We start from the raw sequence: 57,164 nt of genomic DNA, 5'->3' as shown, positions 1-57,164 counted from the left end.
CGGACTTCTCGACAAGCTCGCGCTCGGGCACGTCCATGCCGATCGCCGCCGCCAGCGCTAGGTTGGCAAACTCATTTTCAGAGACGCCGGGGAACGCCGACGATGGAAATTTGGCGATGTACTGGCCTTGCTCGTCGCCCATAGGCAAGGTCAACCCACCTCCCTTGCCGGTGTTCTTGATCACAGAGAGTTTCATCTGTACGCCCGCGAGCGAGAACCGGGCTTTTGGCCTATCCTTTGAGGCATCCTCGGCAACTGCCGTCGTGCCATCGGTCGGCAAGACACGCACGGCGCCGGGAAGATCCGCACCCAGCGCGGCCAGCAGATCAAAATCGTTTCCTGCGCGCACATTGCCTGCGTGGTGTTTCTCCATCGCTTCGCGCAGTTTGTCTTCTGGAAGAAGGTTGGCGAAGAATGCAGGTAAGGCCCCGGCAAGAGGCTTTGGATCCTTCCGCAATCCTCCTGCCGCCGCGCGGAAAGAAAGGCTGAGGACGGGAAAGCCCCCGGTCGCTCGATAGGCGTCGTCGAAATTGAATGCATTGAAATCGCCTGGCGTCCTGACGATCGTTCCGACCTTCAGATCGTTCAGCAGCACGTCAAGGGAGGGGATGGCCTTGGGTGCTTTAAACATTCGGGGGACGATCATCCTCGTCGGGTTGGGAAACAAAGGCGGGGAGATCGTCGTCATGCGGTCGCAGCAAGGACTTGACGGCAGGAACCATGGACTGTGGGATCAGCATCATCTCCAGGCCTAGGGCGCGGGTGATGTTCATCAGGGTGGTCGCACGTGCCGCGGCTGCGCCCGTTTCGATGTCGCGATATCGGGGACGCGATATGCCGGCCATATCGGCGACCTGCTCCTGCGTCAGCGACGCGGTAAGCCGCGCCTGCTTCAGCAGGTGACCTATTTCAAGCAGGCCCGCATATTCCGATGGCATGGCGATACCTATGGGTTTCATTCAAAGCTAGTTTGATACGCATAAGTATCTTTTGTGCTGTCAATGTCAAGGGGTTGATCTGTTTGTAGATCATTTGTCATATAAATGAACTGTTTGGGGATCATGACCTAAGGTGAGCGCTGATCCCGCATCGCCTCAGGGCCGGTCTCGCCATCGGCGCGCATGGTGAAGATCCGCTCCGGGGTTGCCTTGACCTTGCGACCGAACTTGGTGCCGATGGCCTTGGCCTTGGCAATCCCATCCAACAGCCTCTCCGAGCGAATGGCCGTCTCGAACTCAGCGAACACGGGCCAGCATCTGGAGCATGGCGGGCCTCGGCATTGTGATGATGCCGATCGCCGCTTTTCAGGCAGAAGACAACGACGGCGCGTCGGTTGAGGTGGTTGGCGTCACCTACAGGCAGGACGACAACGAAAACCTGTCGTTCGTCGTGATGGTGGATGTGGGCGATGGCGAGATTATCCCATCACTGCGCGACAGTGTTAAAGCAGCATGAACCTTGCACCCCGATCAACGAGCGTCACCAGCACTACGGAGAGCGCCGAACCATTCCGCGGCAGGCGCGTTTCATGGAAGGAATTCTATTCGCTGCGGCCTAGCTTGCGTTCTGCCAATGATAATGAGCGGAGGGGTACGGCCGGCAGGACCGACTACGTTCGGCCGGCGAAATGACACGTGGGCAACTCGCAACCGCACCTTGGTTTTCCAGATCGGCACCAGATGCCAGTGACACCTACTCAAACTCGAGTAGGGATCCGGTTGTCGTCCTCGCCGATCGAAGTGGACGGCTAGGCCTTCATCGACCGCAGCCAATACAGCGTAACACTCAATCTGCTCGTCGGAAAGCTCGCAGTCTAGGACTTTGTCTCGCACTGCTTGAACTGCCGAAAAGGTAGAAACGATGCGTCCGGCGGCACAAAAGCAGAGATATCCCTCGACAGCGTCAATGACGTCGTCGGGAACAATAAAGTTAAAATGGCGCAAATTAGATGTGGTGGAAGCTACGCGGTTTAGCATTTCGCCTTCAGTAAGCCCCAGCAGACGCTGGCGCCGAAAAAGAAAAATTAGCAAGAACTATTTGGGCGGCGCCGCCTTTTATCCACCGCTTTCTAGGGGATAGGGGGCGTTCCGATATCCGCCATATCGCGCCCATTTCCCCAAAGACATAACATGACCACTTCCCCACACCGTCGCGCTTAGCGACGGCACTGTGCAGGTGTGTCGCCTCGGTTGGGCGGATCTATGGAAACTCCGACCCGACCCACGGCCGGCGAATGACAATCAGATCGGCTCGCCGAACTCCTCTTCGTTACGGGCGGTCGGGGTGCTCTCATAATCGGGCTGCGGTCGTAGGCGCAAATCAACTCGAGCCTGAGCGCGCCCGACTTCTTCACCGAATGTATACGCAACATAGAGTGCGCCGACTTGAATCGTTCGACCAGATTGCGAAGTGTGGACGGAACCGTCTCTTCTGCCAACGCCGGGCCGAGATAGGAACAGACTGGCAAACGGCTCCCAGCCGTGGTCCTTTCAGGCCCGGGAACCTCCGCTTGGGCGAAGAGCTGGATGATCGATCGGCGCGACCGCAGGTCGTGGGAGAACCGGTCGAATGCCACGAATGCGGTGTCTACAAAATATTGCAGCGCGTCACTTCTGACCATGACCGAACCCTTGTTATGAAGAGCGAACGTTGTCGTCCGCCGCCCGGCAATCAGATATCTTTCGCCAAGCGAAGTGCGTCGTAGATCGCAGCGTGGGTGTTGCGAGCTGAAACGGCATCTCCGATGCGGAAGAGCTGGAATAGGCCTTGCGGATTCCGCACCACCGACTGCGCTTGTCCGGCAATGAGCTCATCATGCGAAATCTCGCCGTGATTGGTCGATTTCGGTTTCAGTTCGAAATAGATGTCGTCCAGCGGAAGGGTGCCGTGATTGACGACAACCTGGTCCACGACGCGCTGCTTGGATATACCGCCGTAGTCGCTGCCGACGTTTGCAATGAGCTGGTTGCCATTCTTTTCAACAGACTCGAGTCGATAGGTAACGGTGAAGGTCACATCGAGTTTTTGAAGAGATCTCATGTAGGGCACGAGGTTCATAGCCATGACCTCGGGTGAGAAGGACCGGTCCGGTGTCATGATCTCAACCTTGGCTCCCGCGCCAGCGAGGAATTCCGCGGCCTGGAGTGCCGCGTGGTCACCCGCGTCGTCGAAGATGAGGACATTGCTTCCCGGCTTCACGTCTCCGGAAATGATGTCCCATGACGACACCACGAACTCGTTGCCCTTGGAAAGGACGTCGGTATGCGCCACCCCGCCCGTCGCAACGATGACGACGTCGGGATTTTCCGCCTCGATGGTTTCGGCCTCCGCCCAGCTATTGAACTTGATGGTCACTCCATGCTTTTCGCACTGGGCCATGCGCCAGTCGATGATGCTCATCATCTCCTTGCGGCGCGGGCTCAGCGCTGTCAGGCGGATCTGCCCGCCAGGGTCGCTGGCGGCCTCGAAGACCACGACCTCGTGTCCGCGCTCACCCGCCACGCGGGCGGCCTCGAGGCCAGCCGGACCTGCGCCGACCACGACAATCTTCCTGCGGGTTTCTGCCTTGGGGACGATGTGCGGCATGGTCAGTTCGCGGCCGGTCGCGGCGTTGTGAATGCAGTATGCCGCCCCGCCCTGATAGATACGGTCAAGGCAGTAGTTGGCACCCACGCAGGGCCTGATTTCGTCTTCGCGCTTTTCGATGATCTTCCGCACGATGTGTGGGTCCGTCATGTGGGCACGCGTCATGCCGATCATGTCAACCTTACCCGATGCAATCGCGTGGCGCGCAGTCGCCACATCCGGTATTTTCGCTGCATGGAAGGTTGGGAAGTTGGTCGCGGCACGAATCTCGCCGGCAAAATCAAGATGCGGCGCATTCGCCATTCCCTGAATCGGAATGACATCGGTCAGGCCCGCATCGGTGTCGATGTGGCCGCGGATCACGTTGAGGTAGTCGATAAGTCCGCTTTCCTTGAGGCGCTTGGAGATTTCAATGCCCTCCGACACGCCATTGCCGCCGGAAAGACATTCATCCGCCGTATAGCGCACGCCCAGGATGAAGTCCTCGCCGACCCGGGACCGGATCGCCTTCAAGACATCCATGCAGAAGCGCATGCGGTTATCAAGCGAACCGCCATAAGGGCCATCAAGTTCGTTCGTGAGCGGAGACGCGAACTGGTCGAGCAAGTGGCCGTAAGCCTCGAGCTCGACGCCATCCATCCCGCCCGCCTTCATCCGCTCGGCGGCGTCCGCGAAGTCCTTGATGATGCGCTCGATATCCCAGTCTTCAATTTTCTTGGGAAACGCGCGGTGTGAGGCTTCTCGATGATGGGACGGCGCCACAACCGGAAGCCAATCGCCTTTGTCCCAGCGTGTACGCCGTCCAAGATGGGTTAGCTGGATCATGATGGCGGCACCCTCTTCGTGCACCGCATCGGTCATCTGCCTGATCCACGGCACGATCTCGTCCTTGTAGGCGAGCAGGTTATTGAAGACCGGGGGGCTGTCCTTCGAAACCGCCGCGGACCCGGCTGTCATCGTCATCGCCACACCGCCCTTAGCCCTTTCCACCGTGTAGGCAAGATAGCGCTGCTTCGGCATCCCGTCCTCCGGATAAGCCGGCTCGTGGGACGTCACGATGATGCGATTGCGCAGGGTCAAATGCTTGAGTTTGTACGGCTGCAGAAGGGGATCGTTCGACATCTGGCGGACTCCGGGATGGGACGGTATATGCGAACGCTATTCGAAAATGTACATATATGTCAAGTTTCGAAGCCGAGGCGTCGACTAAATAGACATCGATGTACATTTTTCTGGTTTTCACTTTGACAGTTTGTTAGGTTCGTCGCTCATGGAGCAAATTTCGAACGACAGCGGATGGCGCGGATCACCGGAGGGGTGGCTTGAAGCCGCCTACGACTTGCTTCTGGAATCCGGCGTCGACTCTGTGAGAATTTCGCCATTGGCCAAGAAGTTGGGCTTGTCGCGCACCAGCTTCTATTGGTTCTTCAAGGATAGAGAAGAACTGTTGGCTTCCCTCGTGACCCGCTGGCGGGACAAGAACACTGGCAACCTCGTAAAGCAGGCTGAGGCCTATGCCGAGACGGTCGCCGAAGCGATGCTAAACGTTTTCGACTGCTGGCTCGACAAGTCCTTGTTCGATTCACAGTTCGAGTTCGCAGTCAGAAGCTGGGCGCTTCAATCTCCTGACATTCTGGCAGAGGTGCATAAAGCCGACCAGGCGCGTCTCGATGCAATGAGCCAAATGTTCGTCCGCTTCGGTTACGAGGAAAGCTCAGCCGATGTTCGAGCGCGCACAATCTACCTTGTGCAGATTGGCTACATCTCAATGCAGACCAAGGAAGATCTCGCGAACCGCATGAACCGCATTCCCGGGTACGTAGAGATCTTTACAGGTGAGGCCCCGCAGAAGCGCGAGCTAGACCGGTTCTTCGCCAGACATGGCTATTCGGGGGGGTGAGGCAGGTTTGACAATGGGCGAACCCTTGAGCATCGGAATAATCGGCGGAGGTGGCTGGCTTGGACGCGCCTTCGCCGAGGCCATCATCGATGCGCAAATAGTGTCCCCCGAGCAACTCACTCTCTCTCATAGAAGCGGGCAACCCGGCTTTCAGCCAAGCGCAACATGGACCAGGGACAATCAGGAGCTGGCGGATCGATCTGATGTCATCATCGTATCGGTCCGCCCCCAGGATTGGCCTGCTATCGAGATTTCTGCGTATGGCAAGCTCGTCATGTCGGTCATGGCCGGAATCCCTCTCGACCAATTGGCTAAACGTCTCAAGACCGATCGTGTCGTCCGCACGCTTCCGAATGCAGCGGCAGAGGTGCGGTATTCCTATAGTCCTTGGATAGGCTCCCAGGAGGTCACCGCGGATGACCGCAATGTCGTTCGCCGTATTCTGGAGGCCTGTGGTGCTGCCGATGAGGTCAAAAGCGAAGCAGATATCGACTATATGACGGGCCTTACAGGCTCCGGCCCAGCCTTTCCGGCGCTTTTGGCGGCAGCGATGATCGACGATGCGGTCAGCCGAGGAATGAACCCAGATATTGCCCGGCGGGGCGTCAGCGCGGTGCTGATTGGAACCGGCAAACTCCTCGCGGCTCGCGCAGAAAACCCCAAAGATATCGTCCAGACTTTCGTCAACTACCGCGGCACTACCGCGGCAGCGATCGAGGCCATGCGCGCAGCCGGATTTGAAGCAGCCGTGCGAGGCGGCCTTGCTGCAGCGCTTCAGAAATCTGTGGCTATGGGACAAGCCACCTGACAGCCGCACGAGCCGTGCCTCCCTCCGACCGCTGGTGAGATACTATGTCAAAACTCTTTCCGCATCTCTTCTCGCCGGTAAAGCTGGGCAGCCGCACGCTGCGAAACCGGATCGTGTTCGGGGCTCATACGGCCAACATGGCCGAAAATGGCGTGCCGACCGAACGACACGTTGCCTACTATGCTGAACGAGCTATCGGCGGGGCCGGCATGATTGTTGTCGAGCCCATGCCCGTCCATCAGGCCGCCGTACTGACACGCGGCAATTTTCGACCTGGCGATGATAGCGTCATTCCTCATTTCCAGCAGGTCACGCGCGCGATCAAGGACCACGGGGCGATCGCCATCCAGCAGCTCTATCATGTCGGTGCGCATGGCGATTCGGACAACTCGTTTCATGCACATTGGTCGCCCTCGGGCCTTCCAAGCTACCATGACAGCGACGGTTCCCACGCTATGTCCGAGGATGAGATTTGGGAGACCATCGACGGCTTTGTCCAGGCCGCGCGCCGCTGCCGGGAGGCCGGCTTCGATGGCGTCGAAGTCTGGGCCTCCTATCTTGGACTGGTCGATCAGTTCTGGACACCCTGGACAAACCAACGCCAGGACCAGTGGGGAGGCTCGCTCGAAAACCGCACGCGGATCTCCCGCGAGATCCTGACCCGCATCCGCGAAACTTGCGGCCGAGATTTTATCGTTGGGCTCTCGGTCAGCGATGAGCCAGACTACACTGTCGCGCTCAGTCGCCAGGAGCTGGCGGAGATCGTTCGGCTGCATGATAAGCAGGAGCTGATCGACTACGTGACCTGCGGAACCGGCAGCTACCTCGATTTCTACAAGATAATGCCGACCTTTCTCTACCCGGAGAAGCTTGGCGCCGATCTTGCGGCGACCCTCAAGGGCGTGGTCAAGACGGCCCTCGTGGTGGCCGAGAGCCATATCAGGACGCCTGAAAACGCCGAAACCGTGCTCGGCGAGAAAGCTGCCGATCTGGTTTCGATCGTCCGAGGCCAGATCGCCGACCCGCATCTGTCACGCAAGGCTGCGGCAGACCGGCCAGAGGACGTGCGGGGATGCATATCCTGCAACCAAATGTGCTGGGGCCGTCGTTCGCGCGACTACTGGATCAGCTGCCTTATCAATCCCTCTGCAGGGCGCGAGTTTGAATGGGGCGGTGACCGGTTCACCTCCGCTGTTATCAAGAAACGGGTACTTGTCGTCGGCGGCGGCCCCGCCGGCCTCGAAGCGGCTCGGGTTGCCGCCGAGCGGGGTCACGACGTCGTGCTGGCCGAAGCTTCCAGCAGATTGGGCGGGAACTTTCTGCTTGCCGGACTGCAACCGCGCCGCGGCCAAATCCTCGACCTCCTTGGGTGGTATGAGCGCCAGCTCAGCAAACTGAATGTCGACGTGCGACTGAACACCTATGTCGAGGCGTCGGAAATCCCCTCATTCCAGGCTGATGCCGTCATCCTGGCCACGGGATCAGTGTCTCCTGAAACCGGCTTTCAGAAGGCGCTGCCGGCAATGCCGAGCCTGCCCGGCATCGAAAGAGGCAACGTCTTCTCGATCGAATCCGTCATGGCTCGCGTTGCGCGACCAGGCAAGCGCGTGCTTTTGCTGGACGAGGGAGGCGGTTGGCGCGGTGGCGGTACAGCCTGGAAACTTGCCGAGGATGGTCATCAGGTGACCATTCTCACGCCCGATCCGCTGATCGGCAAGGAACTGCAGCGCACGGCTGCCGATTTCCCGCTGCGGCGGACATTGCGCCAGCTCGGCGTCACTTGGTTGGTGGATGTCAGCGTGCTGGAATGGCACGGGGATGGCGCGACCATCGTTGACCACAACACCAGTGAAGAGAGCTTTGTGCCCGGCGATTGCCTTGTTCTCGCAACCACCAATGTGGCGGCGAATTGGCTGGCGAAAGAGTTGGAAAATACGTCCCAGCCTTTCGTGGAGGTCGGCGACGCCGTCGCCCCGCGCCAGGCGCCCTACGCCTTCCACGAAGGACGGAAAATTGCCTTGGGGCTATGAAGCGCGCACGTTGTGCTTGCGCTTCATGTAATCCTTGGCGGTCTCGACGGCGACCGCCGCGTCGCGGCAGTAGGCATCGGCGCCGACGGCCTTGCCGAATTCCTCGTTCAGCGGGGCGCCACCGACCAGCACGACATAGTCGTCGCGGATGCCCTTTTCCTTCATCGTGTCGATGACGACCTTCATGTAGGGCATGGTCGTGGTCAGCAGTGCCGACATGCCGATGATGTCTGGCTGATGCTTCTCGATCGCATCGAGATATTTCTCGACCGCATTGTTGATGCCGAGGTCGATGACGTCGAAGCCGGCGCCCTCCATCATCATGCCGACGAGGTTCTTGCCAATGTCGTGGATGTCGCCCTTGACGGTGCCGATCACCATCTTGCCCTGCTTCGGCGCACCAGTGGCGGCGAGCAGCGGACGCAGGATGAACATGCCGGCCTTCATGGCATTGGCCGACAGCAGCACTTCGGGAACGAACAGGATGCCGTCGCGAAAATCCTCGCCGACAATGCGCATGCCTTCGACCAGCGCCTCGGTGAGCACCTTGTAGGGCGCCCAGCCGCGCTCGAGCAGGATGTTGGTGCCTTCCTCAATCTCTTCCTTCAGCCCGTCATAGAGATCGTCGTGCATCTGCTGCACCAACTCGTCGTCGGAAAGTTCGGAAAGGATGATCTCGTCGTCGGACATTTTGCCTACGCCAATTGCTTGTCAGTGATTTACGGGCTGCCGGCACCTTTGTCATAGGTGCCGGCAGCATTTGCTTGCAAGTCGCGGGAGTTAAATCAGGCGTCCAGCCAGACGTTCTGGAAGTCCATTTCGTAGGTCTGGTGCATTCCGTAGTTCTTCACCTTCTTGCTCATGTGGCAGTAGAGCTTCTGCCAGAACGGCTGGATGATGACGCCGGAATCCTGCAAGATCTGCTCGACGTCCTTCATCACTTCCTTGCGCTTGGCAGGATCGGCCAGCGAGAGCGCCTGCTTGAGCTTGGCGTCGAAATCCGGGTTGGCGTAGGCCGTTTCGTTCCAGGCTTCGCCGGTGCGATAGCCGAGTGCCAGCACCTGGACGCCCAGCGGCCGCATGTACCAGATGGTCATCGAGTACGGATATTTCGTCCAGTCATTCCAGAAGGTCGAGCCCGGCAGCACCGTACGCTTGACCTTGATGCCGGCATCGCGCAATTGGCCGGCGATCGCATCGCCGGTGTTCTTCTGCCATTCGTCCTCGACGGTGATCAGTTCGTGCTCGAAGTCGGCCTGCCCCGCATCCGCCATCAGCTTCTTGGCGGCGGCGGCATCGCGTGTCTTCTTGGGCAGCGGATAGTATTCGGGATGGATCGGGGCGACGTGGTGGTTCTCGCCGACCGTGCCGAGCCCGGCGTAGCCGAGCTGCATGACGGCATTGTTGTCGACGGCCATCTGCAGCGCATTGCGCACCCGCTGGTCGTCATAGGGCTTGTGGGTGATGTTGGTGCGGGCAACGAGCGTGGTCGCTGTCGCGACCTCGGACTTTACCAGATCCATCTTGTCGAGGGCGTCGATGAAGTCGGCCGGCGTTTCGAAATCGAGGTCGATCTCGCCGGACTCGAAGGCATTTAGCGTGGCGTTGAAGTCGGTGCCGTAGTCGATGAACTCGACCCCGTCGAGCGGCGTTTCGCCACCCCACCACTTGCTGTTCTCGCGACGCTTGACGACCGCCTTCGTACCCACCGCATAAGACACCAGTTCGAAAGGTCCGGTGCCGATTGGCTTCTTGATCGGGTCGGCGCCATCCTTGTCGAAGTCGCGATGCACGACCAGCGCCGGATAGTCGGTGAAGCCCGGTATGATCGCGATGTCGGGTTCGGTCAGCTTCAGCTTGACCGTGAGGTCATCGACCTTGGTGATGGCGCCATCCTTGGCCTTGCCGGTCTTTGTGTCGATCAGCGCGCCGACGCGTGCCGCCATGGAATTGCCGGACGCACCCTTCTCGCACCAGCGGTTCAGATTGGCGACCACGTCATCGGCGTTGAAGGCATCGCCATTGTTCCAGGTGACGCCTTTGCGCAGATGCAGTGTGTATTCGGTGGCGTCGTCATTGACGTCCCAGCTTTCGAGCAGGACCGGCTCGAAGGTGAACTCGTGCGTGTAGCGGACGAGCGGCTCCAGCCAGCTGCGGGTGACGTTTGCCATCTCGGTCCAGTCATAGGTGCGCGGATCCTTCTGCGCCTTGACTGACATCGCGACACGCAGCGTTCCGCCCTTTTTCGGTTCATCAGCCAGGGCTTTGGTCGGCTCGGCAAGGCCGATCATGCTGTAGGCGAAAGCCGTCGACGCGCCGAAGGCGCTGGCCAGCGCCAGGAATTCGCGCCGGTCCATATGGCCTGCACGCGTCTCTTTCGCCATTGCCTCGATAGCGCCCGGGACGCGGTCGCCATTGCTTCTGAAGAGTGTCATTTTTTCCTCCCTTTTGTTCCCGTTACGTCTTTAACTGACGCTGTCCGGCAGCCGCTCCTCGCGCCGCGCGATGAAATCCGTCAGGCCGTCGGCGATGCCCTCGTCAAGCTTCGGTTCCTCATAGTCGGCGAGCATGTTGCGCGCCTTCTCGCGACCGCGCGTGTCGTGGTCCTTCGCCCCTTCAGCCTTCCATTGTTCGTACGAATTGAAGTCCATGATGCTGGGTATGAAGAAGGCCGACTCGAAATGTTCGAGCGTGTGTTTGGTGCCGAGGAAATGGCCCTGCGGGCCCACCTCGCGGACTGCCGCCATCGCCTCCTTGAAATCGTCGAACGGAAGCCCGCCGGCGTATTTGTACCAGCCGACAAGCTGTTCGCAGTCGGTCGCGAATTTTGAATAGCCGCAGCTCAGACCGGCCTCGAGCCATCCGGCGGAATGCCAGATGTAGTTGGCGCCGGAGAGGATGGCGGCATGCATCAGCATGTTCGCCTCGTAGCCCGCCTGGGCGTCGTTCAGCTTCGAGCCGACATGGAAGCCTGAGGTGCGCCACGGCAGTTTGTATTTCCTGGCCAGCGCACCCATCAGATACATCATCTGCGCGGCCTCCGGCGTGCCGCCCATGGGGGCGCCGGTCTTCATGTCGACGGTGACCATGAACTGGCCGTAGATCTGCGGCGACCCTGGTCGCAACAGCTGGGTGAAGGCGACACCCGCCAGCGCTTCCGCGTTGACTTGCGCGACCGCCCCCACGGCGGAGGCCGAGGTCGAGGCGCCGCACAGCGCGAAGGGCGCCAGGATCACCGGCTGGTTGCTCCGCGCATAGACCTTCATCGCGTCCAGCATGGTGGCGTCCCAGACCAGCGGCGAATTGCAGTTGGTAATCGACACCAGCACCGGATTGTCGCGGACGAAATCCTCGCCGAACACGATGCCCGCCATCGCCATCGTGTCTTCAGCGCGTTCCTTCGACGTAACGATGCCCATGAAAGGCTTGTCGGAATGCTTCAGCGCCGAATGGATGATGTGGAGGTGACGCTTCGGCACCGCAATTTCCATCGGCTCGCAGATGACCGAGCTCGACGAGTGCAGTGCCGGCGCCATGTAGGCGAGCTTGTGGAAATTGTTGAGGTCGGCGAGCGAGCCGTAACGCCTGTTGTTGTCGAGGTCGCGCACGTAGGGCGCGCCGTACATCGGCACGAAGATGGAGTTGTTGCCGCCTACCCGCACCGTACGCTGCGGATTCCTCGCATTGAGCGTAAACTCTGACGGGACTTTCGATACCAGTTCCATCAGCAGCGCACGGTCGATACGGACGCGCGTCTCGGAAACATCGGCTCCGGCGGCCTTCCACAGGGCAATCGCCTCGTCGTCGCGGAATTCGCAACCAACCTCTTCGAGGATCGAGAGCGACTCCTGATGGATCAACTCCACCGCCTCATCCGGGACCATTTCATACACAGGGATCTTGCGGACCAGGGTCGGAAAAGAGGCCATGGGAATTCCGCGCAGCGTCTTGCGCCCCACGCGGCCACCCGCTCGACGGTTGGCAGGTTCGGTTATTTCAGCGGCCGGTGCGTTCATGGAAACTCCATCCTCCCAGATTCAGTTATCTTAGCGAGACGAAATTCGGCTGTGACGCTGGAAAATTCTAATCAATGCGATAAGCTCTGATTATGGGTAGCTTGCGACATCTCTTGCCCTCCGCGAATGGGCTAATCGCTTTTGAGGCAGCTGGCCGTCTGCTCAATTTCACAGCAGCCGGCAAGGAACTTGGCATGTCCCAGGCAGCGGTTTCACTCTCGATCATACGCCTCGAGGAGCAGTTCGGTACGAAGCTTTTTGTCCGCCGGCATCGAAAAGTCGAACTCACCGAACCGGGGGCCCGCTTCTTTGCCGACGTGACACTTGGGCTTTCTCATATTCAGAAGTCTGCGGAACGCCTCAAGGCATCTGCCGGTGGCAACCACGTCACGCTGTCGGCATCGACCGCGTTCGCTACGTTATGGATCGTTCCTAGACTGCAGCGTTTTCGGGAAGAGTTGCCGGGAATAGAGTTGCGCATCCAAACCAGCGATCGCGATCTCGATCTTGCCGCTGAAGGCATACCCCTCGGCATCAGGGGCGGTGACGCTGATGACATGCCGGATTACGGGCTGCTACCGATGGCGCCAGAGGAAATATATCCTCTGTGCAGCCCCTTGTATCTCGATCGCCACGGAACGCCGCAAACGATCGAGGACTTATGCAAGCATCGACTGATCCACCTGGATGAGCCGCATCGGCCGGCGGTAACTTGGCCAGACTGGCTGGCCGCGGCCGGGGTTGACGGCGCCCTCGCCCCCCAGGGCCTTCGCATCAACGACTATGTCTCGGTGATTCAGTCGGTCCTGGAAGGTCAGGGCATTGCCCTCGGCTGGGCACATCTAACCGACCGACTGGTAAGCAATGGGAGCCTGGTTCGGGTAACCAACCATGTTCATCGTACCGGAAAATCATTCAACGTCGCCTGGTCCAAGTCTCAGGAAGTTACCGGGCATGTGGCAGTTGTCAGAGATTGGCTAGCGAAGCAGAGTTCGTTTTAAGTCGCCCCGAAGTTATGCAAAATCGAGTGCTAGTGGTGCGCTGCTGCATCTGACGATTTCGCCGGTGAATTCGTTCGCGGTGGTCTTCTTGAAGGTGCCGATGGTAGCCATTGTAAGTCTCCGTTTTCTGTTCCCGAGCCCGCACCATGCGGCCTCGATAGCGATCGGTTGGCCGGAGGCGACCGACGACGCATCGCTTGCGACCAAAGCAAAGCGGAGGACGGCGCAGGAACGACTTTCTTGTCTCGCGAAGAATCGCGGCGCCCGGGGTCCCCATTCGGCTTGCCGCACGGGGTGGGGGCCGGCAGGGAAGTCGAGACGCGCCGTTGCGGCCTAGGCGGTCGAGGCTTCAGTCGTCCTTCGCCCAGATCATATCAGCCCATTGAAGAGGCCGTTTGGAGCGCTCTTGGGACGGATTGGCAACGGAGACGTTGCGGCCAAACTCGCCGCCAGCAGATCGCTACGAGTCCGCAACATTCGGCCCTACTTCATTCACTACCGGGCTGAAGAAGTGCTGTCCTGCACGATCACCACGGCGTCGGGCAAGCCGCAATGTATCGACGCTCGCATTTGGGAGAACACCAAGCGCGTCGTCGGCTTTGCGGAGGTCACGGTCAAGCGGGTTCGCCATTGGCGTTCCGACGGATGGGATTTGTGGGAACTGGCGACCGACGACAAGGGCAATGAAGGCAAGTGGGGCATCATCCAATCCGGCCCGAACACTCTCGGCGAAGTCTCGATCGTCCATCTACTTCACTGGCCGCCGCACCACGAAGACCGGGTTCGCGGTCAAGCCGCCCTTCCTCGATCTCGCATGGAAGAACGTCGAGCATTGGCAGTCGGGTTCTGATCAGCGCAACATTCTGAAATATGCCCGCTTCCCGATGCTGGCAGGCTCCGGCGTGAAGATGCCGGCGAAGAAACCTGGCCGGGATCAAGAGCCGATCGCCACACTCGGCCCCAACTCGCTGCTGATCACGGAAGACCAAGGCAAGTGGTATTTCGTCGAGGCGGAGGGCAAGGCGATCGAGGCCGGTCAGAAAGACCTGTCGGCTTGTGGCCGAAATGGACGAACTGTCGATGAAGCCGCATCAAAAGGGTTCCGGCGTCATCACGGCGACCTCTGTCAAGGCCGGGGAGAACCGCGAGAACTTGGCGATCAAGAACATGGCGCTCAACCTGAAGGATGCGCTGGAGAGGGCTTTCGTGTTCGCGGAGCGCTATCGCGGTGCGGCCGACACGTTTCGGGCGCCCTCGGTCAATGTCGCGACGGAGTATGACCACGAGACGGGCAAAGACAGCCAGTCGGTCGACAGCCTCTTGAAGGTCCGCGTCGCTGGCGAGATCACGCGCGAAACGTTCTGGAGCGAATTGCAGCGCCGTGGCGAGCTTTCGTCTTCGTTCGATGCCGTTAAGGAAGCCGATGCGCTCGCGTCTGAAGCAACCGGGATGGGCGCAGGGGAAGACGCCACGGACAACGTCGACCCGAACGCCATCGAAGACTACGTCGATGACCCTTCAGCGGCCGTGGCATAGGAGGCACATCATGCAGCTAAAGCCTTGGTCGCTCCGTGGATTGATCGGCTCTTGTGGGCGGCCGGCGGCTTCGTCGTCGGCGTCGCCTTCACCCCCTTTGTCGCTTGGAAGGTGTTCCTATGAACGGCCGCAGCACCTTCCACGCCTACCGCGCAACCGCAGCAAATCGGGCCTTGTCAGTACCGGCAAACCCGAACGCGTTCCAGCACCCGGTGGTGATGGTGCCAGTGCCTCACCCACTTCACGTGACAGCGGTTATAGTGACGATGCCGGTAATAGTAGCGATGCGGGTAGCGCGCCACGTAGCCGGGATAATAATCGCGATAGTAGCGGGGGCCGTAATAGCGGCCGCCATAGTCGTAAAACGGCCGCCGCCGTAGAAGGGGCCACCACCGAACGGGCCGAGGCCGCCGAACGGACCAAAAAAGCCGATGCCAGGACCGAAGAATTGTGCATCCGCAGGCACGACCGTGGCAGCGGCGGAGGCGATGGCAATCACCGAAGCAAGTAACAGTTTTCTCATAGCAACCTCCCAGAAGGCCGATCACCCGATAAACGCCAGCAGGAACCGTATGTTCCCGATCGCTAATATTCTCGCGCGCCGTCTGCAAGCAACCTTCGCGCCAGGACCTTCGCCGAGGCGGAGGCTGTCAAGCTGATCGTCATCACGCCGGCTCCGGACGGCATCACCGGCTAGTCGCGGTACTGCAACGGCTTGTGGTCGGGTTCGGCGTGGTGAAGCACTTCGCCTAACTCCCCCATGTCGATCTCTTGGCCACATATGGGGCAAATCACGAAATGCTCCGCTTCAGGCTTGTAAGGCGCGTCATGGTCGGTCCCTTTGTGGCAGACCGCGATGTTCCTTGCTGGCGGCCGGTCACGAAGAACCTTCGTCAATTCGGCGCGGGCTAGATCGACCTTAGACTTCCGTCGAGCGTCGTTCATCCACTGCAACGTCGGTCGGGGCATTTTTGTCGCCGGCCTGACCATTTTCCCAACGCCGGGAAAATGATCCCAAACCAAGGACCATCGCTATGTCTGCCCTCCCTCTGTCGGCGAAAGCCGTCTGGAGGCCACTTCGTGCGACCGAAATCAGGATCATCGACAACTGGCCCGATGTCCTGAAGCGGGCTTGGTCGGTTCGCATGCTTGCGATTGCCGGCATTCTCTCCGGCGCTGAAGCGGTCTTGCCGCTCTACAGCGATCGGTTCCCGCCAAACGTCTTCGCCTCCCTTCTCTTCGTCACGATCGGCGCGGCGCTCATCGCCCCTTTGTGGCGCAACAACCAAAGGATCAAACCAATGAAAAGTCGTTATCTCCAGACCGGCGCAGCGGGACTTGCTTTGCTGGCCGCCGCCACCGCTTACACCGGGTCGTGGGAGGGGACGAAGTATGTCCCTTACTACGATGTCGGCCATGTCCTTACCGTGTGTCGCGGCCACACCGGGATCACGAATATCGTTTCCCGGTAAGCGCTAGACGTCGGCCGAATGCGACGCCATCACGGCGAAGGATATCGTCAACCATGAGAAGCGCCTGGTGGCGTGCGCTCCACGAATGCGCCAACAGTGATCAGAAGCGGGTCCAGATCCAGCGGGACGCGACCGCCGGCCAGTCTTCTTCCGCATTCCTGACTACGAGGGTCAGAAGCGGGAGCGCAACCGCGACCTGGAAGCCAACATCATTCGAAAAAACGGCGCGGTCCGTGACGGCGCCCTGAATTGACGGGTTCAACGCTTCCCTACCAGCCTTGTCGAGTATACCAGTCGTCGATGTCGCGGCGTACGCGATCCTTCTCAATGCCATAGCGCTCCTGGATTTTGCCTTCGAGCTGATCGCGCTTACCGGCGATGCGGTCGAGATCATCATCAGTGAGTTTGCCTCACTGTTCCTTGACCTTACCTTGTTCCTTGACCTTACCTTTGACCTGCTTCCAATTTCCTTCGACGCGGTTCCAATCCATGGTGGCGACCTCGTTGGAAAAACGGTCGTATGGCCGTGAGGTTCCGCTACAATACCGCAGAAGCGACAACCGCGACTGGAAGCCGATGTTCGATACGGCTTGACCAAACATTAGCAACCTCTAACTATTTGTGATTGCGGCAAGCGATGCTCACCCCATCACTGCCGAAGATCGGGATTTCACTGGCCCGATCGGCCCGCGCCTCCCGCAAGTGGCGCGGGCTCAATTGCACAAGAGATGCAAAGACCGACCATGGCTTTGGATGGCCAAAGAAATTGGCGACAAGGTGCGGATCGAGACGATCGACGGTTTGTCCAATTCGTACCGTCTAATATTTCAGGAAACTCGGTCGGCTTTTTTACGTTTATGGATCGCCAGCATTTCATAGTCCCCCTCGCTGGTATCTAAGAGGCCCGTCACCTCTCCCCGAGGTGGCGGGCTTTTGCGCCTGTTGGAACGGTTTGTTGGGTCGGCTCGCCGCCAGCGGCGGGCCGGAGGGCTGGTTCAGTCGTAGACCTTGACAATCTTGCGAGTGCCAGGATCGACAAGAACCGTCCGATTGTCGATCACGACATAGCGGTATTTAACGTTCGGAACTTCGTGAAGCTCGACGGTGTCTGGCAGCGATGAGCCGATATTGAGTTCCACGCCGGGAACCTTCACCGATGCCAAAGGCTGCTTCTTCACATACTCGTGGATGACCGTGTCCTGCTCAGGCGTAATGACCACGTCCTCGGCTGCGGCCGCGCCGATACCTGCGAGGAGCAGAAACGCCGCAACGGCGCCGGTAAGGTGCATTCTCATGTTTTCCTCCTATGAGATCGACGCAGAACTCCGCGCCAGCCAACAACTGGCCGGTGGCATCGTCGATAAAGACGAGCAGGGCGCATTTGGGACCGCGACTCTCAAACCACCAGTGATGCGATCCGTCGATTTGCACCAGCTCGCCGAGGCAGTCACGCCGGCCTCGTGGCTGGTGAAGCTGGCGTTTGCGCTCACGCCGTGATGTCCATATGCCGGCTTCTGTCATCCAGTGGCGCAGCGTCTCTTTGCTGACCCCGACCTGATGGCGTTGGAGCAACTTCTCGGCAGCCAGTGTCGGTCCGAAGTCGATATAGTGCTCGCGCACCAGGTCGAGCGCCGCATTGCGAAAGTCCTCGCTGTGACGGCGGTTGCTTGGTCGACCGCGCTTCCTCGAAGCAAGGCCAGCAGCGCCATCGCGATCATAGGCTTGCAACAGCCGGTGAACCTGTACGCGGCTCAATCGCAACAGTTGGGCCGCCTGGACAACGCTAAGCCGACGCTCCCGGATCTTCTGAATAGCTTCAAGGCGATGAAGTTCGTTCTGCGACAAGGTGACGAGACAAGGCATGACGGTCTCCAAGGAGCCCGGTCCGTCGCCTGGCTGAGGCCGCAAGGCTTCCTTTCTAGCTTCGAGTTGGCCAGAGCATGAGCTGTGAAAGTCGGGGACTGTCGCATCTCTAAATTGCTCAAGTGTCGCATCTCTATATAGCTGCTGCAACAGAAAGTCGCATACCCATATCTTATGTAACTTACAATCTTACTACATGAAAACTTAGACGACGGACCACTTCACAAGTTATGGAAAGCCGATAAAGGCAGCAGCGTGAGACAACTGGCGCCGCTCGTCAGAGTGCCAGTATTCCCTGGTCCTGAGCCGATAACGAGCCTCACTGTCCCTGTCGCGTCAAACCGCCCTGTTTTGCGTGGGCGCACGGCCGCCGCCATCGGCGACGAGCACAGCACCGGTGACGAAGGAAGCGGCATCGGAAGCCAGGAACAGGCAGCAGTTGGCGATCTCGGCCGGCTCGGCGACACGCCTAAGCGCGATGCGGCCGGTGAGCGCGGTGAACTCCTCGTCGGGCGTCGAGCCGTTGGCCGCTGCCGCCACTTCCATTTCGTAGACGCTCATCGGCGTGCGCACCCAGCCAGGCGCCACCGCGTTGGCGCGGATGCCGTCGGGGCCATGCGCATAGGCGAGCGAGCGGGTGTAGGAGACGAGTGCTGCCTTGCTGGCCGAATAGGCGGCATTCTGGCCGCCGGCATTGAAGGCGCCGACGGAAGCGATGTTGACGATCGCGCCGCCGCGCTTTTCATGAGCGGCAGTGCGGCGCGGCAGACCATCATGGCGCCCGTCACATTGACCGCAAAGCTGCGCGCCCAGGTTTCGTCGCTCAGGCTCTCCGGTTCGTCGAGGATCATCAATCCGGCGGCGTTGACGACGATATCGAGACACCCGCCGCAGGCGTCGATGGCACGTGCGACATCGTCTGCGCTGGTAAATCGCCGTGCGCGGCGACATTGCCGCTCGCCCATTTTCGCTCCAGCATGCCCGGCAGATAGGCGCTCGACAGGCGCACGCCGCTCATCACGTTGACGTCGAACAGACGGTCCCAGCCCGCATGATCGCCCGGCTGGAAGCTAGCCTCGGCGCGCTTTCTGTTGCGCACGACACGTACCATCACGTTAACCGAGGAAGGCGAGGTCTATACATGCCGCGCTGAGAATCTTGCAGGGTCTGAACGACGCCGATCAGGAAGGGTCTGCGGTTCGCGATCGCAACTTGACTCATTATTTGAACGCGTTTAATAAACGCGTTATCGGAGGGTCAACATGCCTCGACTGCCCATGACGGAAACAGAATTGTCGAATACGCGCGCTGCTATTCTCACGCAGGCGGCGAAGATCGTTGGACACTCTGGTCTGGCAGGGTTGTCGATGCGGCGATTGGCAGCGACCCTGAAATTGACGCCAGGAGCCATCTATCGCTATTTTCCAAGCAAGCAGGATCTTCTCTGGGCCTTCTGGCAAGATGCCCTTGCAGACCTTAGATCTTCGTTCGAGGAAATCGACTCTTCCACGGATGACCCACTGCTTGCCATCGGAACCATGCTCAGGGCCTACGCGGATTTCGGCCTGGCCGATCGCGACAGATTCCGGCTGCTGTTTCTGGAGAATGATCAAGGCCTTACCAATGTGCTTGAGCACGACGAAGCGGCACTCGCGCCCTATGCGAACCTGCGCAGGCGGGTCGCACAAGCAATATCAACGAAAATGATGGTCGAGCGCGATGTCGAGCGCACCACGCAGATGCTCTGGGCCTGTGTCCACGGCGCCGTAACCCTGACTGCTACCATCAATGAAATCGATTTCGGTGACGTCGACCAATTGATCGACGCGACGATCGACACGGTCATGCGTGGCCTCGCGGCCTAGGAGATAACAGAAATGCGGAAAATTATGCTGGGGGTCGTCCTCTTGGCGGCCATGCTTTCAGCGTGCTCGGAAGAACCGACCGCAACCGCGGAAGTGCGACCAATTCGATCGGTAGTGGCTGAGGCGAAGGAACTGGGGGAGACGGTCGTGCAGACCGGCGAAGTCCGGCCACGTCTTGAGACGGTCATGAGTTTCAGAATGAATGGCCAGTTGACCTATCGCGCCGAAACCGGTTCGACCGTGCGGGCGGGCGACATTGTGGCGGCAGTCGACAAGACGCCGGCCAACAACAATCTTGTGACTGCGACAGCGGAGGAAGCTTCGTCAAAATCAGCGCTCGCCCTTGCAGAAATGACTGCCGAGCGCAGTCAGGATCTCTTTGCCAAGAACGTGGCCTCCAAGGCGCAGATGCAGGAAACGCAGGCCAACTTCGAAGCCGCACGGGCCCGACTTGAGGTCGCGGCCGCAACGCTCGCCAGTGCCAAAGAAGCACTGTCCTACACGGAGTTGAAGGCTCAGCGTGACGGCATCATCTCCTCCGTTGCAGCCAATGAGGGCCAAGTCGTCGGCGCCGGCCAGGTGGTTGTGACGCTCATATCCAAAGAGGATCGCGACGCCGTCTTCGATATTCCCGAACGCTTGCTTGCGCTAAAGTCCAGCGACCCTGTGGTAGACGTCAGCCTGATTTCCAACCCTGACATAGTCGCCCGAGGTCGAGTGCGCGAAATCACGCCGGCTGCAGATGCAAGTACGCGAACTTTCCGGGTAAAAGTCGCGCTGGAGGCTGCGAGCAGTGAGATGCCGCTTGGCTCCGCTGTTCTTGGCAAGATCGTTCTGTCGCCTAAGAAACTGTTCCAACTGCCGGCATCGGCCTTGACCAATGATGGTGGCGCCAGCGCCGTCTTCGTCTATGATCGGGCAACGGGCAAGTTGCAATACCGAAAGGTGCATTTGGAGCGCTTCGACGACAAGGATCTACTGATCTCCACAGGGCTCGTCGATGGCGATATCGTGGCTACGGCCGGTGTCAGCAAACTGCGCGACGGCGAAGTCGTCAAGCTTGAAGGCGGGTCGGGCCAATGACCGGTGCGAAAGACGCGCTGACCCACGGCTTCAACCTGTCCGCCTGGACGCTCAAGCATCAGTCGCTGGTTGTATTCTTGATGCTTGCCACCGTCATCGGCGGCATCTGGAGCTATCAGCGGCTCTCCCGCAACGAGGACCCGCCCTTCACGATCAAGACCATGGTCGTTTCGGCAATGTGGCCTGGGGCGAGCACCACAGACACCGTAAATCTTCTGACAGACCCACTGGAGAAGAAACTGTCGGAGACGCCGCATATCGATTTTACCCAAAGTTACTCGCGGGCGGGCCAGTCCGTGATTTTCGTCAATCTTCGTGATGACACGCCGCCCGCCAAGGTCGACGAAATCTGGTATACCGTCCGCAAGAAAATCTCCGACACGGCGCCGACTTTGCCCGCGGGCGTGCAAGGGCCTTTCTTCGACGATGAGTTCGGCGACACCTTCGGCAGCATCTACGCCTTCACGGCAGAAGGTTTTTCGCAGCGCGAGCTTCGCGACCGGGTGGATGCAATCCGCGCTCAGGTCCTATCCGTGCTCAATATCGGCAAGGTAAACGTCCTGGGCGTTCAGGAAGAACAGATCGTCATCGAATTTTCGTCCAGCAAGCTGGCTGCATTGGGCATCGATCCGTCCGCGGCTATCGAAGCCATCCGTGCACAGAATGCGGTTGCGCCAACGGGAGTCGTGCGAACTGCCGGCGAAAAGATTTCCATGCGCGTCAGTGGTGCTTTCATGTCGGAAAAGAACCTCCACGACCTGACATTTAGAGCGGATGGCCGCTTCATCAGGCTCGAGGATGTTGCAAGCATTTCTCGCGAACTTGTCGATCCTCCCGCGCCGACCGTGCGGGTCAACGGCGAACCAGTCATGGCACTGGCGATTTCCATGTCCGAGGGCGGCAATCTTCTCACATTCGGAAAGGCCCTGAAGGGCAAGATGACATCGATCGCCAGCGAATTGCCGCACGGGATTGAGATGACGCAGGTGGCCGATCAATCCAGCGTGGTCAAGGATGCAGTGGGCGGCTTCGTCAAAGTCTTGCTGGAGGCGATCTTGATCGTGCTGGCGGTTTCCTTTGTTTCGCTCGGCACGAGGGCGGGCTTGGTCATCACCGCGTCCATTCCTCTTGTGCTGGCGATGACTTTCGTTGGAATGGATCTTGCCGGGATTGGCCTGCAGCGCATTTCGCTTGGCGCTCTTATCATTGCGCTGGGCCTTCTTGTTGACGATGCGATGATCACTGTCGAGACGATGGTATCGTGTTTGGAAAACGGCAAAGAAAAATCAGTAGCGGCAAGTCATGCCTATGAAACAACGGCTTTCCCCATGCTCACTGGAACGCTGGTGATGATCGCCGGCTTCATTCCTGTCGGTTTCGCGGCCTCAAGCGCGGGTGAGTATACTTTCTCGCTGTTCATGGTGGTCTTGATAGCACTTACTTCATCGTGGATTGTGGCGGTGTTCTTTTCACCCATCATTGGGACATGGATCCTGCCCAGAAGCATGCCGACTGGACACCACGAAAGCGGGTTCGTGATGTCGGCGTTCCGCAAACTTCTGAGCTGGTCGCTATCGCATCGATGGCTGACCTTGATACTCGCGGTGAGCGCCTTGTCCCTGTCGATAGTAGGCGCGACCCGTCTAGAACAGCAGTTTTTTCCTGCGTCCGATCGCCCCGAACTGCTTGTAAGCCTGACATTACCGCAAAACGCCTCGCGCGAAGCGACGGACAGGCGCGTGCGGCAGTTGGAGGTACTTCTCAAAAGCGATCAGGATGTTGATCATTTCACAACCTATGTCGGCTCCGGATCGGTTCGCTTCTATCTCCCAATGGACCTGCTGCTCGAAAACGACAATGTGTCCGAAACGGTGGTTGTCGCCAAAAGTGTCGAGCAACGCGACGCAGTCCGGACGCGCCTCGAAGCGGCGCTGGGCAGGGACTTCTCGGATGTGATCACCAGGGTTTCGCCGCTCGAACTCGGACCGCCGGTCGGCTGGCCACTGAAGTTCAGGGTTACCGGGCCCGACTACGAGAAAGTTCGGGAGCTTGCCTTGAAGGTTGCCAGCCTTGTCGGAGACGATCCGCAGAGCCGAGATGTCAACCTCACGGCCGGTGAGCCTCAGCGCAGCGTGACAGTCGTCGTCAATCAGATCGAGGCGCAGGCTCTCGGTATGAGTTCGGAGTCTGTTGCGAGCGAGATAGCCTCGGTCTTTTCGGGGACTACCGTGACGGCGGTTCGCGACAAGAACAGGCTTGTTGACGTTGTCGTCAAGGGCATCCAGGCGGACCGGACATCGGTCGCAACGATTGGCAACCTCCAACTGCGAACCGGTGATGGAAAGTCAGTTCCGCTGCGCCAGGTTGCAACCGTCGCGTATGGCATGGAGGACCCGATCGTATGGCGCCGGCAAGGCGAGCCGATGGTTGTCGTTCAGGCGGATGTCGCCAAGGGCGTCCAGGCAGCGACTGTGGCGAGGGAAGTCGACGCAAATCTGCAAACGCTTCGGTCTGACCTGCCGCCCGGCTATTCGATTGTGGCTGGCGGCATTACCGAGGAGGCGGAGAAGGGGAACTCATCCGTCTTCGCTGTCGTACCGATCATGCTGCTCGTGATTGTGGCGCTGCTGATGGTTCAGCTCCAGAGCTTCTCACGCATGGCCGTTGCAATGCTGATGGCTCCCTTCGGGCTCATTGGTGTCGTAGCCGCAATGCTGCCTACGAACACCCCGATGGGGTTCGTGGCGCAGCTCGGCGTCATAGCGTTGTCAGGCATGATTATTCGCAACGCGGTAATCCTCATCCAGGAAGTGGATCAGAACGTCGCGCTCGGCCAATCGCCCGACCAAGCCATTGTAGCCGCGGCCCTACACCGCGCTCGTCCCATCGTACTGACCGCATGCGCCGCGATTCTGGGCATGATCCCGATCGCCACCGAGATCTTCTGGGGGCCGATGGCTTACGCAATCATCGGGGGGCTTGCAGGTGCCACCGTTCTGACGCTGACGCTGTTGCCCTGCATGATGCTTTGGCTGCTCACGATCGAAAGTCGCGGCGCGCGTGATCTTCCTGCAGAAGTGACGGCAGGAGAGACAGCTCTGAACGGTGTGTAGCCAGAGCCTGCCAGCCGCACTTGGTTGGCCGCTGTCTTACATGGTCTCGTGGCAAGGGATAAGATAGGCTTGGACTGTCGGTCTTTTGACCATCGTCAGCAAATGTTTACATTGGCACGGTTTCACAAATAGAGGGGTCATCGTTCATCCGCTTGCGAAATGAAATGCCAGTAGAACGCCTACTGGAAACTCCGACATACCGTCGATATTCGATTTGATCGGGCTTATGGCAACAGCCGAGGCTTGGCGCCCTTGCGCGGAAGGAAAGTCGGCCCCCACGTAGGCCGCAATTGCCGCAGGGTCAGCAAGGCCGCTGGTTTCGAGCACGATCTGTTCGGCCGACGGCGAGAGCCCATCCTTGTTCATTACAGATTCCGCTCAGCACGGCCAAAAGCGCATCCTTGTTCCGACAGTCTGTTTCTAAGCCGCTTAGGCAATTGCCCGCGATGGCTTTTCCCAATCCAGCATAATATGCCAATTCGAAGCCCCCTTTTCGGCAGAGCATGCCATCTGAGTGCATGGATTCTACGGCGATTGGTTGTTGATTCAGCGCAAGATGCCAGCGTTCGAACTGTATACGAGCCCAGATGGGCGCCTCAGCGCCTGAAAGGGTAGACAAGCGCTTCGCCTGAACTCAGCTTGAAATAAATGCACTTTTATAGCGCCGTGCCGCACTTCACGATTGGAAGGCAGTCAATTGCGAGCATCCCGAGCAATGCGTCTCGTTATGCAGTGAAGGTCAGCGCGTCCACTTAATGCCAGCTTATCCCATCGACACCAAGGACTTACGCCATGAAACTGACAGACTTCAAAGCCCTGACCTTTGACTGCTATGGTACGCTGATCGATTGGGAATCAGGCATGTTCGAGGGCCTCAAGCCCTTGACCCGCCGCCTCCCAAAAGCGCTATCGCGAAACCAAGTGCTCGAGGCACATGCCCGTCACGAATCGTCCCAGCAATTGCAGACGCCGGCCAAGAACTACCGCGATCTTCTGCCAATCGTCTACAGACGTTTGGCCGAAGAATGGGGCATTTCGGTTTCATGGGCTGAATGCGTAGCATACAGCAAGTCGGTGAAGAATTGGCCGGCGTTCACCGACTCCGCGGGCGCCCTGCAATATCTCAAGCGTCACTACAAACTGGTCATTCTGTCGAATGTCGACAACGAGAGTTTTGCCGCGAGCAACGAAAAGCTCGAGGTCGAGTTCGACGCGATCTACACCGCGGAAGATGCCGGCTCCTACAAACCTTCAGATCGCAACTTCGAATACATGATCAAGAAGCTGGAGACGCTGGGCATTCAGAAGGACGAGATCCTACACACTGCTGAAAGCATGTTCCACGACCACGGGCCGGCGAATCGTCACGGCCTCGCCTCTTGCTGGATCTATCGTCGCTACAATCAGGAAGGCTTCGGCGCTACCATGCATCCGGGCAACATGCCGAAATACGAGTTCCGGTTCGATAGCATGGCTGATCTCGCCAAGGCTCATCAGGAAGCTCTCCGGGGCTGATTCTATAAGGTTGCGCGAGAATGGCTGGATTACCAAAACTAGACCGGATCGATATCAATATTCTCGCGCAGCTGCAGCAAAACGGGCGGCTTTCGAACGTCGATTTGGCTGAATTGGTGGGATTGTCACCAAGCCCCTGCCTGGCACGAGTGAGGCGCCTGGAAGAAGCTGGCTATATTGTAAGCTACAACGCCCGGCTCCATCTGTCCAAACTTGTCGATCATCTTACAGTATTCACCGAGGTGACGTTGAACGACCACAGGCGGGAGGATTTCATCAAATTTGAGGCCGATATTCGTAGATACGAAACGCTCCAGGAGTGCCATCTGGTTAGCGGTGGCTATGACTATCTACTGAAATTCGTCAGCAAGAACGTTTCCAGTTATCAGGAACTTATGGAATCGATTCTCGATCGGAACATCGGCGTTGAAAAATACTTCAGCTATATCGTTATCAAAACCATTTTCGACCGCGGAACCGTTCCGTTGAAGTCACTGATCAACGAGAGTTGATCACATAAGCTATTCTCTTGGGATTGAGACGTTCACGCGGCAACACCGCGGCAAGGGACGGACCGGGATAACCTTAAGCGGCCCGCCTCGGCCAAGCCAATCGGGTCGTCCAGCACGATGTGCGTCCCTGCTGCCGGATACGGCACAAAACTTGGTTCCCGATGCCAGAACCGCAGCGACAATTCGCAGGGGCATTGCCACCATGATGGATAACCAATCATGAGGTGACGAAATGCTGTCAAACAGCCTGATAGAAGATGATCGTGCTCATCTCATCCATCCTGTCACCTCCCTTCGCGCGCACGAACAGCGCGGCGTCATCATGTTGCAATCAGCCAAAGGCTGCTTCATCACCGATGCATACGGCCAGACGTTGCTTGACGGGTTTGCCAGCCTTTGGTGCGTAAACGCGGGTTATGGACAAGAGAGCATCGTCGAGGTCGCGATGGAGCAGATGCGGCGGCTGCCCTACGCAACCGGCTATTTCCATTTTGGCAGCGAGCCTGCAATCCGGCTTGCCACGAAGCTGGCCGAAGTTACGCCTGGCGACCTGAACCACGTCTTCTTTACGCTCGGCGGTTCGGACGCCGTCGACACCGTCGTGCGAATGGTGCGCTACTACAACAATGTGCGCGGACTTAAGCGCAAGAAGCACTTCATCAGCCTCGAGCGAGGCTATCACGGCTCCAGTTCGAACGGCGCGGGCCTCACGGCGCTTCCGATCTTCCACGACAAGTTCGATCTGCCACGCTCCTGGCAGCATTACATCCCCTCGCCTTACCCCTATCGCAACGTCGTGGGAGAGGATCCCGCGACCATCACCGCAGCATCGGTGCAGGCCCTGAAGGATAAGGTTCGGGAGATCGGCCAAGAGAACGCGGCCGCGTTTATATGTGAGCCGGTCCAGGGTTCCGGGAGCGTAATCGTGCCGCCGACAGGCTATCTAACGGCCATGCAGGCAGCTTGCCGCGAGCTCGGAATTCTCTTCGTCATTGATGAAGTCATTACCGGTTTCGGCCGCACGGGGCCGATGTTCGCGTGCGAGCATGAAGGTATTGAACCGGATTTCATGACCGTCGCGAAGGGGCTTACCTCCGGCTATGTGCCCATGGGCGCCGCAATCGTTTCCGACCGCATCTATGAGGTCATCGCCAACGGAACGGCCGACGGGTCGGCGTTCGGCCACGGTCTGACCTATTCCGGGCATCCGGTAAGCGCTGCAGTCGGGCTTGAGGTCATGCGGCTCTATCAGGAAGGCGGCCTCCTGGAGAACGGCAGGCGGGTTGGCGACTATTTTGGACGGAGATTGAGGGAGTTTCGTGATCACCCGCTGGTCGGCGATGTACGCTCTGTCGGCCTGCTGGGCGCCATTGAACTCGTTGCCGACAAGGAAACGAAACGCAAGCCCTCGAGAGACGCGCGAATCGGTCCACGCCTGTTCGACGCCGGCTACAAGAATGGTCTGATCTTCCGCGCTTTTGGCGATGACACGATCGGTTTCGCTCCTCCCCTTTGTATCACCGAAAGTGAAGTGGACCTGCTGATCGAGCGGCTCGACAAGACACTCGACTTGGCCCTGGACTTCAAGGACGTATGAGCAGTCCAACTCAAAGATTTAGTCACAACCTTGTCTGGTTGGATGCCAATTCCAATGAATGACCCCACTATGGACCACATCGAAGAGGTGCTTGCCCATCTGCCGCAGGAGATCGTCACGCGCGATCAGGATATCATATCCGCCTACACGACCGACTTTCGCCGGCACTATGTCGGCCGCACGACCGCGGTTTTGAGGCCGCGAAATACGGAGCAGGTGCAGCACATCGTCCGCGCTTGCGCCGAACGCCGTGTCCCGCTCGTCCCGCAGGGCGGTAATACCAGCTATTGCACCGCGGCCACGCCGAGCGACAAGGGCGACGAACTTGTCGTCAGCCTCGAAAGAATGAACACCGTGCGGGACCTCGATCCGGCGAATCTGTCGGTTTCGGCAGATGCCGGCATCATCCTCAGCGACCTTCAACAGGTCGCAGCCGATGCCGACCTGTTGCTGCCGCTGGCGCTCGGCTCGCAGCAGTCATGTCGCATTGGCGGCAATCTTTCGACCAACGCGGGCGGAATCTCCGTCTTGCGGTACGGGATGGCCCGCGATCTCGTCCTCGGTCTCGAAGTCGTGCTTCCCGACGGTAGCCTCTATAGCGAACTCAACCCTTTACGGAAGAACAACTCCGGCTATGACGTCAAGCAGTTGTTCATAGGCGCCGAGGGCACCCTGGGCATCATCACTGCCGTATCACTGAAGCTCGCGCGAAAACCGCGACAAACGGTGACGGCGTTTCTTGCCATTGACGACGTCGAGAGCCTGGCAAAAATCCTCGCTGCAGCGCAGGTTCGAACCGGCGAGCAAATCACGTCATTTGAGTACATATCTGACTCTTCGTTGCAGCTGCTTCTGGACGCAAAGGCAGACCTTCGTAGTCCCTTGCAGGGGAAGAGCCGGCATTACGTTCTGCTAGAAGCAGCGACGGCCTCGCCTGTGCTCAACCTTGAAGAGACCGTCACCGGACTGCTCGGCGAACTTTTCGAACATGGCCTGATCACGGACGGGACCATGGCCTCGAGCGGCCAGCAGCGGGCGGAGTTCTGGCATCTCCGCGAAAGCATACCGGAGGCGGAGGTTCACCACGGCGGTTCCGTCAAACATGACGTAGCTGTGCGCACGTCGCGGCTGGCGGCCTTCATCGAAGCGGCATCACGACTAGTCGAACAGAATGCTGAAGGCGCCGTTGCTTCAGTCTATGGCCACGTTGGTGACGGGAATGTCCACTTTAACTTGGTCCCCCCCGCTCTATCCGACAAGGGTGAGTTCAAGAGTCGGCTTGCACGGGAAATCTCTCCGCTGATCTATCAACTCGCAGCCGAAATGGAGGGCACGTTTAGCGCCGAGTACGGTATAGGTCGCGTGAAGATGGATTTGTTGGAGCGATATGGTGCGCCAGGCAAACTGCGCGTCATGAGGTATATAAAGACCGCCTTGGATCCGTACGGCATCATGAACCCCGGCAAGGTTATGGCAAACCTTTAAGTGAACGACATTCATGTTGTCTGAGTGAGTGTTTGGCCGCGAAGCCGCAGCTTTGGGTTGCCTAACGGAGCTGGTGGATAGATTCCGCCAGGCAAGCCGGAAACCGACAAAACGCCGTTGCGGCCCCATTTGCTTAATTTCCGGCGCAGAAACCGGGCTCTGCCAGCAAAACTGGTGAAGCTCGGCCCCAAGAAAACCGAACTACCGGAGCGGGCGGTCCAAGCAGCCCCTTTCTTAGACCCTGCACTGACTAAGAATCGTTTCAATATTGCCATTAACAGCCGGCACATTTGCAACGATCGACCTGCCTGAACGGCAGGTGCCGCCGTGGTGCTGGACCACATCGGTCAAACATGCCGCTCCTGCAGCCCTAGCGTTACGACGGCTCAATCAAGCGCAGATCTGCGGGCGAGCCAACAGCGACGGATCAACAGCAACCAGACGGGAAGAGCCCAAGGATGTCGGAGCCGGAGCGACCTGGGAAGAGATGCGGTCTTGCAGGTGATTTTGTAGAATTCATCGACATTCAAAAGACCTACGACGGTGAGACGCTCGTCGTCAAAAACCTCAACCTGTCGATAGGCCACGGCGAGTTCCTGACACTGCTGGGGCCATCGGGTTCTGGCAAGACGACGTCCCTCATGATGCTCGCCGGCTTCGAAGTGCCAACGCAAGGGCGCATCGAGCTTGACGGACGTCGCATCAACGACCTAGCTCCGCACAAGCGCGATATTGGCATGGTTTTCCAAAACTATGCGCTCTTCCCGCATATGACGGTTGAGGAGAACCTCGCATTTCCGCTCCAGGTGCGTCGGATGCCAAGGGCCGATATTGACAAGAAGCTCGAGCGCGCACTCGAAATGGTGCAACTCACCCAGATGCGCAGACGCCGGCCATCCCAGCTTTCCGGTGGGCAGCAGCAGCGGGTCGCCCTGGCTCGCGCACTCGTATTCGATCCGAAACTGGTCCTGATGGACGAACCGCTCGGTGCGCTTGACAAACAATTGCGAGAGCACATGCAGATCGAGATCAAGCACATCCACGAGCAACTTGGCGTCACAGTTGTCTACGTCACACACGATCAGTCCGAAGCTCTCACAATGTCGGATCGGGTGGCTGTGTTCAACGACGGTGTCGTCCAGCAACTGGCGCCTCCGGCCGATCTCTATGAAAGACCTGAGAACGCGTTCGTCGCTCAGTTCGTCGGCGAAAACAACAAACTGACCGGAGTCGTTTCGTCACTGAATGCGAAGGAGTGCGTTGTCAATGTCAAGGGACACGGCGACGTTCGCGCACTGCCGATCAGAGCCCACGCGCCCGGAAACAAAACGACGCTGTCGCTTCGACCCGAGCGGGTGCGCATCAATCCGACCGCTGGAGCATGTGCCAACCTGTTCGACGCCCGCGTCGAAGAGCTGATCTACTTGGGTGATCACACCCGCGCTCGGGTCTCGGTCCTTGGCTCCAACGATTTCATCATCAAACTGCCCAATGCCGAAGGCGTGCCAGACCTGACACCCGGATCACGCATCCAGGTCGGCTGGAAACCCGAGGACTGCCGGGCTCTCGACTGTAGCTGACGGCGTCAAAAGGCAACGCCGGCCGCAAGCGTGATCGAGAGGTGGCCACAACGACCGTCGTCACGGCGGAAGAACGCCCGGCAAGAGGCGATGCAGCCGGTTGGTCCGGCCAATTCAACGGGAACCAGAGTGAATTAAAGGGGAATCAAATGAAAAGTGAAATCTCTATCAATCTGATCGCTTCAGCCGTGGCGGCATGCGTACTCGGCTGCCAATCTGCAAAGGCCGCGGAACCTCTGACGATCGTCTCGTGGGGCGGGGCTTATTCGGAGAGCCAACGGAAAGCCTATTATGAGCCCTACACCAAGCAAGCGGGAGTCAAGATCACCGAAGAGGAATACGATGCCGAACTTGGCAAGCTGAAGGCCATGAAGGAGGCTGGGAACGTCACATGGGACGTAATTGACGTCGATTCATCGCATGCGCTCTCTGGCTGTGACGAAGGCCTGTTCGAAAAGCTCGACTATTCGAAGATCGCTGACACGTCGAAATTCTTGCCAGGTACGGCGTTGGATTGCGCCGTTGGCACGATCGCGTATTCGACGATTTTCGCGTTCAACGCCGATGTCTACAAGGACAATCAGCCGTCTTCCCTGGCGGACCTGTTCGACACGAAGAAATATCCTGGCAAGCGGGCACTGCTGAAGAAGCCCTTCGGTAACTTGGAATGGGCACTGCTGGCAGACGGCGTTCCGGCCGGCGACGTCTACAAGGTCTTGGCCACACCCGAAGGCGTCGATCGCGCCTTCAAGAAGTTGGACACCATCAAAAGCGATGTCGTTTGGTGGGAGGCGGGCGCGCAGCCACCCGAATTGCTAGCCAATGGCCAGGTTGTCATGACGAGCGCCTTCAATGGCCGCATCGGCAATGCCATAAAGGAGGGTAAGAACTTCAAGATCGTCTGGGATCGGCAGGAGTTCGACTGGGATTACTGGGCAATCCCCGCTGGCAGCAAACATGTTGAGGGCGCTTACGACTTCATCAAGTTCGCCAGCGATCCAAAGAACATGTCACAGCAGTCGAAGTACATCGCCTACGCGCCTACACGTGTCGAGGCCATTGCCATGGTCGATCCCAAGGTTGCGCCGACCTTGCCGACCTATCCGGAGAATATGAAGACGGCAGTCACGACGGACGTTCAGTTTTGGGCCGACAACAATGAGGATCTGACCAAGCGCTTCAACGCCTGGCTGGCACAATAAAGCGATGCCGCGCCGCGCCGGACAGGGCACTGTCCGGCGCCTCATTGTGTTCAAACAAGGCGATCCCGACGAATGTCCCTGGCAGAGACTGCGCTGATACAAACCTTCAATGGTGTTGCGCTTAAGACCAAGCTGGCGCGCGCCGAGCGGAAGCAGAAGCTAATGGCTGTGGGGCTGGTGCTTCCACTCTTCCTGTTCATCGTCATAACCTTCCTGTCCCCGCTGCTGGTCATGACCTTCAAGAGTGTCGAAAACGAAGAGACGTTCGGTCGCCTGGATCGAACGCGCGAAGCGCTTGCGACGTGGAGCGGTCAGGACCTGCCTGACGAGGCCGGCTTCGCCGCTTTGGCCGCCGACCTGAGGATCGCCGGGGAACAGCGGCTCGCCGGCGAAATAGCCAAGCGTATCAATTATGAATTCGCGGGAGCCCAGTCGAAGTTCAAAACAATTACGCGCAAAGTTGCGGCAATGAAGACGGGACCTTATCGGGAAGCCTTCCTGTCCACGGATACAGCCTGGGGCGATCCCAAGCTATGGCGCATCATCAAAGGCGCCTCCGGCAGATATACTCCATACTATTGGCTGTCCGCAGTCGATCTTCGCCAAGGCGCCAACGGTGTCGAGCGGGTGCCTGCAAATCAGGCTGTGTTCCTCGACGTCTACGGCCGCACCTTTTGGATTGCCGGTCTGGTGACCAGCCTTACCCTGGCGCTCGGCTTTCCGGTCGCCTACCTGCTGGCGACGCAGCCGGCGAGCCGCTCCAATGTGCTGATGATCTTCGTTATGCTGCCATTTTGGACGTCGCTTCTGGTGCGCACCACCGCTTGGTTCGTGCTGCTCAGGAACGAAGGGCCGCTGAACGATCTCGCCCAGTTGTTGATCGGCAGCCGGTTCGACATGATATTCACGCGCTTTGCCACCATTCTCGCCATGACGCACATCCAGCTGCCTTTTACGCTGCTGCCGATCTATAGCGTGATGAAGACAATCCCACCAAGCCATGTACGGGCGGCCCGCTCGCTCGGCGCGGGGCCATTTCTGGCCTTCTGGCGTGTGTATTTCCCGCAGACCGTGCCCGGCATTGCGGCTGGCTCCCTACTGACTTTCATCCTATGCCTGGGCTACTACATCACGCCGGCACTCGTCGGCGGACCGCGCGACCAGATGGTCAGCAACTACGTGTCCTACTATATGAATAACATCATCAATTTCGGGCAGGCGTCCGCCTTGGGCGCGACGCTTCTTATCGCCACGTTGGTGCTCTACTGGGCCTATAACCACCTGGTCGGCATCGACAAGATGAAGCTGGGATGATCGCGATGGCCCCTCTTCCGCTGCTCGGACTGCCACCTTACGCCTCGACACTGGAGCGCGCTTGGCGACTTTTCTTCTTCGCCTTTTGCGGTCTGGTTCTGCTTTTCCTGATCTCGCCGATCCTCATCGTACTGCCCATCAGTTTCAACGCTACACCGTTCTTGTCCTTCCCGAAGGGCGATTGGTCGTTGCGATGGTATGAAGATTTCTTTTTCAGCGATCGCTGGACGACGGCCGTCAAGAATAGCGTCATCATCGCGTTCTTCAGCACCATTCTTTCGACTTCGCTTGGAACATTGGCTGCATTGGGATTGTCCCGCCCCAATTTTCCGGCGCGGGCTGCGGTCATGGCGGTGTTGATCTCGCCGATGATCGTCCCCGTGGTCATCACGGCCGCAGCGCTCTTCTTCTTCTATGCCAATCCGCTAATGGTCACGTCGCAGCCCATCATCATCCTGAACAACACCTATACCGGCGTCATTCTGGCCCACACGCTTCTTGCGACCCCCTTCGTCGTGATCACCGTCACGGCGACCCTGACTGGTTTCGATCAGTCGCTGATCCGAGCCGGCGCGAGCCTCGGTGGATCGCCTGCCCTGGTCTTCCGCAGGGTGATGTTGCCGCTCATCGCGCCTGGCGTCATTTCCGGCGCCCTCTTCGCCTTCGTCACCTCTTGGGACGAAGTAATTTGTGTCCTCTTTATCGGCAGTTCGGACCAGCGCACACTGCCTCGCCAGATGTTCAGCGGAATTCGTGAAATGATCAGCCCCACCATCACTGCGGCAGCCACCGTGCTGATCGCTCTGGCAATTGTCATGCTGGTGACGGTAGAACTGTTGCGCCGCCGTACAGAGCGGCTGAGGGGCATCACGACGTAGGATTCGAATTCAGGCGACCATCGGTATTTTGAGTAGTCGTCCTCGAATCTCCGCTTCGATGGCAGGATCCGGCGCCGCAGGTGGTTCACAGGCGATCGACGTCTGTAGATACGTCTCGGCGATTGCCGCCGCGTCGCGGCGGAACTTGGCGACCGACACACAGCGCCCCTGTTCCAGCCAACCCGCGCTATGCAGAATGAAGTCCGCTCCGGAGACCACCGATGCCGCCAGGACGCGTGCGCCCTCGCTTCCGGCCTGCGCATCGTCCACCTTCGCAGATGTGACCGCCCCATCACCGCGCGAGGGGATCCCAAGTCGTCGGGCGAGGTCGGATGAATAAAGTTGTACCAGCTGTGAGGCGGGATCTCCGAAATTCGGCTGCATGCTTCTCATATCGAACGGCCAGGCGAGAATTCCCATGACGACGGGGGCGCCCGGCCGCCAAAGCTGCGTCAGCGCCAATCCCGGAAGCACCTCGGCGTAACCCTGAACAAGCGATCCGGCAATCGTTGTGGGGCTCGTCGCTCCCATCATCATGTAGGAGGAGATCATCGCAGCCTCGCCGGCCCGGGCGATGATACGGAGGCATTTCAAAGGATTTTCCCAGTAGGTCAGCGGTGGGGTGCAGTTAACCAGATGAAGCAGATTGCAGGCGCCTGTTTGCGGCGGCCGCTGGAACGACGCCGCCGCCAGATCGATATACTCCAACGCAATCTCAGGGGATGCGATACTGCCCATGAATGGTTTGTCAGAGCATGTCAGGTGCGCGAGCAGCATTTCGAGGGGACGGGAAACCTCTGGCACATCATCCATGACGCAGACCATGTGCCCCGTGTTGGTGAGCCCGGGGGTTTCATGGGCAATCGCAAGAAGCTGACGATAGATGTCTCTCGAACCTTTGACCCGTTGCCCACTCTCCAAAAGAACATCCGGTGCGCCGTAAATTGGGGCGAAGCCCGTACATGCCGGGCCCCCTATGATCGTATCGCGATCGGGATTCCGGGCCCTCAGCCGAAAACTGGACGGCGCGCTTCTACGAATAATCTGGCGAAGTGCGGATCCGTCGAAACGTACAATTTCGCCATCAACCACACCACCCGCTCGTCTCAATTGCTCGATGGTTTCAGGATCGTTTTGGAACCGAATTCCGACTTCCTCGAGAATCTGGTCTGCCGCCTTTTCAATCGCATCAAAGGCCGCCGCATCTGTTGCCGGCAAAAAGCGTCCCGCCAGATACTCCGACAGCTCGCGTTGTTGGTAGCCAGAACGACTTTTCATGCCCGAATCCCAAGATATGCCTTCGCGCCAAACCATGAGCAGACTTTGCGCAAGCAGGATGACCCATTTTGAGGAGCCTTGGACTTGGCGCGCCGAGCAGGCTGGGCGGTCCGGTCAACCTTCAGGCATCATCAGCAGCCAATCGCCATCGTCTGGCTTCTCCTACCAGCCGAAACGATCCTGCTCACAGATCAGTCCGTGCGACGAGGCAAATTGGTAATTGGACAACTGCTCGCGGGGCGGAAACTCGATCGCGACAAAGACCGCATTCCATATGAAAGCCTAAGCTGAGTACCATCCCTTGACGGACCGGTTCCGATTTGCAGCCGAGCTATGTTCGATAAGTGCTTACGCAGTCCCAATCAGCGTCAAAGCGCCTTTTGCAACTCCGGCAAGATGACGAAGAGATCGCCGACGAGGCCGTAGTCGGCTACCTGGAAGATCGGGGCCTCCTCGTCCTTGTTGATGGCGACGATGACCTTCGAATCCTTCATGCCGGCGAGGTGCTGGATGGCGCCGGAGATGCCTACCGCGATGTAGAGATCGGGGGCGACGACCTTGCCGGTCTGGCCGACCTGCCAGTCGTTCGGCGCATAGCCGGCGTCGACGGCGGCGCGGGAAGCGCCGACGGCGGCACCGAGCTTGTCGGCGACCGGCAGGATGACTTCCTGGAACTTCTCTGCCGAGCCGAGAGCGCGACCACCAGAGATGATGATCTTGGCCGAGGTCAGTTCCGGACGGTCGGTCTCCGAAAGCTTGTTTTCGACGAAGGAGGACAGGTCGGGATTGGTCGCCGCCTTGACGGTCTCGACCGCCGCCGAGCCGCCTTCGGGGGCAGCCTGGAAGGAGGCGGTGCGGACAGTGATCACCTTCTTGGCGTCGCTCGACTGCACCGTCTGGATGGCGTTGCCGGCATAGATCGGCCGCTTGAAGGTGTCGGGCGATACCACTTCGATGATTTCGGAGACCTGCGCGACGTCGAGCAAGGCAGCCACGCGCGGCGCGACATTCTTGCCCGACGAGGTCGCCGGCGCGATGATGGTGTCGTAGGCGCCTGCCAGCGACACGACGAGTGCCGTCGTCGGTTCGGCGAGACGCTCGGCGAGTTCGTCGGCTTCCGCGAGCAGCACCTTGGTGACGCCCTTCAGCTTGGCGGCAGCATCGGCTGCGCCCTTGGCGCTCTTGCCGGCCACCAGCACATGCACGTCCGAACCGATCTGCAGGGCCGCCGACAGCGCCTTGGCGGTCTGGTCGGAAAGGGTGGCGTTGTCGTGTTCGGCGATGAGGAGAATAGCCATTGATGATATTCCTGACTTTCGTTTCGCGGCTCCCTGAAATCCGGTCAGGCCGAGTCGAAAACGGTTGGTTTCGAGAACCGGAGCGGAGCGTACTTCAGTACGTGAGCACCGGAAGCGGAGAAACCGGCCGTTTGCAGGCCGGCCTCATCGGATTTCCTAGAGCACGCCGGCTTCGTTCTTCAGCTTGTCGACCAGTTCGGCGACGCTCTTGACCTTGACGCCCGCCTTGCGGCCACCTGGCTCCTCGGTCTTGATGACCTTGAGGCGCGGCTTGACGTCAGCGCCGTAGTCGGCGGGCGATTTCTCGTCGAGCTGCTTCTTCTTGGCCTTCATGATGTTGGGCAGCGAGGCATAGCGCGGCTGGTTGAGGCGAAGGTCGGCGGTCACGATCGCCGGCATCTTCAGTTCCACGGTCTGCAGGCCGCCATCGACTTCGCGCGTCACCTTGGCCGTGTCGCCGTGGAGCACGACCTTGGAAGCGAAGGTGCCCTGCGCCCAGCCCAGAAGCGCCGCCAGCATCTGGCCGGTCTGGTTGGAATCGTCGTCGATCGCCTGCTTGCCGAGGATGACGAGGCCGGGCTGCTCTGCCTCGACCACGCCCTTGAGCACCGTGGCGACGCCGAGCGGCTCGGTCTGCTCGTCGGTCTTGACCAGGATGGCGCGGTCGGCGCCCATGGCGAGCGCGGTACGCAAGGTTTCCTGTGCCTGCTGCGGGCCGATCGACACGACGATGATCTCTTCGGCCTTGCCGGCTTCCTTCAGCCGGATCGCCTCTTCGACCGCGATCTCGTCGAACGGGTTCATCGCCATCTTGACGTTGGCGAGTTCCACCGCCGAGCCGTCAGCCTTCACGCGAACCTTGACGTTCGCATCCACCACCCGCTTCACGGGCACAAGGATCTTCATTTGCCTATACCTCGAGTTTAGGTGGTTCGTCGGCCGGAGCCAGTCCGATTGGTCTAAAGCCTTTCATAAGCCTTGACCGTTCGGAGCCACAGCTGTTCGTAAGCTGCATCTGTCATGTAGGCCGCATGAGCGGTTAATGTGACATTGTTCAGTGAAACGTAAGGACTGCCCGCGGGAAGCGGTTCTTCCGGAAACACATCCAGTGCTGCGTGCCCAGTTTGCCCTTCGGCCAACATCTGCAACAGCGCCGCTTCCTCGATCAGACCGGCGCGCGCCGCATTGACGAGAATAAAGCCCCTCTTTGGAAGGAGCAGTCGACGAGCGTTCAGAATTTCAGCCGTTTCCGGGTTGAGGGACAGATGCAAGGAAACGACGCTTGCATTGTCTAATGCTTCATCGAGATCCGCAACAAAGCCTGGGTGATCACGGGCAGTTCGGTTCCAGGCTGCCACCTCCATACCAATTCCGCTCGCAAGGTCCGCCATGCAGGCTCCGATCCCACCTAGGCCGAGCACTGCAATCTTCTGTCCCATCAACTGCAATCCGCCCACCGGCGACCAGACCCCGGAGCGTATCGTTCGGTCCATCTCGGCTATTTTACGCGCTGCTGAGAACATCAGACCGAATGCGTGCTCGGCAACTGATCGATCTCCGTATCCAGGGGTGGTGTAAACCTGCACACCGCGTTTTGCTGCGTCATCCAGATCGACGTATGTTCCTGCTCCCGTCCCCATAAAAATGATCGCTTGTATTGAGGGACAAGCATCGAGAACAGCTGGTGGAACAACCGTGTGCTCGACGAGGAGCACTTCGGCCTGCGCGCACATTGCCACGAGGTCTGCTTGCGTGGGGTTCCCTTCGTTGATCGTGATCGCACCGGGCACCGGCAACTTGCGGTCCTTTATGACGCGGGCCAATTCTTCAGTACAATCGACAAATATCGCGCCCATGCGACATCTCCCTGAGGTGGCGTTCAGCCACCTCCCAGCCGAGATCCGGCCTAATCTAGAGCTTGTCTCCGGCCTCGGCCGCAGTTCGGATCAGATGAAAGCACTATGCGGCGGCAGACACCTTGTCGGCATTCAACGCGTCGGCGAGGATGGCAACAGCCTCGTCGAGCTCTCCATCGGAGAGGGTGACGGGGGCCAGGAAGCGAACGATGTTGCGATTAACCCCACACTTGATCACAAGCAGACCCCGCTCGCGAGCACGCTCCATGACCTGTTGCGCACGATCTGCATCGGGCCTCTTGGTCACGCTGTCCGACACGAACTCGATTGCGCGCATAAACCCGACGCCACGCACGACGCCAATGTCGGCGTGCTCTGCCTTGAGCGCATCAAGTGCGGCCGACAATTTCGTGCCCAAAGTTGCGGCGCGCTCGATAAGTCCGTCTTCTTCGAAGGCGTCGAGAACCGCCAGTGCTGCAGCGCATGCGATTGCATTGCCACCATATGTGCCACCGAGTCCACCGGGAGCGGGTGCATCCATGATCTCGGCCTTGCCGACGACGCCCGAGATCGGAAAGCCACCGGCCAGGCTCTTCGCGACCGTGACCAGGTCAGGCTGAATCTCCGCGTGCTCAAAGCCAAAGAGCTTCCCGGTGCGACCGAACCCGGTTTGAATTTCGTCGGCGATGAGGACGATGCCGTGGCGCTGGGTTATCTCTCTGAGAGCACGCAGGAACTCTGGTGGAGCCTGGAGGAAGCCGCCGTCGCCCTGCACGGGTTCAATGATGATGGCGGCGACGCGATCGGGCGCGACCTCAGTGGCGAACACTTCCTCGAGCGAGGCAATAGCGCCTTCTGTCGTAATGCCGCGATAGCTATCAGGATAGGCCGAATGGAAGACCTCGCCAGCAAAGGGGCCGAAATTCTGCTTGTACGGCTGAGCGAAGCCGGTGAGCGTTACTCCAAGCAGCGTGCGCCCATGGAAGCCGCCGCGAAAGGAAATCACGCCTGGGCGGTTAGTGTAGGCGCGCGCAATTTTTATGGCGTTTTCCACGGCTTCTGCGCCGGTCGTGAGGAATACGCTTTTGTATGCTGCACCCTTTCCGATCAGCTTGTTGAGTCGCTCCGCCAGAACGATGTAAGGCTCATACGCTGCCACCTGGAAGGCTGTGTGAGTGACGCGCTTGAGTTGCTCCTGGACCGCCGCAACGACCCGGGGATGGTTATGGCCAACGTTGAGGACGCCAATGCCTCCAACAAAGTCGAGATAGCGGCGACCGGCGGTGTCCCAGATGTGAGCACCTTCCGCGCGATCTACGATGATGGGGTGTGCCGTCAGCAGGCCCCTGGGGATATTGTTCGCGCGGGCCGTCAGAAGTTCATCTTGGCTGCGCTGGTTCGAAGACATGGGTTTTCCTTCCATCATGGAGTGATTGTGTCGGGACAAGGCGTCGGAAACCCCGGCCGGGTCAGATCCTCTGGCGGATCAGCCGAATGCTTCGAACGTCCCGACCACTGGCTTGTCCCCACTCGCGTCGAGGACGCACGCGCGGCCTGGAGACACATTTTCTGTCGTAATGCCCAATGCTGCGATGTCAGGTGGAATTTCGGCATTCAGCGCAAAGCTGGCCGCCAGCCGCGCCGCTGCCGCTCCGCCCATCACGCCATTACCGCCCTGCCCCGCCAGCCAGATGAAGCTAGGCTCTTCGGCGTCGCGTCCGATAACCGGCTCATGGTCGGGAGCGAATGTCCGCAGCCCGCCCCATTTGTGCTTTACGGTGCGAACCTCCATCGTCGTATAGGTATGGATCCGATCGATAGCGATCGCCACTTCCAGTTCATCTGCTTGCGCATCGCAGGGTTCGGACATCGCCATATCGACTGGCGACACCATGATCCGGCCGGCTTCCGGCTTGAAATAGAACGTCTCGGCGACATCGAAAGTCATCGGCCAACTCTGTATGGAACTGCCCGAGGGAGGGTCGAACACGACCGCGGTCCTGCGGAACGGAACGACATTTCGATAGGGCAGCCCCGCAAGCGACGCGATCTCCTGGACCCACCCTCCAGCAGCATTGATGACAACAGGCGCTTCAAATGACCCGCTTGGTGTGGATATCCTCCAAACGTTGCCCGAACGCTCCAAGGCTTCGACCTTGCCGTTTGTGACCACCCGTCCGCCTCGCGCTCGAAGCATTTTCAGATAGCCGGTCAGGAGGGCGTTTGTGTCGATGTCCATACAGTCCGGCTCATAAAGCGCAGAGACAAATTCGCTTGTCCTAATGACGGGGCAGAACCGCAAAGCTTCTTCCGAAGAGGTCCGCTCGATTGATGCGCCTCTGCTCAGCAGCTCCTCCGCCTGCGCGGCGAGCTGCGCTTGCTCGCCATCGCGGGCGAGGAAGAGGGCCCCGCGGGGTGTGACGAGCGGGACGTCCGTAAAACCGTCCGGGGGCGTCTCGAGAAAAGCTCGGGATGCGGTGACAAGCCGGCTCCAAAGGGCCGGGCCATAGTTTTCCGACATCACGGCCGCAGATCGGCCGGTGGAATGATACCCCGGCGACGACTCCATTTCGAGAACGATGACTTTGCCTTGCAAGCTCAGCTCGTAGGCGACTGAAGCGCCAGCGATGCCAGCACCAACGACAATGAAGTCTGCTGTTTCTACACTCATCTTTGTTCCTCAAGCCGTTGTTTTGCGTTCCGCGACAGACTTTAGAATACCGCTTCGCCAACCTGGATGTTGTGCGTGGGAGTCAGCACCTTGACTTCGCCAGCGGTATCGCGAGCTCCAAGAATTAGAATTTCGGAATTAAATCCGGCGATGTTGCGCGGGGGCATGTTAACCACGCAAGCGACCAACTGACCGATCAGGTCATCCGCTTTATAGCTGGTGATCTGAGCACTTGACCACTTGCGACCAAACGGCCCGAAGTCGACCTCCACCTTATAAGCCGGATGTCGCGCACGCTCGAACGGCAACACTGCCAGAACGCGCCCGATGCGTATTTCAACTTTTGCAAAATCGTCATAGACGATCTGAGCCTTTTCCATGTCTCACCTCTTTGGTCACTGTGAGCTTCCGGCGCAGCGAAGTTGGATGGATCATTGGGGCAATTGTGGGCGTTGCTGTCGATGTTGGATGTCGCTTCAGCAGATTGTGCCGCAGCAGATAGCGAATGGTCGGGCAGACCTTGAAGTGCGCTCCAACGCATTGCGGCCTGCATCATTTGGCGTTTTCACGGTCTGGCCGGCCCAGCGGTGTCTCAGGCGCAGCTCGATCTGAAGTTCGAGACCGTTGACCCCCGCAGCAAAGTCTTCAACCCAACGGGTTGCTACGCGTCAGAGGCTATCTAATTCTTGCTGGTTTCAGACCAGGTCGTGCGGGCCACTCGCAGAAAGTTCCCCCCCATGATGCCTTCGATGTCGTGCTGCACATAACCTCGCGCTCGCAATGCAGCTGCGATCTCCGGCAATTGTTCGGGTGTTACGATCTCGCCCGTCGCAAGACGGTACTCATAAGCCGGTGGCCACCAATCATGGGGGTCGAGTCCTGTTGGAAGATCGCTGTGCTGTTGATTGAAAACATAGTCGAGCCCCAGGCCGACGTGCCGCGATCCGACGAGCTGTGACACGTAGTCAATGTGCCTGACGACGTTCGCCGTGGAGGTGCCCCCTACGCCCAGGAATTCGCTGATGCCGCAGATCCCGATGACGCCATCGGTTGCAGCGCAGGCACGGATTTGCTCGTCGTCGATGTTGCGCGGGTGGTCCTGCAGGGCTCGGGCATTCGAGTGGGAGAACACGACCGGCTTGGTCGACAACTCAGCGATGTCGAGGCTGGTGCGTTTGCTGGAATGGGAGCAGTCCATCATCATCCCGACGGCATTGATCTCGCGTACAACTGCACGGCCGAGCGCGGTGAGACCGCTACCGCTGCCGTGACAGCCACCAGCGATCGAGTTGTCGCGGTTGTAGGCGAGATGTATCTGCCGCACACCCAGATCGCAGAAGAGCCGAACCATGGCCAAGTCGTCCTGCAACATTGCTGAACCCTCCAGATCAAAGGCGATGGAAAGCCTCCCCGTCGTCTTGGCGAGCAGTACGTCGTCTATATTCTCGGCGAGTATGAAGCCTTCACTATGGCGGGTGATCCAGGCACGGAAGCCGGCGATCACCCGCACGACCTGGGCCAGTGGGGTAAAGTCCATACCGACATTGATCGAGACGAAGTTGGCGCCAGCCTTCCGGTGACGTTCGAGATGGGCAAGGTCCTGATCAGGCAGCAGCGGCACACAACAATGTGCGTCCCAGACCAATGGCACCGATCCATGTTCCGCGCCGAGTTTCAGGGTCATGAGGATCTCCATCTATTGTCAGGGCCGGAAATAGCGTCGGCGCGGGTCCGGTCGTCGATGAACGGGAGGCCAAGAGAAGGATCCGGCGTCAGCACGGCGCTCAGGAGCAGCTTGGTATAGGCGTGCTGCGGCCGCTGCATGATGTCAGGGGCGGAGCCATGTTCGATGATGCGACCCATGCACATCACGCCGATCCGGCTCGCCATATGCTCGACCACCGCAAGATTATGCGAGATCAGCACGTAGGTCAGGCCGAATTCCACCCGCAGATCGTCGAGAAGATTGAGAATCTGGGCCTGGACAGACACGTCGAGCGCGGAGGTCGGCTCGTCGCACACGACGATCTCCGGGCGCATGATCAAGGCTCGCCCAATCGCTACGCGTTGGCGCTGTCCGCCGGACAGTTCGCCCGGCAAGCTGTCGAGGACGCGCTTGGGAAGTCCGACCAGATCGAGCATTTCAACCGCTCGGCGGTTCTGTTCGCGTGGCGAGCCAAGCCGATGGACGCGCAGCGGCAATGTCAGGATCGAGCCGATCGACTTGCGCGGATTTAGAGAACCATTGGGATCTTGGAAGATGATCTGAATCTTGCGCGCCCGCTCAAGGCGTGACAGCGCGGCCACGTCGGTGCCGCTTACCAGGATTTCGCCGCTACTGACCTGCTCAAGCCCAACCATCAAGCGTGCAAGCGTGGATTTCCCACAACCGGATTCACCGATGAGCCCGAAGACGCTACCTCGCTCGACGTTGAAGCTGACACCGTCCACTGCCGAGAACAGCTCTCTTTTTCCAAGGAGGCCTAGGTGTGAGGAATAGCTCTTTCGGACGCCGCGCAGAGCAAGAGCAGGCTCGAACACCATCAGACTACCCCCGCAGCAGCCCTAGACACTGCCTGTTCAGGGACCAGAGTGCAGCGACAAGTGTGGCCGACTCCAGCCGTGCGCATGGTGATCGGTTGCTGCCGGCAGACGGCGGAAGCAAACGCGCACCGGTTTGCGAAGCCGCAGCCTCTCAAGTCGCGGGTAAAGGTTGGCACGGTACCCGGGATCGTTCCGAGGCGCCCGGGTCTGCCTGGCTGCGGCAAGCAGGATAGCAGGCCCTGCGTATAAGGATGCGTTGGGTTTGCGAACAAAGACCGCGCTGAGGCGCTCTCGACGATCTCGCCGCCATACATGACCATGACGCGATCGGCGAGGCGCGCGACGACACCGAGATCGTGGGTAATGAAGATCAACGCCATGCCGAGCTCTCGCTGCAATCTCCGGAAAAGGCCAAGCACCTGGGCTTGGATTGTGACGTCGAGCGCTGTCGTTGGTTCATCGGCGATGATCAGGTCCGGTTCGCACATCAGCGCCATCGCGATCATGGCGCGCTGGCGCATGCCGCCGGAGAGCTGATGGGGGTACTGCGCGAGACGGTAGCTCGCTTCGCCTATACCGACCATTTCGAGCAGTTCCTCCGCCCTTCGACGACCCTGCGGATGGTTTCCCCGCCTATGCCGCAGAAACACCTCCGTGAGTTGCTCACCGATGGTCAGGAGGGGATTGAGGGAGGTCGTCGGCTCCTGAAAGATCATCGCCATCCGATTGCCACGCAGATCTGCCATCCGCCGCTCGGATAAGCGCGTTATGTCCACGCCGCAGAACCGGATGGCTTGAGCGCGACGGCAGGCCGCTTTCGGGAGCAAGCCCATCAGGGCGAGCGATGTCAGCGACTTCCCGCAGCCGGATTCGCCGACTATGCCGAGAACCTCACCGCGCTCCACCTGGAAGCTTATGCCCCGCACTGGATTGAGGCTACCGGTCGCGAGTGCAATCTCAACCTCAAGACCTTCGACTTCCAGGACCGCGCTCATCGGCCATTCCCTCGCCCCAGAAGATCGCGCAGGCTGTCACCGAAAACATTGATCGCCAAAACGAGGATGAGCAGCGCAAGGCCTGGGATATAGAGCAGCCAGGCATCGAAGAACATGTATTGCCTGGCCTGCGCCAGCATCAGCCCCCAAGACGCCGTAGGCTCCTGGACACCGAAGCCCAAAAACGACAGGGCGGATTCCAAGAGAATCGCATAGGCCATCTCGATCGTGGCGATGACGATCAGCGCGTCGAGAATGTTAGGCAATATCTCGGTAGCAAGGATGCGTGCTCCCGACGCCCCGATAGCGCGCGCCGCCTGCACGTAGTCAAGACCGACACTTTGCTGTGTTGCGCTGCGGGCCACGATAACGAAGCGGTCCCACTGGAACAGCCCCAGGATAAGGATTGTCACCAGCAAAGATGCGCCGAACACGACCACGACCGCCATGGCCACGAGAAAGACAGGCAGTGCCAGCCGCGTGTTGATCACGAACATGAGAATTTGATCGATACGGCCGCCGTAGAAGCCAGCGATCATGCCGAGCGTCGTGCCAAGGATGCCCGACAAAAGCATTACACAAACCCCGATAATCAACGCCACGCGTGTGCCGTAGATGAGCCGGGAGAGATAGTCGCGTCCGAATGCATCGGTACCCAGGAGATGGACAGGATCATGCCGCGCATAGCCGATGGGTTGAAGCAGACGGCGAGAAATGTCCTGTACATAGGGATCATGCGGTGCAAGCAAAGGTGCAAACAGCGCGATCGCCGCGAATGCGAGCAGGATTGCACCACTCGTCAGGGCGCCCGGACTGCGGACCAGACGGTGCATGAGACTGACGTGCCCACCAATCGCCAAAGGTCTGTCGAGCACGTTGATATGCTCACTCATCGCGCCAGCCTCATGCGTGGGTCGAGTGCCGCGCTCAGGAGATCGCCGGCAAGCGTAAGAAACACATAGAATGCCGCGACCACGAGCGTGATTGCCTGCAGCACTGGCAGGTCGGAGCGGATCGTGGCGTCGTAGCCCAGCCACCCGATACCCTGCAGTGCGAAGATCTGTTCGACAACGATCGAGCCGCCGAGCAAGGCTCCGAATTGCACGCTAGAGATTGCGACGATCGACACGACAACGTTACGCAGAGCATGGCGAAACAGGATGCGGCCGGTGAGTAGACCCTTGGCTCTGGCGGTCCGGACATAGTCCGACCGCAAGGCGTCAATCATGCCAGAACGCGTAAGGCGCATTAGTGCGGGCGTTGCGAAATAGCCCAGCGCAAGAGTGGGCATGACGAAATGCGCCCACGAACCGTTCCCCGATATTGGAAGCCAGCGCAGAGTGAGGCCGAAGAAGACGATCATAATCAGCGCGAACCAGAATGTTGGCATGGCTTGGCCGACGACTGCAATGCTCATCGCGAGGCGGTCGATGAGTGAACCGGGCCTAAGGGCAGCCAAGATGCCGAGCGGCACGCCGAGCGCGAGGGCAAAGACCAGCGCACTCACGCCGAGCGTCAGGGTGACCGGAAGTCGCGTGGCGAGCATGGTCGAGACAGGTTGGCGATAGTGGTAGGACTTTCCAAAATCGCCGGTCGCTGCCTTACCGAGCCAGTCCAGGTACTGAACGACCACCGGCCGATCAAAGCCATAGAAGTTGCGGATTTGCGAGATGTCTTCGCCCGATGCCTCCCTTCCGGCAACCGCAACGGCCGGATCGCCGGCCAGATAAGCCAGCGAGAAGGTGAACATGGAAACCACCAGGAGGGTGAGGACTGCTGAAACAAGGCGCTTGAGGGTGAACGTCAGCATCGGCACACCTCACTCAGCGCCAGACGGCGCGCGCGACGCGCAGGAAGTTTTCTCCCAGAATACCCCTGATGGCGCTTTCCGGATAGCCTTTGGCCAGCAACAGATCTGTAAGCTCGGGAAGCTGCTCCGGCTGAAAGAAGGCTGTCATCTTGTCGTACTTGCCGCGCGGCGGGGATTTCACCGAGGCCATGTAGGCCTGCTCGGCCTCAACGTCGTAAACATAATCGAGTCCGAGCCCGACGTGGTCGGGTCCGATCAGTTCAACATAGTAGTCGATCTGCCGCGCGAGCATTTCGGTCGTGGCGATATTATCGCCCATGAAGATGCCGACGCCCACCACCCCGACCAGGCCGCCAGTCGAAGCGCAGGCGCTCGCCTGGTCGTCCCGGATGTTTCGATCGTGTTCCCAAAGGGTTTTGGGATTTGAATGGGAGAAGATAACGGGAGCATTCGTCACCTCCATTGCTTCCATGGAGGTCCTGTAGCCGGTGTGGCTGCAGTCCACGATCATGCCGACGCGATTCATCTCCGCGATGAGATTGACGCCGAATTCGCTCAGGCCCGCGTCGGTGCGTTCGTGGCAACCGTCGCCAACAAGGTTCCTCCTGTTGTAGGTGAGCAGCATCTGACGAACGCCGAGATCGTATAGCAGGCTTACCCTGTCGAGATTGCCCGCGAGCGCGTTGGTGCCCTGCAGGTTGAAGGAGACTGCAAGCTGGCCTCCGTTCTTCGCCGCCAGGATATCCTCGACCGTCTCCACGATCCTATAGTCTTGCGTTTTCTCGCGAAAAATGCGCCGCTCCCTTGCGAGCAGATCCAAGATGTCAAGCAGGCTCTCGGCATCGGAAGCAACCGTTAGCGAAACGAAGTTGACGCCGCTCTTCGCCATGCGCGGCAATGTGCGGTTGCGCAGGTCCGCACGACCTATTTGAACCCACGGCACGGTCAAATCACAGACCAGCGCACTATGATGAAGGTTCGGCGCTTTTTGCGGTTGGGGACCGGGGTTCATTTCGCTAGATCCGCTTTTGACGTGCATGAATGGCGGATCCTTGCATCAGCGATCCGCCGGCGGCCTCATGGCGCGCATCTACGATGGCAGTGGCTATTTCCAGCCGTATTCGTAGAAACGTGGAATCTCATCCGGATAGGGCCTGAAATCGAGGTCGGAGTTCCAGGTATAGCTGCGAATCCCGCTAAACATCGGCACCCAATAGGCCTGCGAAGTGATCCGGGCGATTGCCTTGCTGTAGTGTTCCTTGCGTACGCCCGGATCCGTGCTTGTGTCGGCAAGTTTCAGCGCATCAATCACCTGCTGATCATGTGCAAAGTCATCGTCACCACCGTTAAAGAACACGCTGGTACTCGCCGATGCGTCCGCGAGCGAATAGGAACCCCAGTTGGTAAGGAAGAGAGGCGTCTTGTTGGCGACCTGGGCGTCGCGATAAGCCTCCCAGGGCAGCCGGTTCAAGGTGGTCTTGATGCCCACCGCCGCCAGATAGCCCATGACCGCTTCAGCCTCGTAGGCCGGCGCCTCGGCATAGATAGGAAGCTCAAGGCCATCCTTGAAACCCGCCTCGGCGAGGAGTGCCTTGGCCTTTTTCGGGTCATAGGGGTATTTCACCGCTGCGGCTTGGTCGCAGCCGAACTGGAGTGGGTGGCACGGCGTGTCGATGACGCGTGCAGCACCTGCCATAAGATTTTCTACGATGGCCTTGCGATCGATCGCGTAGTTCAGCGCCTGGCGAACCCGGATGTCTTGGATCGCTGGTGTCTTTGTCCGCCCCATCGCATCGAGACCCATATAGAAGACCCGGTATGTCTCGGCGTTAGCCGCGGCCACGCCCGGCGCGTCCTTGAGCTGTTTGACCAGATCAGGCGTCATATCCGCGCTCACGTCGGCACCGCCGGACATGATCTCGGCAACTTGCGTCTGCGCGTCGGGTATCTCACGGACGATCACATTCTTGATCTTCGCAGCTCCTTTAGGACTGCCCCAGGTATAGTCGTCGTTGCGGATTAGCACGTACTCGTTGCCGGGCTTCATCTCCACGACCTTTAACGGGCCGGTGCCGATAGGTTTGTTCGACATCCCGGCCGACCCGACGGACTTGTAATATTCATTCGGATAAATTGGCATCGGTCCCGCCAAGAACTCGATGGCCTGGGGAAACGGTCCCTTGGTATGAATGCGCACCTTGTATTGATCGACCTTTTCGACCTTGTCGATCCAACTCACGATGCGCTTGAATTTTACACCATCGTCATGCGCGACGGTATTGTACGTGTAGACGACGTCATCGGCACCGAAAGGCTCGCCGTTGTGGAATTTGACCCCCTGCCGAAGCGTGAACTCCAGCGTTGTATCGTCGATCCACTTCCAGGCCGTTGCCAGATTGGGTTTGTAGTCTCCGGTCAGAGGATCCCTGTCGATAAGGGTGTCGAAGACCATCTTGTCGAACCAGATGCCAGTCCGTGTGGCGCCATAATAGTTGTCGGCGTTGACCATCACACCATCAACGCCCCAGACGATGCGTAGCGTGTCGTCTGCTTTGTTGGCCAGAGCCAGATCAGTTCCGAGCAGTGCGAAAACACCGCAGAGGCTGACGGAAATCGCATTTTTGAGCATCGTCGTTCCCCTTGTCACATGACCGCCTCGTTGCGTGCGGTGCAAAAATCTAGCGCGCCGTTTCATAAAACGCTAATATCAATACATGGCCCAATTGATGCCCAAATAGTCACAAATGCCAATCGAGCTACGCCATCTGCGCGCGTTCCATGCTGTGGCAACGGAGCTGAATTTTCGCCGCGCCTCGGAACGACTCAACATTGCCCAGCCAGCCTTGAGCCGGACCATCAAGGATCTCGAACACATGTTGTCCGTGACGTTGCTACAGCGCACCACCCGCGTTGTGGGGCTGACGGAGGCAGGCAGTTGGTTTCAAAGGGAAACGAGGGGTCTTTTGGATCAGGTGGATCAGGCAATCCACCGTGCGAGACGCGTGCAGATGGGCGTCGCGGGGGCGCTACGCATCGGCTTTAACGATCCGGCGATCAACGGCCTTTTGCCGGAGATCATTCGTGTATTTCGTGCCGCCGCACCAGAGATAGATGTCATTCTCGTGGACGAGTCGACGCCAACAATGATCGACCTCATTCTCGATCGCGAACTCGACATCGCGTTCCACCATGGACCTTATAGTCATCCCCAGCTTGACCGGATCATCATTCGCAACGAACGGTTGATAGCCGTCCTCCCCGTCTCGCATCCATTGGTCGCGAAAGAGACAATTTCCATAACTGATTTGTCAAAGGAACCGTTTGTTCTCGGTCGACTGCAGACATGGCGAGTTTTCCACCGCGTCGTCAGGGACTTCTGCCTTCGCCACGGGTTTGATTTTCTTCTTGGGCAACAAGCCGAACACAGCGATGGCATTATGGCCTTGGTGGCTGCAAACATCGGCATCACGCTGCATTATGACGCAGAATGGATACATAGTCGGCCCGGTATTGTCGTACGAAGGTTAAAAGAGCCTGCGCCGCGGATAGTAACACAGGCGAGTTGGCGGCGAGATCGCGGGGGCCCAGCGATGGAACAATTCCTGAGCGCGACGGCAGCAGTGGTGAAGGAGAAAGGGTTGACCTTTGATCCTCCCGCCGGAAAGTAGACGCTCCAAAAACCCTGGAAAGTGACTTCGCGAATCTCGACGTCTCGCGACGGCATTAGCACCTTGTGATCTGAGCACTCGACCGCTTCCCGCCCGCGAGGGCCGAAATCGACTCCAGCTTTGTAGGTCGCTCTGCACGCGCTCAAACGAGCGTACCGCCAGGACGCGACCGTGCGGATGCCGACTTTCGCTGAATCGTCGTGAAAGCCGTCCGAGCGTTTTGGAGGGGCGATCATTCTTTGCCTCATTTTTTGCGCTTCTGGAGCGGCAATATCGGGTAGATCGCGGTGGCGAATTGAGCATTGCTATCGACGCGGGATATCTCTTCAGCAGATTGTGCCGCGATACATGGCGGATGATGCGGCAAACCTTGGAGAACGCCGTGACAATCGCCCAGCAACTGAAAGATCCCTCGCTTTTTACCGAGCTTTGCTACATCGATGGAAATTGGGTGGGAGCGAACAGTGCCGTCACCACTCCGGTGGATAACCCGGCCTCAGGTGAGATTATCGGCAGTGTTCCGAGATGTGGGACTGAGGAAACACAAGACGCTATAGCGGCCGCGGACCTGGCTTTCAAATCGTGGCGTCGGAAGACCGCAGGCGAACGCGCGGCGCTGTTGGAGCGGTGGTTCGATCTCATTATTGAAAACAGTGATGATCTCGCGCGGATCATGACTTTGGAACAGGGAAAACCACTCGCGGAAGCGCGCGGCGAGATTGTCTACGGTGCCTCATTCGTGAAATGGTTCGCCGAAGAGGCCCGACGCGTATACGGCGAGACGATCCCGGCAGCGTCAGCTGACGGCCGCATCATCGTGCAGAAACATCCCATAGGGGTTGTCGCTGCAATCACGCCGTGGAACTTTCCGAATGCGATGATCACTCGCAAGGCGGCTCCAGCTCTGGCAGCCGGTTGCACCATTGTGATCAAGCCAGCAGAACTCACGCCCTTTTCTGCCTTGGCTCTCGGTATCCTTGCCGAAAGGGCGCGGGCATACCCAATGGCGTTATCAACATCGTGACCGGCCAGGCCGCCGAAATAGGCCGGGCATTAACAAGCAGCCCCGTTGTAAGAAAGCTGACCTTCACCGGATCGACCCGCGTGGGCAAGATTTTGATGGAGCAATGCGCAGCGACGGTGAAGCGGGTCGGGCTCGAACTGGGTGGCAATGCGCCTTTCTTGGTATTTGACGATGCCGACCTCGACGCGGCGGTCGCCGGCGTGATGGGAAGCAAATTCCGCAACGGTGGTCAAACTTGCGTGTGCGCAAACCGCATCCTTGTTCAGGATGGCGTCTATGACGCATTCGCCGAGCGGCTGACCGCGGCAACCTCGAAGCTCATAGTCGGTGACGGCCTTCTGGAGGGCACCGCGATTGGTCCTATGATCAATCAGGCGGCGATAACCAAGATCCAGGAACATGTCGATGATGCCACGTCCAAAGGTGCAGCCGTAGTCGTCGGCGGCAAGCTGCGATCAGGTCTATTTTATGAGCCGACGGTTTTGCGGGATGCCACGGTTGAGATGAAGATCGCGAAGGAGGAGACGTTCGGCCCGGTGGCCCCGCTGTTCAGGTTCTCGACCGAAGAGCAAGCCATTGAAATGTCGAACGACACTCCGTTTGGTCTAGCATCCTATCTCTATACACGAGACATCTCACGCGCTTTCCGCGTGGCCGAAGCTCTTGAGTTCGGGATGGTCGGAATCAACGCAGGATCCGTATCGACCACAGCTGCGCCCTTCGGCGGCATCAAAGAATCCGGCCTTGGCCGCGAGGGATCGCATCACGGGCTGGAGGAGTTCCTGGAACTGAAGACGCTCCACCTTGGTGGGATCTAAGTGGTAAATGGAACAGCGCATCTCACCGCCTGAAAATGAGAACACACCAAAGCTTTCGCCCAGGCGCCAACGCATCGCGGCTCTGCTTTACGTGCTTTTTTGCATATTCGGCATCGCGGTAGTCGTTTGGTTCAAGGTATAGTTTTGCCGCGACCGAAACCAGCCTGTCCGGCAGACATCTGCCTGTCATTCGTTGCCCACGGCGGATCAAGTCTCAAGGCGCCGGCGGATCGCCGTTCCCGGTCCGAAACGGCCAGTGTTCGAGGAATGAGTTGCGATGCGCAAGCCCAGCACGAATTACATCAATATTGACGGGTATTCGTTGGAGGGAAAAATCGCAACACCTGCTTTCGAGTTGGAGGTGACAGGAGAAGCTACGCGCGCAACCGCCCATTCGAATCCAGATACCTTTCTCCTTTTCAGCAACACTCCCCGTGGCTTCCGTCTGAAGGTAGGCGCATTGTGGAAGCGTCGCAGTCGAGGCGGTGGAATAGCGTACTACTTGATCCTGCATCTTGGGTCCGGGCGCTGGTCCGCATATCTTACGCGATGGCATGGGAAGGGCGACAACACGCTCTGGTCTGTCGTTCCCTTCGATAGTGTAGTGAGAATGCAGCACATCGGTTCTGAGGCGCAATGGCCCGAAGAGTGCTGAATACCCCCTAAAGCGTCCAATCAGCGAAACTCGGCCAAGCCGCCATCGAGCCTTGCAAGAGGACGTCATGCTTCGGAACGCTTTCTATTCGGCGCGCACGATCGGGGCAATCTCCAGCTGATCTGCCACGGCCTGCCAGCGATCGGCGAAATAGCCATAAGCGGTCTTGATCTGCACACCGACGGGAAGCTCCGGGCATTCATTCTCGCCGTTGCTGCCCCAATTGACCCACCCGGACTGCCGTCGCTGGACGATCTGGAAGGCCCCGGACGGCTCCGATGTCCACCAGATCATGGCGCGACCCGTCGCCTCGTCAAATTCCACGGTCTTGTCGGCTGGACCAGGAAATATCGTTTCGTGCTCGACCGCGGACACGTCGACAGGCTGATCTGTCAGGACCCAACGACGATCCGTCAGGTCCGCCTTGACGTGCGCGGCGGCACGAACGCGCGCCAGCCGATCACGCAGCTCATTTTCCTCGAGCACGCCCTCCCATTTGCAGAACAGCCGCCAATAGAGATCCCAATGCGCGGATTCGATGTCGGCGAGATGCGAACGGAATTCCTCGAACTTCCGGCTTTGGCTGGGCGAGTTGGTCACCGTGTCCGCCACCATCGCGACGAGCTCGCCGGCATAGGGGTCCCCTGCCCGATAGCGCGTTCCGCCATAGGCGGCAAAGCGGTCGAACACGAGTTTGCCGTTGCCACCCTCGAACTCATCGCCAACGGTGATCTTGTTGGTGACGGAGCGGCCGTTGATGACGGTTTGGAAAGGATCGACCCAATAGCGGCGCTGGAAAAAAGGCGTCCCGTAGGTGAAGACCCAGTCGATTGAGAAACGCTTGCCCTTGAGTTCATCCAGCAGGCCATCCGGGATCGTGCCGTGCATGCGATAATGGTGCAGAACCGGACCGCGCTCCAGCGTCTCGATCGTAACGGTCGTGTGTTCGGGAGGGTTGATGAGGCCATTCTCCGGGGTGAAGAAAGGCCCGTAAAAGCCGCCCAGGGCATTGTTGCCGGATGGCAGCAGTTCGAAATCGTCAAGCAATGACCGGAAGTGACGAACCCCCCATTTAGAGGAGCCCAGGCCTCGAGCTGTGCCGGAGCAGAGCTCAAGGTCGAACGCGCCAGTGTCAAGGCGCACGAAGCAATCCGCTTCCCTGCCTTGGAGAACCTTAAGGCCGGAAATGTCAACCGAAGCAGGATCGCATGGTTCATCCATAGTCAGCCGCAGACGGCCAACGAAGCTTATGGTCGCCACGAATCGCGTTTCTCCTGGCTTGCCGTCCTGCGTCAGGCGCTGGCACAACACCCGGTTGCCGGCGTCGTCGCGAGCCCACCACAGGGCATGCGGCAGGTCAGCCATGACGGAAAAAGCGATCGGCTCATGGTCGCGCCGGCCGGCGAGAGGATCTGTGATGGTGACGGCATGGGTCATGCTGGTTCTTCCAGTGCAAGGGTGGCGAGCTCGGATGGAGCGGCGCCGCTAGGACGTGGCGGTTACCGGCCCGAGCCACGGGGCGGCGCTTTCTTGCTGAAGCGGAAAAGCCCCGGCCGCTGCTTCAGGCTGTCGATCGCGACGGCCACGATGATGACGACGCCCTTGATCAGAAGTTGGGTGAAGAATGGCACGTTGAGCAGGATCAAACCCGTGCTCAGCACGCCAAGGATCACGGATCCAATTAGGGTGCCGACAATTCGGCCGCGGCCGCCGGCCAGACTGGTTCCGCCAAGCACCACCGCCGCGATTGCGTCCAGCTCGTAGCCGGTGCCGGCGGTAGGCTGGGCCGAAATGACGCGGGCGGCGAAGATGACACCCGCCAGGCCGGCGCAACCGCCTGCCAGGACATAGACCGACGTGACTACCCGCTTGACACGGACGCCTGCGAGTTTGGCTGCCTCGGCATTGCCGCCCACGGCATAGACATGGCGGCCATAGCGCGTCCGCTCCAGGATGAACCAAATGATCAGGTAGACGGTAGCCATCACAATGACTGGCATAGGGATACCCCAGAGGTATCCATTGCCGATGTCCTTGAAGTTCAAGGCGCTCGACACGATCGGCTGGCCTTCGGTGATGGTATAGGCAAGGCCGCGCAGGAAGGTCATCGTCCCCAGGGTGACGATGAATGGCGCGAGCGAGAGGTAGGCCGTCAGCGCTCCGTTGACCAGGCCGCAGGCGGCGCCGACGGCAATGCCGACAAAGATGGCGGCGGGGGCCGGCACACCCGCTATGGCGGCGATGACGGAGACCACGCCAGAAACGGCAATGATCGATCCGACCGAAAGGTCGATGCCGCCGGTCAGAATCACGAGCGTCATGCCTGCCGCCAAGATGGCGTTCACCGAGATGGCGCGCGCAATGTTGAGCAGGTTGTCGACACGGTTGAAGTTCGGAGCGATCGCCGACATCAGGATCACCAGCGCGACGAGCACCATAAGAATGCCCACGCGATCCCACCATTTGGCGAAATCGAAGGGGGCGCGATCCGGAGCGGTCGGTGATGCCTGAGTGGTGTCGTCTTGAGCAGTGTTCACGGTCGCACTCCTGTGTTTCCGCCATGAATCGCGGTGCCCGTCGCATGAAGCATCACTTCTTCTTCCGATGTTTTCTCCGAAACCAATTCGGACACGATCCTGCCCTCGCGCATGACCATCAGGCGATCGCTTATTCCGATCGCCTCCGGCAGATCAGACGATATGATCAGGATGGCCTTGCCGGCGCGGGCGAGTTGGTCGATCTCCTCGTAGATCTCGCGCTTTGCACCGATGTCGACACCGCGCGTCGGCTCGTCGAGGATCAGCACCTTGGAATCGCGAAGCAGCCATCGCGCGAGTGCCGCCTTTTGCTGATTTCCTCCAGACAGAGCCTTCACGGGCAGCAAGGCTGCGTTGAGCCGGAGTTTGAGCCGCTTCATCTGCTCCATAACCGCATCGCGCCGTTTCGTGCGATTGACCACGCCTGCGGCAACGAAGCGGTCGAGTGAACTGATCGCAATGTTGTCCTCCACCGAATGCTCGAGGAACAGGCCTTGCTCTTTGCGGTTCTCGGGCACCATGCCGATGCCGTCGGCAATCGCCTCGAATGGGTCCGACGGGCGACTGGGTCGCCCTTCGATTGTGACTGAACCAGCGGTGCGTGGGTCGGCTCCGAAAATCAGGCGTCCGACTTCGGTCCTGCCCGAGCCGATCAACCCAGCCATGCACACAACTTCTCCGGCCCGGACCGAGAAGTCGACCGGGCCGACGTTTTCGTTGGCCAGACCCGCGACCTCGAGGACGGTGGCACCAGGGTTGCGCTTGTCGTGATGGTAGAGGTCGGCAACCGCACGCCCGACCATCATGCGAACCACTGCTGGCGGGCTGATCTCGGCCAAGGTGCCGGTTCCAACATAGCCGCCGTCACGCAAAACGGTGACGCGGTCCGCCAAGTGCCAGACCTCTTCCATGCGGTGCGAAATGTAGATGAGACCAACGCCCGCCGAGCGCATTTGGGCAATGATACGGTAGAGTTCCTGCGCCTCGGCGCGCGACAGCGCCGCCGTCGGCTCATCGAGCACCAGCACGCGGGCATTTTCGCCCACGGCGCGTGCGATCTCGACCATTTGCTGCATGCCGACGCTCAACGAGCCGAGCGGTCGTCGCGGATCGATGGTTGAATGGATGCGTGCCAGCTTCTCTCGCGCCTGCTGCTCCATACGGTGACGGTCGAGGATGCCCAAACGCGTGCGCGGCTCACGTCCAAGCGCGAGATTCTCCGCGACGGTCATGTCGGACACCGTGTTGAGCTCCTGGTGGATGATGGCGATGCCGTGGTCTGTGGCTTCGATCGGGGAACGGATTTCGACTTCGATGCCGTCGATCAGGATACGCCCAGCGTCGCGTTGGATATTGCCGGCAAGAATTTTCATCAGGGTGGATTTGCCGGCGCCGTTTTCGCCCATCAGCGCATGCACTTCGCCCGCTCGTAGGTCAAAACGAACCTTGTTCAACGCCAGCGTGGCACCGAAGCGCCTCGAAACATCTTCGATGACAAGAAGCGGAAGTTGGGTGCTCATGGCAGCCTCACGGGTCTTGAGGCGGGGGGGGGCGGGCAGCGCCGCCCCCCGCCGAGCGGGGTTGGGGTGCATAAAAGAACAGGTAGCAGGAGTTGGTTGGTGGTGGGAGGCGAGCAGAAGAGATTAATATTTATT

General features: G+C 59.2%; 48 protein-coding genes and 6 pseudogenes (1 of these 54 running past the window's edge). 22 read left to right on the top strand and 32 right to left on the bottom strand.

Annotated features, from left to right (window positions below):
* From NKI20_RS22415 to NKI20_RS22405, 3 genes are all read right to left on the bottom strand, one after another.
* Positions 1 to 631 carry the 5' portion of a type II toxin-antitoxin system HipA family toxin gene (locus NKI20_RS22415; protein ID WP_352834330.1) on the bottom strand. Its footprint begins 614 nt before the window's first position, so 631 of the gene's 1,245 nt are visible here — the first part of the coding sequence; it begins with the start codon at positions 629 to 631; the stop codon falls past the left edge of the window.
* The gene (locus tag NKI20_RS22410) at positions 624 to 938 is read right to left on the bottom strand and encodes a helix-turn-helix domain-containing protein (protein ID WP_352601167.1); all 315 of its coding nucleotides are present in this window, start codon (positions 936 to 938) and stop codon (positions 624 to 626) included. The genes NKI20_RS22415 and NKI20_RS22410 overlap by 8 nt, the downstream gene beginning before the upstream one ends.
* Positions 939 to 1,066: 128 nt before the next feature.
* On the bottom strand, positions 1,067 to 1,204 hold the full coding sequence (locus NKI20_RS22405; protein WP_352834326.1) for a hypothetical protein: 138 nt from the start codon (positions 1,202 to 1,204) through the stop codon (positions 1,067 to 1,069).
* Between the two features lie 59 nt (positions 1,205 to 1,263).
* Between NKI20_RS22405 and NKI20_RS22400 the strand changes: the two genes are divergently transcribed.
* A complete protein-coding gene (locus NKI20_RS22400; protein ID WP_352485934.1) occupies positions 1,264 to 1,455 on the top strand; it encodes a hypothetical protein in 192 nt (63 codons plus the stop codon).
* 700 nt (positions 1,456 to 2,155) lie between these two features.
* On the opposite strand, the gene NKI20_RS22395 is transcribed toward NKI20_RS22400, so the two are convergent.
* Both NKI20_RS22395 and NKI20_RS22390 read right to left on the bottom strand, forming a co-directional pair.
* Positions 2,156 to 2,620 (bottom strand): dimethylsulfonioproprionate lyase family protein, encoded by a 465-nt coding sequence (locus tag NKI20_RS22395; RefSeq protein ID WP_352834323.1) that lies wholly within the window; start codon positions 2,618 to 2,620, stop codon positions 2,156 to 2,158.
* A 50-nt stretch (positions 2,621 to 2,670) separates the two neighbouring features.
* A complete protein-coding gene (locus NKI20_RS22390) occupies positions 2,671 to 4,707 on the bottom strand; it encodes an oxidoreductase (protein ID WP_352834320.1) in 2,037 nt (678 codons plus the stop codon).
* Between the two features lie 148 nt (positions 4,708 to 4,855).
* On the opposite strand from NKI20_RS22390, the gene NKI20_RS22385 reads away from it, so the two are divergent.
* From NKI20_RS22385 to NKI20_RS22375, 3 genes are read left to right on the top strand one after another with little or no spacing between them, the layout of a single operon-like run.
* Positions 4,856 to 5,485: a TetR/AcrR family transcriptional regulator gene (locus NKI20_RS22385; protein ID WP_352601079.1), complete on the top strand. Its 630-nt coding sequence runs from the start codon at positions 4,856 to 4,858 to the stop codon at positions 5,483 to 5,485.
* 13 nt (positions 5,486 to 5,498) lie between these two features.
* Positions 5,499 to 6,293, top strand: coding sequence for a pyrroline-5-carboxylate reductase family protein (locus NKI20_RS22380; RefSeq protein ID WP_352485954.1), 795 nt, complete (start codon positions 5,499 to 5,501; stop codon positions 6,291 to 6,293).
* A gap of 44 nt (positions 6,294 to 6,337) precedes the next feature.
* Positions 6,338 to 8,323 carry an oxidoreductase gene (locus NKI20_RS22375; protein WP_352485955.1) on the top strand — a complete coding sequence of 662 codons (1,986 nt, stop codon included), beginning with the start codon at positions 6,338 to 6,340 and terminating at the stop codon, positions 8,321 to 8,323.
* Here NKI20_RS22375 and NKI20_RS22370 read toward each other — a convergent pair.
* The 3 genes from NKI20_RS22370 to NKI20_RS22360 all read right to left on the bottom strand — a co-directional run bounded on the left by NKI20_RS22370 (position 8,318) and on the right by NKI20_RS22360 (position 12,339).
* A complete protein-coding gene (locus tag NKI20_RS22370; protein WP_352485956.1) occupies positions 8,318 to 9,013 on the bottom strand; it encodes a cobalamin B12-binding domain-containing protein in 696 nt (231 codons plus the stop codon). The two genes, NKI20_RS22375 and NKI20_RS22370, sit on opposite strands and share 6 nt — an antisense overlap.
* Positions 9,014 to 9,108: 95 nt before the next feature.
* Positions 9,109 to 10,758 (bottom strand): ABC transporter substrate-binding protein, encoded by a 1,650-nt coding sequence (locus NKI20_RS22365; protein ID WP_031260045.1) that lies wholly within the window; start codon positions 10,756 to 10,758, stop codon positions 9,109 to 9,111.
* Between the two features lie 30 nt (positions 10,759 to 10,788).
* A complete protein-coding gene (locus tag NKI20_RS22360; protein ID WP_031260047.1) occupies positions 10,789 to 12,339 on the bottom strand; it encodes a trimethylamine methyltransferase family protein in 1,551 nt (516 codons plus the stop codon).
* A gap of 92 nt (positions 12,340 to 12,431) precedes the next feature.
* Between NKI20_RS22360 and NKI20_RS22355 the strand changes: the two genes are divergently transcribed.
* The 4 genes and pseudogenes from NKI20_RS22355 to NKI20_RS22340 all read left to right on the top strand — a co-directional run bounded on the left by NKI20_RS22355 (position 12,432) and on the right by NKI20_RS22340 (position 14,876).
* A complete protein-coding gene (locus tag NKI20_RS22355) occupies positions 12,432 to 13,340 on the top strand; it encodes a LysR substrate-binding domain-containing protein (protein WP_023758764.1) in 909 nt (302 codons plus the stop codon).
* A 406-nt stretch (positions 13,341 to 13,746) separates the two neighbouring features.
* The gene (locus NKI20_RS22350) at positions 13,747 to 14,190 is read left to right on the top strand and encodes a hypothetical protein (RefSeq protein ID WP_352601169.1); all 444 of its coding nucleotides are present in this window, start codon (positions 13,747 to 13,749) and stop codon (positions 14,188 to 14,190) included.
* Positions 14,087 to 14,332 (top strand): annotated as a pseudogene (locus NKI20_RS22345) (DUF4055 domain-containing protein); the annotation flags it as partial. The gene NKI20_RS22350 and the pseudogene NKI20_RS22345, both read left to right, overlap by 104 nt.
* Positions 14,333 to 14,492: 160 nt before the next feature.
* Positions 14,493 to 14,876: a hypothetical protein gene (locus tag NKI20_RS22340; protein WP_352834344.1), complete on the top strand. Its 384-nt coding sequence runs from the start codon at positions 14,493 to 14,495 to the stop codon at positions 14,874 to 14,876.
* Between the two features lie 241 nt (positions 14,877 to 15,117).
* Here the strand turns inward: NKI20_RS22340 and NKI20_RS22335 are convergent, their stop codons facing one another.
* Complete coding sequence (locus NKI20_RS22335; protein ID WP_352834315.1) at positions 15,118 to 15,399, bottom strand: hypothetical protein; 282 nt, start codon at positions 15,397 to 15,399, stop codon at positions 15,118 to 15,120.
* A gap of 511 nt (positions 15,400 to 15,910) precedes the next feature.
* On the opposite strand from NKI20_RS22335, the gene NKI20_RS22330 reads away from it, so the two are divergent.
* Positions 15,911 to 16,348 carry a DUF7940 domain-containing protein gene (locus NKI20_RS22330; RefSeq protein WP_502898148.1) on the top strand — a complete coding sequence of 146 codons (438 nt, stop codon included), beginning with the start codon at positions 15,911 to 15,913 and terminating at the stop codon, positions 16,346 to 16,348.
* Between the two features lie 269 nt (positions 16,349 to 16,617).
* On the opposite strand, the pseudogene NKI20_RS22325 reads toward NKI20_RS22330, so the two are convergent.
* The 5 genes and pseudogenes from NKI20_RS22325 to NKI20_RS33775 form a co-directional block, all read right to left on the bottom strand.
* Positions 16,618 to 16,839: pseudogene (locus NKI20_RS22325) on the bottom strand (CsbD family protein).
* A 504-nt stretch (positions 16,840 to 17,343) separates the two neighbouring features.
* Positions 17,344 to 17,643, bottom strand: a complete 300-nt coding sequence (locus NKI20_RS22320) for a DUF1236 domain-containing protein (RefSeq protein WP_031260057.1) — start codon at positions 17,641 to 17,643, stop codon at positions 17,344 to 17,346.
* A pseudogene (locus tag NKI20_RS22315) lies at positions 17,612 to 18,211 on the bottom strand (helix-turn-helix domain-containing protein); the annotation flags it as partial. The gene NKI20_RS22320 and the pseudogene NKI20_RS22315, both read right to left, overlap by 32 nt.
* A 336-nt stretch (positions 18,212 to 18,547) precedes the next feature.
* A pseudogene (locus NKI20_RS22310) lies at positions 18,548 to 19,176 on the bottom strand (SDR family NAD(P)-dependent oxidoreductase).
* Positions 19,173 to 19,262 (bottom strand): annotated as a pseudogene (locus NKI20_RS33775) (oxidoreductase); the annotation flags it as partial. The pseudogenes NKI20_RS33775 and NKI20_RS22310, both read right to left, overlap by 4 nt.
* Before the next feature lie 211 nt (positions 19,263 to 19,473).
* On the opposite strand from NKI20_RS33775, the gene NKI20_RS22300 reads away from it, so the two are divergent.
* From NKI20_RS22300 to NKI20_RS22290, 3 genes are read left to right on the top strand one after another with little or no spacing between them, the layout of a single operon-like run.
* Positions 19,474 to 20,076, top strand: coding sequence for a TetR/AcrR family transcriptional regulator (locus NKI20_RS22300; protein WP_352834309.1), 603 nt, complete (start codon positions 19,474 to 19,476; stop codon positions 20,074 to 20,076).
* Between the two features lie 51 nt (positions 20,077 to 20,127).
* Positions 20,128 to 21,159, top strand: a complete 1,032-nt coding sequence (locus tag NKI20_RS22295; RefSeq protein WP_352834338.1) for an efflux RND transporter periplasmic adaptor subunit — start codon at positions 20,128 to 20,130, stop codon at positions 21,157 to 21,159.
* Complete coding sequence (locus NKI20_RS22290; protein ID WP_352834306.1) at positions 21,156 to 24,272, top strand: efflux RND transporter permease subunit; 3,117 nt, start codon at positions 21,156 to 21,158, stop codon at positions 24,270 to 24,272. Before NKI20_RS22295 ends, NKI20_RS22290 begins: the two co-directional genes overlap by 4 nt.
* Before the next feature lie 144 nt (positions 24,273 to 24,416).
* Here the strand turns inward: NKI20_RS22290 and NKI20_RS22285 are convergent, their stop codons facing one another.
* Positions 24,417 to 24,638: a hypothetical protein gene (locus tag NKI20_RS22285; protein ID WP_352834304.1), complete on the bottom strand. Its 222-nt coding sequence runs from the start codon at positions 24,636 to 24,638 to the stop codon at positions 24,417 to 24,419.
* A 426-nt stretch (positions 24,639 to 25,064) separates the two neighbouring features.
* On the opposite strand from NKI20_RS22285, the gene NKI20_RS22280 reads away from it, so the two are divergent.
* The 8 genes from NKI20_RS22280 (at position 25,065) to NKI20_RS22245 (ending at position 34,355) form a co-directional block, all read left to right on the top strand.
* Positions 25,065 to 25,787: a haloacid dehalogenase type II gene (locus NKI20_RS22280; protein WP_352834300.1), complete on the top strand. Its 723-nt coding sequence runs from the start codon at positions 25,065 to 25,067 to the stop codon at positions 25,785 to 25,787.
* Positions 25,788 to 25,807: 20 nt separating this feature from the next.
* A complete protein-coding gene (locus NKI20_RS22275; protein WP_352834297.1) occupies positions 25,808 to 26,299 on the top strand; it encodes an Lrp/AsnC family transcriptional regulator in 492 nt (163 codons plus the stop codon).
* Between the two features lie 232 nt (positions 26,300 to 26,531).
* A complete protein-coding gene (locus NKI20_RS22270) occupies positions 26,532 to 27,896 on the top strand; it encodes an aminotransferase class III-fold pyridoxal phosphate-dependent enzyme (protein ID WP_352834294.1) in 1,365 nt (454 codons plus the stop codon).
* Between the two features lie 69 nt (positions 27,897 to 27,965).
* Positions 27,966 to 29,381: an FAD-binding oxidoreductase gene (locus NKI20_RS22265; RefSeq protein WP_352834292.1), complete on the top strand. Its 1,416-nt coding sequence runs from the start codon at positions 27,966 to 27,968 to the stop codon at positions 29,379 to 29,381.
* 458 nt (positions 29,382 to 29,839) lie between these two features.
* The gene (locus NKI20_RS22260) at positions 29,840 to 30,961 is read left to right on the top strand and encodes an ABC transporter ATP-binding protein (RefSeq protein WP_352834289.1); all 1,122 of its coding nucleotides are present in this window, start codon (positions 29,840 to 29,842) and stop codon (positions 30,959 to 30,961) included.
* 149 nt (positions 30,962 to 31,110) lie between these two features.
* Complete coding sequence (locus NKI20_RS22255; protein WP_502898149.1) at positions 31,111 to 32,163, top strand: ABC transporter substrate-binding protein; 1,053 nt, start codon at positions 31,111 to 31,113, stop codon at positions 32,161 to 32,163.
* A 72-nt stretch (positions 32,164 to 32,235) separates the two neighbouring features.
* Positions 32,236 to 33,477 (top strand): ABC transporter permease, encoded by a 1,242-nt coding sequence (locus NKI20_RS22250; protein WP_352834283.1) that lies wholly within the window; start codon positions 32,236 to 32,238, stop codon positions 33,475 to 33,477.
* Positions 33,474 to 34,355, top strand: a complete 882-nt coding sequence (locus NKI20_RS22245) for an ABC transporter permease (protein WP_352834280.1) — start codon at positions 33,474 to 33,476, stop codon at positions 34,353 to 34,355. Before NKI20_RS22250 ends, NKI20_RS22245 begins: the two co-directional genes overlap by 4 nt.
* Before the next feature lie 9 nt (positions 34,356 to 34,364).
* On the opposite strand, the gene NKI20_RS22240 is transcribed toward NKI20_RS22245, so the two are convergent.
* From NKI20_RS22240 to NKI20_RS22175, 14 genes are all read right to left on the bottom strand, one after another.
* A complete protein-coding gene (locus tag NKI20_RS22240; protein ID WP_352834277.1) occupies positions 34,365 to 35,633 on the bottom strand; it encodes a trimethylamine methyltransferase family protein in 1,269 nt (422 codons plus the stop codon).
* 368 nt (positions 35,634 to 36,001) lie between these two features.
* Positions 36,002 to 36,931: an electron transfer flavoprotein subunit alpha/FixB family protein gene (locus NKI20_RS22235; RefSeq protein WP_352834274.1), complete on the bottom strand. Its 930-nt coding sequence runs from the start codon at positions 36,929 to 36,931 to the stop codon at positions 36,002 to 36,004.
* 156 nt (positions 36,932 to 37,087) lie between these two features.
* Entirely contained in the window at positions 37,088 to 37,837 is a 750-nt protein-coding gene (locus NKI20_RS22230) for an electron transfer flavoprotein subunit beta/FixA family protein (protein ID WP_352834271.1), read from the bottom strand.
* Positions 37,838 to 37,890: 53 nt separating this feature from the next.
* Complete coding sequence (locus NKI20_RS22225) at positions 37,891 to 38,787, bottom strand: NAD(P)-dependent oxidoreductase (protein WP_352834268.1); 897 nt, start codon at positions 38,785 to 38,787, stop codon at positions 37,891 to 37,893.
* A gap of 103 nt (positions 38,788 to 38,890) precedes the next feature.
* Positions 38,891 to 40,195 carry a 4-aminobutyrate--2-oxoglutarate transaminase gene (gene gabT / locus NKI20_RS22220; RefSeq protein ID WP_352834265.1) on the bottom strand — a complete coding sequence of 435 codons (1,305 nt, stop codon included), beginning with the start codon at positions 40,193 to 40,195 and terminating at the stop codon, positions 38,891 to 38,893.
* Between the two features lie 78 nt (positions 40,196 to 40,273).
* A complete protein-coding gene (locus tag NKI20_RS22215) occupies positions 40,274 to 41,458 on the bottom strand; it encodes an NAD(P)/FAD-dependent oxidoreductase (protein ID WP_352834262.1) in 1,185 nt (394 codons plus the stop codon).
* 41 nt (positions 41,459 to 41,499) lie between these two features.
* A complete protein-coding gene (locus NKI20_RS22210; RefSeq protein ID WP_352834259.1) occupies positions 41,500 to 41,838 on the bottom strand; it encodes a tRNA-binding protein in 339 nt (112 codons plus the stop codon).
* A 299-nt stretch (positions 41,839 to 42,137) separates the two neighbouring features.
* On the bottom strand, positions 42,138 to 43,142 hold the full coding sequence (locus NKI20_RS22205) for a dipeptidase (RefSeq protein ID WP_352834256.1): 1,005 nt from the start codon (positions 43,140 to 43,142) through the stop codon (positions 42,138 to 42,140).
* Positions 43,139 to 44,002, bottom strand: a complete 864-nt coding sequence (locus NKI20_RS22200) for an ATP-binding cassette domain-containing protein (RefSeq protein WP_352834253.1) — start codon at positions 44,000 to 44,002, stop codon at positions 43,139 to 43,141. Before NKI20_RS22200 ends, NKI20_RS22205 begins: the two co-directional genes overlap by 4 nt.
* On the bottom strand, positions 44,002 to 44,997 hold the full coding sequence (locus NKI20_RS22195; protein WP_352834250.1) for an ABC transporter ATP-binding protein: 996 nt from the start codon (positions 44,995 to 44,997) through the stop codon (positions 44,002 to 44,004). Before NKI20_RS22195 ends, NKI20_RS22200 begins: the two co-directional genes overlap by 1 nt.
* The gene (locus NKI20_RS22190) at positions 44,994 to 45,890 is read right to left on the bottom strand and encodes an ABC transporter permease (protein ID WP_352834247.1); all 897 of its coding nucleotides are present in this window, start codon (positions 45,888 to 45,890) and stop codon (positions 44,994 to 44,996) included. The genes NKI20_RS22195 and NKI20_RS22190 overlap by 4 nt, the downstream gene beginning before the upstream one ends.
* On the bottom strand, positions 45,887 to 46,807 hold the full coding sequence (locus tag NKI20_RS22185) for an ABC transporter permease (RefSeq protein ID WP_352834335.1): 921 nt from the start codon (positions 46,805 to 46,807) through the stop codon (positions 45,887 to 45,889). The genes NKI20_RS22190 and NKI20_RS22185 overlap by 4 nt, the downstream gene beginning before the upstream one ends.
* 13 nt (positions 46,808 to 46,820) lie before the next feature.
* Entirely contained in the window at positions 46,821 to 47,846 is a 1,026-nt protein-coding gene (locus NKI20_RS22180) for a dipeptidase (protein WP_352834244.1), read from the bottom strand.
* A gap of 66 nt (positions 47,847 to 47,912) precedes the next feature.
* Complete coding sequence (locus NKI20_RS22175; RefSeq protein WP_352726445.1) at positions 47,913 to 49,436, bottom strand: ABC transporter substrate-binding protein; 1,524 nt, start codon at positions 49,434 to 49,436, stop codon at positions 47,913 to 47,915.
* A 115-nt stretch (positions 49,437 to 49,551) separates the two neighbouring features.
* On the opposite strand from NKI20_RS22175, the gene NKI20_RS22170 reads away from it, so the two are divergent.
* Together NKI20_RS22170 and NKI20_RS22165 are read left to right on the top strand one after the other, a co-directional pair.
* Positions 49,552 to 50,475: a LysR family transcriptional regulator gene (locus tag NKI20_RS22170; protein ID WP_352834241.1), complete on the top strand. Its 924-nt coding sequence runs from the start codon at positions 49,552 to 49,554 to the stop codon at positions 50,473 to 50,475.
* 355 nt (positions 50,476 to 50,830) lie between these two features.
* Positions 50,831 to 52,317 (top strand): annotated as a pseudogene (locus tag NKI20_RS22165) (NAD-dependent succinate-semialdehyde dehydrogenase).
* Positions 52,318 to 53,056: 739 nt separating this feature from the next.
* Here NKI20_RS22165 and NKI20_RS22160 read toward each other — a convergent pair.
* The 3 genes from NKI20_RS22160 to NKI20_RS22150 all read right to left on the bottom strand — a co-directional run bounded on the left by NKI20_RS22160 (position 53,057) and on the right by NKI20_RS22150 (position 57,029).
* Positions 53,057 to 54,409, bottom strand: coding sequence for a hypothetical protein (locus tag NKI20_RS22160; RefSeq protein ID WP_352834238.1), 1,353 nt, complete (start codon positions 54,407 to 54,409; stop codon positions 53,057 to 53,059).
* 62 nt (positions 54,410 to 54,471) lie between these two features.
* Positions 54,472 to 55,509 carry an ABC transporter permease subunit gene (locus NKI20_RS22155; protein WP_352726452.1) on the bottom strand — a complete coding sequence of 346 codons (1,038 nt, stop codon included), beginning with the start codon at positions 55,507 to 55,509 and terminating at the stop codon, positions 54,472 to 54,474.
* The gene (locus NKI20_RS22150) at positions 55,506 to 57,029 is read right to left on the bottom strand and encodes a sugar ABC transporter ATP-binding protein (protein ID WP_352834235.1); all 1,524 of its coding nucleotides are present in this window, start codon (positions 57,027 to 57,029) and stop codon (positions 55,506 to 55,508) included. The genes NKI20_RS22155 and NKI20_RS22150 overlap by 4 nt, the downstream gene beginning before the upstream one ends.
* Positions 57,030 to 57,164 lie beyond the last annotated feature (135 nt).

The sequence above is a fragment of the Mesorhizobium sp. M0830 genome (assembly GCF_040319965.1).
Classification (GTDB): domain Bacteria; phylum Pseudomonadota; class Alphaproteobacteria; order Rhizobiales; family Rhizobiaceae; genus Mesorhizobium.
Note: the sequence above shows the minus strand (reverse complement) of the source record. Positions and strands in the feature narration are given on the sequence as shown.

What these genes read in the sequence shown, in the direction of transcription:
- NKI20_RS22410 (WP_352601167.1), bottom strand. Translation starts at nt 938, where the DNA reads ATGCCATCGGAATATGCGGGCCTGCTTGAAATAGGTCACCTGCTGAAG.
- NKI20_RS22400 (WP_352485934.1), top strand. Translation starts at nt 1,264, where the DNA reads ATGGCGGGCCTCGGCATTGTGATGATGCCGATCGCCGCTTTTCAGGCA.
- NKI20_RS22395 (WP_352834323.1), bottom strand. Translation starts at nt 2,620, where the DNA reads ATGGTCAGAAGTGACGCGCTGCAATATTTTGTAGACACCGCATTCGTG.
- NKI20_RS22390 (WP_352834320.1), bottom strand. Translation starts at nt 4,707, where the DNA reads ATGTCGAACGATCCCCTTCTGCAGCCGTACAAACTCAAGCATTTGACC.
- NKI20_RS22385 (WP_352601079.1), top strand. Translation starts at nt 4,856, where the DNA reads ATGGAGCAAATTTCGAACGACAGCGGATGGCGCGGATCACCGGAGGGG.
- NKI20_RS22380 (WP_352485954.1), top strand. Translation starts at nt 5,499, where the DNA reads ATGGGCGAACCCTTGAGCATCGGAATAATCGGCGGAGGTGGCTGGCTT.
- NKI20_RS22375 (WP_352485955.1), top strand. Translation starts at nt 6,338, where the DNA reads ATGTCAAAACTCTTTCCGCATCTCTTCTCGCCGGTAAAGCTGGGCAGC.
- NKI20_RS22370 (WP_352485956.1), bottom strand. Translation starts at nt 9,013, where the DNA reads ATGTCCGACGACGAGATCATCCTTTCCGAACTTTCCGACGACGAGTTG.
- NKI20_RS22365 (WP_031260045.1), bottom strand. Translation starts at nt 10,758, where the DNA reads ATGACACTCTTCAGAAGCAATGGCGACCGCGTCCCGGGCGCTATCGAG.
- NKI20_RS22360 (WP_031260047.1), bottom strand. Translation starts at nt 12,339, where the DNA reads ATGAACGCACCGGCCGCTGAAATAACCGAACCTGCCAACCGTCGAGCG.
- NKI20_RS22355 (WP_023758764.1), top strand. Translation starts at nt 12,432, where the DNA reads ATGGGTAGCTTGCGACATCTCTTGCCCTCCGCGAATGGGCTAATCGCT.
- NKI20_RS22335 (WP_352834315.1), bottom strand. Translation starts at nt 15,399, where the DNA reads ATGAGAAAACTGTTACTTGCTTCGGTGATTGCCATCGCCTCCGCCGCT.
- NKI20_RS22330 (WP_502898148.1), top strand. Translation starts at nt 15,911, where the DNA reads ATGTCTGCCCTCCCTCTGTCGGCGAAAGCCGTCTGGAGGCCACTTCGT.
- NKI20_RS22320 (WP_031260057.1), bottom strand. Translation starts at nt 17,643, where the DNA reads ATGAGAATGCACCTTACCGGCGCCGTTGCGGCGTTTCTGCTCCTCGCA.
- NKI20_RS22300 (WP_352834309.1), top strand. Translation starts at nt 19,474, where the DNA reads ATGCCTCGACTGCCCATGACGGAAACAGAATTGTCGAATACGCGCGCT.
- NKI20_RS22295 (WP_352834338.1), top strand. Translation starts at nt 20,128, where the DNA reads ATGCTTTCAGCGTGCTCGGAAGAACCGACCGCAACCGCGGAAGTGCGA.
- NKI20_RS22290 (WP_352834306.1), top strand. Translation starts at nt 21,156, where the DNA reads ATGACCGGTGCGAAAGACGCGCTGACCCACGGCTTCAACCTGTCCGCC.
- NKI20_RS22285 (WP_352834304.1), bottom strand. Translation starts at nt 24,638, where the DNA reads ATGAACAAGGATGGGCTCTCGCCGTCGGCCGAACAGATCGTGCTCGAA.
- NKI20_RS22280 (WP_352834300.1), top strand. Translation starts at nt 25,065, where the DNA reads ATGAAACTGACAGACTTCAAAGCCCTGACCTTTGACTGCTATGGTACG.
- NKI20_RS22275 (WP_352834297.1), top strand. Translation starts at nt 25,808, where the DNA reads ATGGCTGGATTACCAAAACTAGACCGGATCGATATCAATATTCTCGCG.
- NKI20_RS22270 (WP_352834294.1), top strand. Translation starts at nt 26,532, where the DNA reads ATGCTGTCAAACAGCCTGATAGAAGATGATCGTGCTCATCTCATCCAT.
- NKI20_RS22265 (WP_352834292.1), top strand. Translation starts at nt 27,966, where the DNA reads ATGGACCACATCGAAGAGGTGCTTGCCCATCTGCCGCAGGAGATCGTC.
- NKI20_RS22260 (WP_352834289.1), top strand. Translation starts at nt 29,840, where the DNA reads ATGTCGGAGCCGGAGCGACCTGGGAAGAGATGCGGTCTTGCAGGTGAT.
- NKI20_RS22255 (WP_502898149.1), top strand. Translation starts at nt 31,111, where the DNA reads ATGAAAAGTGAAATCTCTATCAATCTGATCGCTTCAGCCGTGGCGGCA.
- NKI20_RS22250 (WP_352834283.1), top strand. Translation starts at nt 32,236, where the DNA reads ATGTCCCTGGCAGAGACTGCGCTGATACAAACCTTCAATGGTGTTGCG.
- NKI20_RS22245 (WP_352834280.1), top strand. Translation starts at nt 33,474, where the DNA reads ATGATCGCGATGGCCCCTCTTCCGCTGCTCGGACTGCCACCTTACGCC.
- NKI20_RS22240 (WP_352834277.1), bottom strand. Translation starts at nt 35,633, where the DNA reads ATGAAAAGTCGTTCTGGCTACCAACAACGCGAGCTGTCGGAGTATCTG.
- NKI20_RS22235 (WP_352834274.1), bottom strand. Translation starts at nt 36,931, where the DNA reads ATGGCTATTCTCCTCATCGCCGAACACGACAACGCCACCCTTTCCGAC.
- NKI20_RS22230 (WP_352834271.1), bottom strand. Translation starts at nt 37,837, where the DNA reads ATGAAGATCCTTGTGCCCGTGAAGCGGGTGGTGGATGCGAACGTCAAG.
- NKI20_RS22225 (WP_352834268.1), bottom strand. Translation starts at nt 38,787, where the DNA reads ATGGGCGCGATATTTGTCGATTGTACTGAAGAATTGGCCCGCGTCATA.
- gabT (WP_352834265.1), bottom strand. Translation starts at nt 40,195, where the DNA reads ATGTCTTCGAACCAGCGCAGCCAAGATGAACTTCTGACGGCCCGCGCG.
- NKI20_RS22215 (WP_352834262.1), bottom strand. Translation starts at nt 41,458, where the DNA reads ATGAGTGTAGAAACAGCAGACTTCATTGTCGTTGGTGCTGGCATCGCT.
- NKI20_RS22210 (WP_352834259.1), bottom strand. Translation starts at nt 41,838, where the DNA reads ATGGAAAAGGCTCAGATCGTCTATGACGATTTTGCAAAAGTTGAAATA.
- NKI20_RS22205 (WP_352834256.1), bottom strand. Translation starts at nt 43,142, where the DNA reads ATGACCCTGAAACTCGGCGCGGAACATGGATCGGTGCCATTGGTCTGG.
- NKI20_RS22200 (WP_352834253.1), bottom strand. Translation starts at nt 44,002, where the DNA reads ATGGTGTTCGAGCCTGCTCTTGCTCTGCGCGGCGTCCGAAAGAGCTAT.
- NKI20_RS22195 (WP_352834250.1), bottom strand. Translation starts at nt 44,997, where the DNA reads ATGAGCGCGGTCCTGGAAGTCGAAGGTCTTGAGGTTGAGATTGCACTC.
- NKI20_RS22190 (WP_352834247.1), bottom strand. Translation starts at nt 45,890, where the DNA reads ATGAGTGAGCATATCAACGTGCTCGACAGACCTTTGGCGATTGGTGGG.
- NKI20_RS22185 (WP_352834335.1), bottom strand. Translation starts at nt 46,807, where the DNA reads ATGCTGACGTTCACCCTCAAGCGCCTTGTTTCAGCAGTCCTCACCCTC.
- NKI20_RS22180 (WP_352834244.1), bottom strand. Translation starts at nt 47,846, where the DNA reads ATGCACGTCAAAAGCGGATCTAGCGAAATGAACCCCGGTCCCCAACCG.
- NKI20_RS22175 (WP_352726445.1), bottom strand. Translation starts at nt 49,436, where the DNA reads ATGCTCAAAAATGCGATTTCCGTCAGCCTCTGCGGTGTTTTCGCACTG.
- NKI20_RS22170 (WP_352834241.1), top strand. Translation starts at nt 49,552, where the DNA reads ATGCCAATCGAGCTACGCCATCTGCGCGCGTTCCATGCTGTGGCAACG.
- NKI20_RS22160 (WP_352834238.1), bottom strand. Translation starts at nt 54,409, where the DNA reads ATGACCCATGCCGTCACCATCACAGATCCTCTCGCCGGCCGGCGCGAC.
- NKI20_RS22150 (WP_352834235.1), bottom strand. Translation starts at nt 57,029, where the DNA reads ATGAGCACCCAACTTCCGCTTCTTGTCATCGAAGATGTTTCGAGGCGC.